Origin of the sequence: Pseudomonas sp. NPDC089428 (assembly GCF_044749325.1) — a bacterium.
GTDB lineage: Bacteria > Pseudomonadota > Gammaproteobacteria > Pseudomonadales > Pseudomonadaceae > Aquipseudomonas.
Genome location: NZ_JBIVHT010000002.1, coordinates 1 through 57149 on the forward strand (window position 1 = coordinate 1; position 57149 = coordinate 57149).

50 protein-coding genes (1 of these 50 running past the window's edge) are annotated in these 57149 nt (G+C 62.4%); 27 read left to right on the forward strand and 23 right to left on the reverse strand.

Annotated features, from left to right (window positions below; genetic code table 11):
- Positions 1–585: 585 nt before the first annotated feature.
- Positions 586–1785, reverse strand: coding sequence for a tyrosine--tRNA ligase (tyrS, locus tag ACIPZ5_RS03390; RefSeq protein WP_400806702.1), 1200 nt, complete (start codon positions 1783–1785; stop codon positions 586–588).
- Between the two features lie 215 nt (positions 1786–2000).
- Here tyrS and ACIPZ5_RS03395 point away from each other — a divergent pair, with 215 nt between their 5' ends.
- Entirely contained in the window at positions 2001–3419 is a 1419-nt protein-coding gene (locus ACIPZ5_RS03395) for a peptidoglycan DD-metalloendopeptidase family protein (protein WP_400806704.1), read from the forward strand.
- Between the two features lie 3 nt (positions 3420–3422).
- On the forward strand, positions 3423–4514 hold the full coding sequence (locus ACIPZ5_RS03400; protein ID WP_343599415.1) for an anhydro-N-acetylmuramic acid kinase: 1092 nt from the start codon (positions 3423–3425) through the stop codon (positions 4512–4514).
- Between the two features lie 57 nt (positions 4515–4571).
- Here ACIPZ5_RS03400 and erpA read toward each other — a convergent pair whose 3' ends face one another.
- Entirely contained in the window at positions 4572–4922 is a 351-nt protein-coding gene (gene erpA, locus ACIPZ5_RS03405; RefSeq protein ID WP_015268740.1) for an iron-sulfur cluster insertion protein ErpA, read from the reverse strand.
- Between the two features lie 146 nt (positions 4923–5068).
- Positions 5069–6103 (reverse strand): N-acetyl-gamma-glutamyl-phosphate reductase, encoded by a 1035-nt coding sequence (argC, locus tag ACIPZ5_RS03410; protein WP_261941781.1) that lies wholly within the window; start codon positions 6101–6103, stop codon positions 5069–5071.
- A gap of 142 nt (positions 6104–6245) precedes the next feature.
- Here argC and hemJ point away from each other — a divergent pair, with 142 nt between their 5' ends.
- The 6 genes from hemJ to ACIPZ5_RS03440 all read left to right on the forward strand — a co-directional run bounded on the left by hemJ (position 6246) and on the right by ACIPZ5_RS03440 (position 10668).
- The gene (gene hemJ / locus ACIPZ5_RS03415; protein ID WP_343599419.1) at positions 6246–6671 is read left to right on the forward strand and encodes a protoporphyrinogen oxidase HemJ; all 426 of its coding nucleotides are present in this window, start codon (positions 6246–6248) and stop codon (positions 6669–6671) included.
- A gap of 23 nt (positions 6672–6694) precedes the next feature.
- Complete coding sequence (locus ACIPZ5_RS03420) at positions 6695–7651, forward strand: NAD(P)H-dependent flavin oxidoreductase (RefSeq protein WP_400806709.1); 957 nt, start codon at positions 6695–6697, stop codon at positions 7649–7651.
- Positions 7652–7718: 67 nt separating this feature from the next.
- Positions 7719–8501, forward strand: a complete 783-nt coding sequence (locus ACIPZ5_RS03425) for an SDR family NAD(P)-dependent oxidoreductase (RefSeq protein WP_400806712.1) — start codon at positions 7719–7721, stop codon at positions 8499–8501.
- A gap of 62 nt (positions 8502–8563) precedes the next feature.
- Positions 8564–8902 (forward strand): histidine triad nucleotide-binding protein, encoded by a 339-nt coding sequence (locus ACIPZ5_RS03430; RefSeq protein ID WP_343599425.1) that lies wholly within the window; start codon positions 8564–8566, stop codon positions 8900–8902.
- A gap of 66 nt (positions 8903–8968) precedes the next feature.
- Positions 8969–9616 (forward strand): 2-polyprenyl-3-methyl-6-methoxy-1,4-benzoquinone monooxygenase, encoded by a 648-nt coding sequence (gene coq7 / locus ACIPZ5_RS03435; RefSeq protein WP_343599427.1) that lies wholly within the window; start codon positions 8969–8971, stop codon positions 9614–9616.
- A gap of 11 nt (positions 9617–9627) precedes the next feature.
- Complete coding sequence (locus tag ACIPZ5_RS03440; protein WP_400806715.1) at positions 9628–10668, forward strand: DUF2157 domain-containing protein; 1041 nt, start codon at positions 9628–9630, stop codon at positions 10666–10668.
- A gap of 43 nt (positions 10669–10711) precedes the next feature.
- Here the strand turns inward: ACIPZ5_RS03440 and ACIPZ5_RS03445 are convergent, their stop codons facing one another.
- Positions 10712–11134, reverse strand: a complete 423-nt coding sequence (locus tag ACIPZ5_RS03445) for an OsmC family protein (RefSeq protein ID WP_004376171.1) — start codon at positions 11132–11134, stop codon at positions 10712–10714.
- A gap of 191 nt (positions 11135–11325) precedes the next feature.
- Between ACIPZ5_RS03445 and crp the strand changes: the two genes are divergently transcribed.
- Positions 11326–11970, forward strand: coding sequence for a cAMP-activated global transcriptional regulator CRP (crp, locus tag ACIPZ5_RS03450; RefSeq protein WP_085676439.1), 645 nt, complete (start codon positions 11326–11328; stop codon positions 11968–11970).
- Here the strand turns inward: crp and ACIPZ5_RS03455 are convergent.
- The 4 genes from ACIPZ5_RS03455 to ACIPZ5_RS03470 form a co-directional block, all read right to left on the reverse strand.
- On the reverse strand, positions 11967–12671 hold the full coding sequence (locus ACIPZ5_RS03455) for a biotin/lipoate A/B protein ligase family protein (RefSeq protein WP_400806717.1): 705 nt from the start codon (positions 12669–12671) through the stop codon (positions 11967–11969). The two genes, crp and ACIPZ5_RS03455, sit on opposite strands and share 4 nt — an antisense overlap.
- A gap of 166 nt (positions 12672–12837) precedes the next feature.
- Positions 12838–13671: an indole-3-glycerol phosphate synthase TrpC gene (gene trpC / locus ACIPZ5_RS03460; protein WP_400806720.1), complete on the reverse strand. Its 834-nt coding sequence runs from the start codon at positions 13669–13671 to the stop codon at positions 12838–12840.
- Entirely contained in the window at positions 13668–14717 is a 1050-nt protein-coding gene (gene trpD / locus ACIPZ5_RS03465) for an anthranilate phosphoribosyltransferase (protein WP_343599435.1), read from the reverse strand. Before trpD ends, trpC begins: the two co-directional genes overlap by 4 nt.
- A 9-nt stretch (positions 14718–14726) precedes the next feature.
- Positions 14727–15320 (reverse strand): aminodeoxychorismate/anthranilate synthase component II, encoded by a 594-nt coding sequence (locus ACIPZ5_RS03470; protein ID WP_343599437.1) that lies wholly within the window; start codon positions 15318–15320, stop codon positions 14727–14729.
- A 375-nt stretch (positions 15321–15695) separates the two neighbouring features.
- On the opposite strand from ACIPZ5_RS03470, the gene estP reads away from it, so the two are divergent.
- Positions 15696–17576 (forward strand): esterase EstP, encoded by a 1881-nt coding sequence (gene estP / locus ACIPZ5_RS03475; protein WP_400806724.1) that lies wholly within the window; start codon positions 15696–15698, stop codon positions 17574–17576.
- Positions 17577–17691: 115 nt separating this feature from the next.
- Here the strand turns inward: estP and trpE are convergent, their stop codons facing one another.
- From trpE to ACIPZ5_RS03520, 9 genes are all read right to left on the reverse strand, one after another.
- Positions 17692–19173, reverse strand: coding sequence for an anthranilate synthase component I (gene trpE, locus ACIPZ5_RS03480; RefSeq protein WP_400806727.1), 1482 nt, complete (start codon positions 19171–19173; stop codon positions 17692–17694).
- A gap of 70 nt (positions 19174–19243) precedes the next feature.
- Positions 19244–20062, reverse strand: coding sequence for a phosphoglycolate phosphatase (locus tag ACIPZ5_RS03485; RefSeq protein WP_400806730.1), 819 nt, complete (start codon positions 20060–20062; stop codon positions 19244–19246).
- Positions 20059–20733 carry a ribulose-phosphate 3-epimerase gene (gene rpe, locus ACIPZ5_RS03490; RefSeq protein WP_027917448.1) on the reverse strand — a complete coding sequence of 225 codons (675 nt, stop codon included), beginning with the start codon at positions 20731–20733 and terminating at the stop codon, positions 20059–20061. The genes ACIPZ5_RS03485 and rpe overlap by 4 nt, the downstream gene beginning before the upstream one ends.
- 187 nt (positions 20734–20920) lie before the next feature.
- Positions 20921–21748, reverse strand: coding sequence for an ABC transporter permease (locus ACIPZ5_RS03495; protein ID WP_261941794.1), 828 nt, complete (start codon positions 21746–21748; stop codon positions 20921–20923).
- An 11-nt stretch (positions 21749–21759) separates the two neighbouring features.
- Positions 21760–23007 carry an ABC transporter permease gene (locus ACIPZ5_RS03500; protein ID WP_103448737.1) on the reverse strand — a complete coding sequence of 416 codons (1248 nt, stop codon included), beginning with the start codon at positions 23005–23007 and terminating at the stop codon, positions 21760–21762.
- Positions 23008–23216: 209 nt separating this feature from the next.
- Positions 23217–24251: an ABC transporter substrate-binding protein gene (locus tag ACIPZ5_RS03505; protein WP_054885207.1), complete on the reverse strand. Its 1035-nt coding sequence runs from the start codon at positions 24249–24251 to the stop codon at positions 23217–23219.
- A 40-nt stretch (positions 24252–24291) separates the two neighbouring features.
- Positions 24292–25416, reverse strand: coding sequence for an ABC transporter ATP-binding protein (locus ACIPZ5_RS03510; protein WP_400806733.1), 1125 nt, complete (start codon positions 25414–25416; stop codon positions 24292–24294).
- Positions 25417–25757: 341 nt separating this feature from the next.
- The gene (locus ACIPZ5_RS03515) at positions 25758–26387 is read right to left on the reverse strand and encodes a response regulator transcription factor (RefSeq protein WP_027917453.1); all 630 of its coding nucleotides are present in this window, start codon (positions 26385–26387) and stop codon (positions 25758–25760) included.
- Positions 26388–26397: 10 nt separating this feature from the next.
- The gene (locus tag ACIPZ5_RS03520; protein ID WP_400806736.1) at positions 26398–28785 is read right to left on the reverse strand and encodes a PAS domain S-box protein; all 2388 of its coding nucleotides are present in this window, start codon (positions 28783–28785) and stop codon (positions 26398–26400) included.
- Positions 28786–28880: 95 nt separating this feature from the next.
- On the opposite strand from ACIPZ5_RS03520, the gene ACIPZ5_RS03525 reads away from it, so the two are divergent.
- On the forward strand, positions 28881–29879 hold the full coding sequence (locus ACIPZ5_RS03525) for an alpha/beta hydrolase family protein (protein ID WP_343599456.1): 999 nt from the start codon (positions 28881–28883) through the stop codon (positions 29877–29879).
- A gap of 42 nt (positions 29880–29921) precedes the next feature.
- Here ACIPZ5_RS03525 and ACIPZ5_RS03530 read toward each other — a convergent pair whose 3' ends face one another.
- Genes ACIPZ5_RS03530 through ACIPZ5_RS03540 form a run of 3 tightly spaced genes read right to left on the reverse strand, consistent with a single transcriptional unit; the run spans position 29922 to position 32375 of the window.
- Positions 29922–30686 carry a TerB family tellurite resistance protein gene (locus ACIPZ5_RS03530; protein ID WP_343599458.1) on the reverse strand — a complete coding sequence of 255 codons (765 nt, stop codon included), beginning with the start codon at positions 30684–30686 and terminating at the stop codon, positions 29922–29924.
- Position 30687: 1 nt separating this feature from the next.
- On the reverse strand, positions 30688–31359 hold the full coding sequence (murU, locus tag ACIPZ5_RS03535; RefSeq protein WP_400806740.1) for an N-acetylmuramate alpha-1-phosphate uridylyltransferase MurU: 672 nt from the start codon (positions 31357–31359) through the stop codon (positions 30688–30690).
- Positions 31356–32375: a phosphotransferase gene (locus ACIPZ5_RS03540; protein ID WP_343599462.1), complete on the reverse strand. Its 1020-nt coding sequence runs from the start codon at positions 32373–32375 to the stop codon at positions 31356–31358. The genes murU and ACIPZ5_RS03540 overlap by 4 nt, the downstream gene beginning before the upstream one ends.
- Before the next feature lie 130 nt (positions 32376–32505).
- Between ACIPZ5_RS03540 and ACIPZ5_RS03545 the strand changes: the two genes are divergently transcribed.
- From ACIPZ5_RS03545 to ACIPZ5_RS03595, 11 genes are all read left to right on the forward strand, one after another.
- Entirely contained in the window at positions 32506–35316 is a 2811-nt protein-coding gene (locus tag ACIPZ5_RS03545; protein WP_343599464.1) for an LPS-assembly protein LptD, read from the forward strand.
- On the forward strand, positions 35297–36616 hold the full coding sequence (locus ACIPZ5_RS03550) for a peptidylprolyl isomerase (RefSeq protein WP_261941801.1): 1320 nt from the start codon (positions 35297–35299) through the stop codon (positions 36614–36616). The genes ACIPZ5_RS03545 and ACIPZ5_RS03550 overlap by 20 nt, the downstream gene beginning before the upstream one ends.
- Complete coding sequence (gene pdxA, locus ACIPZ5_RS03555) at positions 36613–37602, forward strand: 4-hydroxythreonine-4-phosphate dehydrogenase PdxA (protein ID WP_343599467.1); 990 nt, start codon at positions 36613–36615, stop codon at positions 37600–37602. Before ACIPZ5_RS03550 ends, pdxA begins: the two co-directional genes overlap by 4 nt.
- The gene (rsmA, locus tag ACIPZ5_RS03560) at positions 37599–38399 is read left to right on the forward strand and encodes a 16S rRNA (adenine(1518)-N(6)/adenine(1519)-N(6))-dimethyltransferase RsmA (RefSeq protein ID WP_313712848.1); all 801 of its coding nucleotides are present in this window, start codon (positions 37599–37601) and stop codon (positions 38397–38399) included. The genes pdxA and rsmA overlap by 4 nt, the downstream gene beginning before the upstream one ends.
- A 207-nt stretch (positions 38400–38606) precedes the next feature.
- Positions 38607–38987 (forward strand): Co2+/Mg2+ efflux protein ApaG, encoded by a 381-nt coding sequence (gene apaG / locus ACIPZ5_RS03565; protein WP_261941804.1) that lies wholly within the window; start codon positions 38607–38609, stop codon positions 38985–38987.
- Positions 38987–39826, forward strand: coding sequence for a symmetrical bis(5'-nucleosyl)-tetraphosphatase (locus ACIPZ5_RS03570; RefSeq protein ID WP_343599470.1), 840 nt, complete (start codon positions 38987–38989; stop codon positions 39824–39826). Before apaG ends, ACIPZ5_RS03570 begins: the two co-directional genes overlap by 1 nt.
- A 41-nt stretch (positions 39827–39867) precedes the next feature.
- Positions 39868–40197 (forward strand): thiosulfate sulfurtransferase GlpE, encoded by a 330-nt coding sequence (gene glpE / locus ACIPZ5_RS03575; RefSeq protein WP_261941806.1) that lies wholly within the window; start codon positions 39868–39870, stop codon positions 40195–40197.
- Between the two features lie 282 nt (positions 40198–40479).
- A complete protein-coding gene (locus ACIPZ5_RS03580; RefSeq protein ID WP_085676236.1) occupies positions 40480–42402 on the forward strand; it encodes a PrkA family serine protein kinase in 1923 nt (640 codons plus the stop codon).
- Between the two features lie 141 nt (positions 42403–42543).
- Entirely contained in the window at positions 42544–43815 is a 1272-nt protein-coding gene (locus ACIPZ5_RS03585; protein ID WP_313712845.1) for a YeaH/YhbH family protein, read from the forward strand.
- Positions 43812–45380, forward strand: a complete 1569-nt coding sequence (locus ACIPZ5_RS03590) for a SpoVR family protein (RefSeq protein WP_313712844.1) — start codon at positions 43812–43814, stop codon at positions 45378–45380. The genes ACIPZ5_RS03585 and ACIPZ5_RS03590 overlap by 4 nt, the downstream gene beginning before the upstream one ends.
- 54 nt (positions 45381–45434) lie before the next feature.
- Positions 45435–46529 carry a multifunctional CCA tRNA nucleotidyl transferase/2'3'-cyclic phosphodiesterase/2'nucleotidase/phosphatase gene (locus tag ACIPZ5_RS03595; RefSeq protein WP_400806745.1) on the forward strand — a complete coding sequence of 365 codons (1095 nt, stop codon included), beginning with the start codon at positions 45435–45437 and terminating at the stop codon, positions 46527–46529.
- A 92-nt stretch (positions 46530–46621) separates the two neighbouring features.
- On the opposite strand, the gene folK is transcribed toward ACIPZ5_RS03595, so the two are convergent.
- Both folK and folB read right to left on the reverse strand, forming a co-directional pair.
- Positions 46622–47131 (reverse strand): 2-amino-4-hydroxy-6-hydroxymethyldihydropteridine diphosphokinase, encoded by a 510-nt coding sequence (gene folK, locus ACIPZ5_RS03600; protein WP_261941810.1) that lies wholly within the window; start codon positions 47129–47131, stop codon positions 46622–46624.
- Positions 47122–47478, reverse strand: coding sequence for a dihydroneopterin aldolase (folB, locus tag ACIPZ5_RS03605; RefSeq protein ID WP_027917471.1), 357 nt, complete (start codon positions 47476–47478; stop codon positions 47122–47124). The genes folK and folB overlap by 10 nt, the downstream gene beginning before the upstream one ends.
- A gap of 74 nt (positions 47479–47552) precedes the next feature.
- Between folB and plsY the strand changes: the two genes are divergently transcribed.
- Positions 47553–48122, forward strand: a complete 570-nt coding sequence (gene plsY / locus ACIPZ5_RS03610) for a glycerol-3-phosphate 1-O-acyltransferase PlsY (protein WP_054885227.1) — start codon at positions 47553–47555, stop codon at positions 48120–48122.
- A 15-nt stretch (positions 48123–48137) separates the two neighbouring features.
- Here the strand turns inward: plsY and tsaD are convergent, their stop codons facing one another.
- Positions 48138–49163: a tRNA (adenosine(37)-N6)-threonylcarbamoyltransferase complex transferase subunit TsaD gene (gene tsaD / locus ACIPZ5_RS03615; RefSeq protein WP_261941812.1), complete on the reverse strand. Its 1026-nt coding sequence runs from the start codon at positions 49161–49163 to the stop codon at positions 48138–48140.
- 205 nt (positions 49164–49368) lie between these two features.
- Here tsaD and rpsU point away from each other — a divergent pair, with 205 nt between their 5' ends.
- From rpsU to ACIPZ5_RS03635, 4 genes are all read left to right on the forward strand, one after another.
- Positions 49369–49584: a 30S ribosomal protein S21 gene (gene rpsU, locus ACIPZ5_RS03620; protein ID WP_003255575.1), complete on the forward strand. Its 216-nt coding sequence runs from the start codon at positions 49369–49371 to the stop codon at positions 49582–49584.
- A 286-nt stretch (positions 49585–49870) separates the two neighbouring features.
- Positions 49871–51853 (forward strand): DNA primase, encoded by a 1983-nt coding sequence (gene dnaG / locus ACIPZ5_RS03625; RefSeq protein WP_343599482.1) that lies wholly within the window; start codon positions 49871–49873, stop codon positions 51851–51853.
- Positions 51854–51920: 67 nt separating this feature from the next.
- A complete protein-coding gene (gene rpoD / locus ACIPZ5_RS03630; protein WP_400806750.1) occupies positions 51921–53771 on the forward strand; it encodes an RNA polymerase sigma factor RpoD in 1851 nt (616 codons plus the stop codon).
- A 118-nt stretch (positions 53772–53889) separates the two neighbouring features.
- Positions 53890–57149, forward strand: partial view of an EAL domain-containing protein gene (locus ACIPZ5_RS03635; RefSeq protein ID WP_343599486.1) — the 5' portion only. It continues 484 nt past the right edge of the window; only the first 3260 of its 3744 coding nucleotides appear in the window; it begins with the start codon at positions 53890–53892; its stop codon lies off the right edge, out of view.

Consider the following 57149-nt stretch of genomic DNA (forward strand, 5'->3'; position numbering starts at 1 on the left):
TTAAAGAGCGTTTGGTTAAGAGCTTTTCGTCTCAACCGAGGCGCGCATTCTACGCTTTCCTCATTTGCTGTCAAGCGTTTATTTTGAAGTTTTTTCGAGAAACTCGTTTAGCTTCAAACACTTGACTCGCTGCGATCTCTCGTAGCGGGAGGCGAATAATACAGCGTTTAAAACCGCTGTCAACCTTCATCTCAACCGCTATCGATCATTTGATCGAAGCCCTTTCAGCACCTTCCGAATCGTCTAACTCGTTGAATCTCAAGGAGTTTGTCGTTCCGTTGTCGCTGGAAGTGGGGCGCATTATAAGGGGATCCGGAAGGGCGTCAACCTTTAATTTCAAGAAATTGAAATATAAGAGGAAAAGACCGTTTCAGGGCCACCAGGTGCTTGCCACGAGCCTTGCTGCGCCTGTGAGATCGAGCGCCGCGCGGGCGGCGCTCGATCTCACAGGCGCCAGACAACTAAAGACAGGCACATCTCAAAACCAATTCAGCCTCAAGACAAGCCCCCACCAGCCCCACCGCAAAAACAAAGCGGGGAGGCCTGTCGGCCTCCCCGCTTCTATATAGTTACACCATCTGGCGATCACTCAGCCTTCAGGGTAACCCGGCCAAACGACTTCTTGCCTGCCTGGCAAACATGCGTCGCACCAAGGACAAAGATGAAGTCCTTGTCGACCACCGCACCATCGACCCTCACCGCACCACCACTGAGCAGGTCACGCGCCTGTGCCGAGTTCTTCACCAGGCCCGCGCGATTCAGCACGGCGGCGATTGGCAGATCTTCAGCTGCAGCCACTTCGATTTCCGGCAGATCTTCCGGCAGCTCACCTTCCTTCATACGGTTACCCGCAGCACGGTGAGCGTTAGCCGCCGCCTCTTCACCATGGAAGCGCGCGACGATCTCTTCAGCCAGCTTGATCTTGATGTCACGCGGGTTGGCGCCATTGGCAACGTCGGCCCGGAACTGATCGATCTCTTCCATCGAACGGAAGCTCAGCAGCTCGAAGTAACGCCACATCAAGGTATCCGGGATCGACACCAGCTTGCTGTACATCACGCCCGGCGCTTCCTGAATGCCGACATAGTTGCCCAGCGACTTGGACATCTTCTTCACGCCATCAAGCCCTTCGAGCAATGGCATGGTCACGATGTTCTGTGCCTCCTGACCATAAGCGCGCTGCAACTCGCGCCCCATCAGCAGGTTGAACTTCTGGTCGGTACCGCCCAGCTCCACATCAGCCTTCAGCGCCACGGAGTCATAGCCCTGCACCAGCGGGTAGAGGAACTCGTGGATGGCGATCGGCTGGTTGGTGGTGTAGCGCTTGTCGAAGTCATCACGCTCGAGCATGCGCGCCACGGTGTACTGCGATGCCAGACGAATGAAGTCGGCCGGGGTCAACTGGTCCATCCAGGTGGAGTTGAACGCAACCTCGGTCTTGGCCGGGTCGAGAATCTTGAACACCTGCTGCTTGTAGGTCTCGGCGTTTTCCAGCACCTGCTCGCGGGTCAGCGGTGGACGCGTGGCGCTCTTGCCGCTCGGATCACCGATCATGCCGGTGAAGTCACCGATCAGGAAGATGACCTGATGCCCCAGCTCCTGGAACTGGCGCAGCTTGTTGATCAGTACCGTGTGCCCCAAATGAAGGTCAGGTGCAGTCGGGTCGAAGCCTGCCTTGATACGCAGTGGCTGGCCGCGCTTGAGCTTCTCGACCAGTTCCGACTCGACCAACACCTCTTCCGCACCGCGCTTGATAAGCGCCAGCTGCTCTTCAACCGACTTCATAGACAGACCCGCAAGGCTCAGATTCAAAGGGAGCCAACCATACAAGATCGGCCATCAATTACAAGTTTCGAAATGAAATGTGACCCGACCGACGCGTCACGGCGTCTACGCGCCCTTGCGCGAAAGTAGATTTGGTTATATTTTATACAGTTATTTCATCTTCATCATGTCATTCATCTTTTCCATATTCATTTTTCTTCAAAGTCACCTTACCTATGACCAACGAAACGCCTAAAGCGCCCCCGCTTTATCCGAAAAGCCATCTGTTGGCCGCCAGCGGCATTGCCGCCCTGCTCAGCCTGGCACTGCTGGTATTCCCCTCCAGCGAAGTGGAAGCCAAGAAGACCACCCTCAGCCTGGAGCTGGAAAGCCCGGCCGAGCAGTTGAAGGACGAGTCCAGCGCCGCCCCGCTGGTACAGACTCAGGGCGATCAGGGTTCTCCCTTCGCGCAGATCGACGGCGCTGAAACCAACACCGAGCAGGCTGCACAAGAAGCACCTGTCACCGAGAAAAAGCCTGAAGCCAAAGAGCCAGGTCACCGCGAAGTGACCGTAGCCCGCGGCGATACACTGTCTACTTTGTTCGCCAAGGTCGGCCTGCCAACCAACGCAGTGCACGACCTGCTGGCCAGTAACAAGCAAGCCAAGCAGTTCAGCCAGCTCAAGCATGGCCAGGTGCTGCAGTTCGAACTCGACAAAGATGGCCAACTGGCCAGCCTTCACAGCAAGGTCAGCAACCTCGAAACCATCCGTCTGACCAAGACCGCCAAGGGTTATACCTTCGATCGCGAGATCAGCAAGCCAGTAGTCCGTACCGCCTACGCCCATGGCGTGATCAAGAGTTCGCTGTCGGCTTCGGCCCAGCGCGCCGGCCTGTCCCACAGCATGACCATGGACATGGCCAAGGTACTGGGTTACGACATCGACTTTGCCCAGGATATCCGCCCTGGCGACGAGTTCGACGTGGTCTACGAACAGAAGGTGATGGACGGCAAGGTGGTAGGCACCGGCAACATCCTGTCAGCGCGCTTCACCAACCGCGGCAAGACCTACACCGCCGTGCGTTACACCAACAAGCAGGGCAACACCAGCTACTACACCGCCGACGGCAACAGCTTGCGCAAGGCGTTCATCCGCACCCCGGTCGACTTCGCCCGCATCAGCTCGCGCTTCTCCGCCGGCCGCAAACACCCCATCCTGAACAAGATCCGTGCGCACAAGGGCGTGGACTACGCCGCCCCGCGGGGCACCCCCATCAAGGCAGCGGGCGATGGCCGCATCGAGCTGGCTGGGCGCCGCGGCGGTTACGGCAACACCGTGATCATTGCTCACGGCAACAGCTACAAGACCCTTTACGGTCACATGCAGGGCTTTGCCAAGGGCATCAAGACCGGCAGCAACGTTAAACAGGGCCAGATCATCGGTTACATCGGCACCACTGGCCTGTCGACCGGCCCGCACCTGCACTACGAGTTCCAGGTCAACGGCGTGCACGTCGACCCGCTGAGCCAGAAGGTGCCGATGGCAGACCCGATCGCCAAGAATGAACGCCAGCGTTTCCTGCAGCAAAGCCAGCCACTGATCGCCCGCATGGACCAGGAAAAGGCCACCATGCTCGCGGCGAACAAGCGCTGACTCATGGCGCTTTACCTGGGGGTGATGTCCGGTACCAGCCTCGACGGCTTGGACATCGCCCTGATCGAACAAGGCGAGCATCTGCAACTGCTCGCCACTCATTACCTGCCGATGCCGGACGACCTGCGTCAGGATCTGCTCAATCTGTGCAGCAGCGGCCCAGACGAGATTGCCCGCGCCGCCCTGGCAGAAAACTGCTGGGCCAGCCTGGCAGCTGAAGGTGTACGGCAATTGCTCGGCCAGCAAGGGCTGCAGGCCGAGGCCATCCGAGCCATCGGCAGCCACGGCCAGACCATCCGTCATGAGCCGGCTCGCGGCTTCACCGTGCAGATCGGCAACCCGGCGCTGCTGGCCGAGCTCACCGGTATCTGCGTGGTCGCAGACTTCCGTCGTCGCGATGTGGCGGCGGGCGGCCAGGGCGCACCACTGGTGCCGGCCTTCCATGAAGCCCTGTTCAGCCACCTTGGCCAGCGCCTGGCGATTCTCAATGTGGGTGGTTTCAGCAACCTGAGTCTGATCGAGCGCGACAAGCCCGTGCATGGCTTCGACTGCGGGCCAGGCAACGTGCTGATGGATGCCTGGATCGAGCGCAAGCGTGGCCAGGCCTATGATGCCAATGGCGCCTGGGCTGCCAGTGGTAACGTGCAAGACGATTTGCTGAGCAGCCTGCTGAGTGACCCGTTCTTCGCAGGCAGCGGCCCGAAAAGCACCGGCCGCGAGGTGTTCAACCTGCCCTGGCTGGATAGACACTTGACGCGTCTGCCGGCCTACCGTGAAGAAGATGTCCAGGCCACGCTCCTGGAGCTGACCGCGCGCAGCATCATCGAATCGCTACTGAACGCCCAGCAAGGCACCGAGGCGCTGCTGGTATGCGGCGGCGGCGCTCGCAATGGGGCCCTGATGGCTCGCCTTGCCGAACTGCTGCCACAGACCCGGGTCACCAGCACCGGTGCACAGGGCGTGGACCCGGACTGGGTCGAGGCCATGGCCTTTGCCTGGCTCGCCCACTGCTGCCTCGAGGGCATTGCCGCTAACCGCCCAAGCGTGACTGCGGCCAAGGGTCCGCGCGTGCTCGGCGCGATCTACCCGGCCTGATCCCAAGTCAGAATGCAAAACGCCGCGCTATTGCGCGGCGTTTTCGTACAGCCTGGTTCAGATCGAGAACGAAGAACCGCAACCGCAGGTCGTCGCGGCATTCGGGTTCTTGATCACGAAACGCGAACCTTCCAGGCCTTCCTGGTAGTCCACTTCGGCACCGGCCAGGTACTGGAAGCTCATCGGGTCGACTACCAGCGAAACACCCTCACGTTCAACAATGGTGTCATCTTCGGCCACGTCTTCATCGAAGGTGAAACCATACTGGAAGCCCGAGCAGCCGCCACCGGTGACGAACACGCGCAGCTTCAGGCGGTCATTGCCTTCCTCGGAAACCAGGTTCTTCACCTTTTGCGCGGCGCCATGGGTGAATTCCAAAGCCGTAGGGGTGAAGGTTTCGACGCTCATGTTGATTCTCCCGGCGTTGTAGCCGCCATAAAACTCGATGACGCGCATTATCCGCTTCTCCGAGAAAATTGGTCAAGAATTGTGCGGCTTTAGTCGCGACAAACAAAAAGGCCCGCACAGTGCGGGCCCTTTCAAGCGACAAACACTTATGGCAGCAGGCCGGCGTGGGACAGGCCCATGCGCTCATCCAGGCCGAACAGGATGTTGAGGTTCTGCACCGCCTGGCCCGACGCGCCCTTGACCAGGTTGTCGATCACCGACAACACCACCACCAGGTCACCACCCTGCGGGCGATGAACGGCAATGCGGCAGACGTTGGCACCACGCACGCTGCGGGTTTCCGGGTGGCTGCCGGCCGGCATCACGTCGACGAACGGCTCATCGGCGTAGCGCTTCTCGAACAGCGCCTGCAGGTCGACCGACGTATCCGCGACGGTCGCGTACAGGGTGGCGTGGATACCGCGGATCATTGGCGTCAGGTGCGGCACGAAGGTCAGGCCGATGTCCTTGCCGGCAGCCAGGCGCAGGCCCTGGCTGATTTCAGGCAGATGACGGTGCCCCTTGACCGCGTAGGCCTTCATGCTTTCGCCTGCCTCACAGAACAGCGAACCAACCGCAGCGCCACGGCCCGCGCCACTGACGCCCGACTTGCAGTCGGCGATCAGGCGCGATGGATCGGCCAGACCGGCTTCGAGCAACGGCAGGAAACCCAACTGGGTGGCCGTCGGATAGCAGCCCGGCACGGCAATCAGGCGCGCCTGGCGGATCTTTTCACGGTTGACTTCAGGCAGCCCATAGACGGCGTCCTTGAGCAGCTCTGGAGCACCATGCGGCTGACCATACCACTTGCCCCATTCGGTCGCGTCCTGCAGGCGGAAGTCTGCCGACAGGTCGATGACTTTGGTCCCGGCAGCCAGCAGTTCGCCAGCCAGGGCGTGGGCGACACCATGCGGGGTGGCGAAGAACACCACGTCACAGGCCGCCAGGGTCTTGCTGTCCGGCACGCTGAAAGCCAGGCCGTCGTAGTGGCCGCGCAAGTTCGGATACATGTCGGCGACCGCCACGCCCGCCTCGGAGCGCGAAGTGATGACCGCCACTTCGGCCTGTGGATGCTGTGCCAGCAGACGCAACAGTTCGACGCCGGTGTAACCCGTGCCGCCGACGATACCGACCTTGATCATAACGCTTGCCCCTTCTCAACGAGCCGTCTGGAAAGCGCACGATAATAGGGGCGCAAAGCGCCTGTAACAACTCTTGGGGTGCCCCTTCAGGCGCTTGGGCTCTACTATCTGACGACCGTGATTACCTGAAGGAACTCCCTCCATGCTTTACCTATGGATCAAAGCGCTGCATATCGTCAGCGTGGTCTGCTGGTTCGCCGGCCTGTTCTACCTGCCCAGGCTGTTCGTCTACCACGCCCAGAGCCAGGACAGCATCAGCCAGGATCGTTTCGTCACCATGGAGCGCAAGCTGTACCGCGGGATCATGAACCCGGCAATGATCGCGACCTACGTGTTTGGCGCCTGGATGCTTTACCTCACCCCTGGCTGGCTGAGCCAAGGCTGGCTACATGCCAAGCTCACCCTGGTGATTCTGCTGACCGGCTACCATCACATCTGTGGTGCCCAGCGTAAACGCTTCGCCGCTGGCACCAACACCCGTAGTCACGTGTACTACCGCTGGTTCAACGAAGTACCGGTGCTGTTCCTGCTGGGCATCGTGATTCTCGTGGTGGTCAAACCGTTCTGACATACAACGATGGAGCCTCGCCCATGCCCCTGCCTGCTTCGCTCGAACAACGCTTGCGCCTGCCTGTGGTCGCAGCGCCGATGTTCCTGATTTCCAACCCTCAGTTGGTACTGGCCTGCTGCGGCAGCGGCGTGGTCGGCAGCTTTCCGGCACTGAACCAGCGTGACAGCGCCGGCTTCAAGGCCTGGCTGGAAGAAATCGAGGCAGGCCTGGCGCAGTTGCAGGCGCCAGCGCCCTATGCGGTAAACCTGATCGTGCACCCGACCAACCCACGCTTGCAGGCCGACCTGACACTGTGCGTCGAGCATCGCGTGCCCATCGTCATCACCAGTCTTGGCGCCGTGAAGGAAGTGGTGGATGCGGTGCATGGCTATGGCGGCCTGGTGTTTCACGACGTAACCACCCGCCGGCACGCCGAAAAAGCCGCCGAGGCTGGCGTCGATGGCCTGATCGCCGTGGCAGCGGGCGCCGGCGGGCATGCTGGAACCTGGAGCCCGTTCGCCCTGGTGGCCGAGATTCGCCAGTTCTTCGACAAGACCTTGCTGCTGGCCGGCTGCATCAACCACGGCCACGAGGTTCTTGCCGCACAGTTGCTCGGTGCCGATCTGGCCTACATGGGCACACGCTTCATCGCCACCCAAGAAAGCCATGCCCAGAACGGTTACAAGCAGATGCTACTCGATGCCCAGGCTGCCGACATCATCCACACGCCTGCCGTGTCCGGTATCCCGGCCAGCTTCCTGCGCCCCAGCCTGGAACAGGCCGGCTATGACATGGCGGCACTGAGGTCCGGGCACGAGCAAGGCAAGCTCAAGCCGATCGACGACGAAGCCAAGGCCTGGAAAACCGTCTGGTCCGCCGGCCAGGGCGTAGGCGAGATCCATGACCTGCCCGCAGCCGCCACACTGATCGAGCGTCTGCACGGCGAGTACCACGACGCCCTGGAGCGTTCCCTGGCATTGCGCGCCAAGGCCGTGTAGCAAAAGGCAACAACTCGCCTGGCCAGGCTGTACACTAGGCGCCCTCTTCAGCCCCCAGGAGCCTTGCATGACCCGTTACGCCATGATCACCGGTGCTTCCAGCGGCCTGGGCCTGGCCCTGGCGGAAGCCCTGGCGCGGCGCGGGCGTAACCTGATCCTGGTAGCACGCCATCGAGAAACGCTGGAGCCGGTCGCACTCGAACTGGCTCAGCGTTTCGGCGTCGAAGTGCTGCTGCGCGCCTGCGACCTCAGCCAGCCCCTGCGCCTGTCGGGTTTCGTACTGGAACTGGAAGAAGGCGAGCGACGTATCGACCTGCTGGTCAACTGCGCCGGCCAACGCACCTACGGCCCTTTCCTGGCCCACGAATGGGCCGACGAGCAGGACCTGCTGGAGGTCAATATCCTTGCCCTGAGCCGCCTGTGCCACGCCATTGGCAACCTGATGGCGGTGCAAGGCGGCGGGCAGATTCTAAACGTCGCCGGCCTGGCCGCCGTCGCGCCAGGCCCGGGCATGGCCACCTATGCCGCCAGCAAGGCCTATGTGATGAGCTTCACCGAAGCGCTGCGCGAAGAGCTCAAGCCTACCGGCATCAAGGTATCGGTACTTTGCCCCGGCCCGGTACGCTCGTCGCGTCGGCGCATCCCCAGGCTTGAAGGCAATAGCCGTTGCCTGAGCCCTGAAGAAGTGGCGTTGTACACCGTGCGCGCCCTGGCCAGGAACCGCGCGGTGATCATGCCAGTACGGCGCAATCGCTGGCTGGCCTTCGCTCCGCGCCTGCTGCCGCGCTGGATGGCGCGCAAGCTGGCCGGCTTCATCCACCGCCGCTACTGCCCGGTTGGAATGGAATAGCCTCTGGGCGAGTGGCGCCCGGCTGAGTACACTCGGCCGACACTCACCATGGAGCAAGTGCTGTGGAAGATTTATTCATCAAGATCATCAACCGGGAGATCCCGGCGAAGATCATTTACGAGGACGACCAGGTTCTGGCGTTCCACGACATCGCGCCGCAGGCACCGGTGCATTTTCTGGTCATTCCGAAGAAGCACATCCGCACCCTCAACGACCTGACCGAAGAGGACAAGGGCCTGGCCGGTCACATCCTGTTCACCGCCCAGCGCCTGGCAAAAGAACTGGGCTGCGAGGAAGGCTTCCGCGTGGTCATGAACTGCAACGAGCAAGGCGGCCAGACCGTCTATCACATCCATATGCACGTGCTTGGCCAGCGCCAGATGCACTGGCCGCCGGGCTGATCCAAGGCAAGCCCCCTCCGGGCGATTAAGGTAAACTGTCGGGCATCACTTCAGCGGAGGTGCCCGATGGCTACCGAACGTCACTACTCGCCGCTCGACCGCTTGTTGCTGCAGGCCGATACCGCCATGCGCACCTTGCTGCCCTTCAGCGGCCAACCATCCCGCCCATCGCCGGCGATCATCCAGCCCGATACAGAACTGGATGACAACCAAACCCGCCACATCGCCGGGCTCATGCGCATCAACCACACCGGCGAAGTCTGCGCGCAGGCGCTGTATCAGGGCCAGGCATTGACCGCCAAGCTGCCGGAAGTACGCAAGGCCATGGAACAGGCGGCCGAAGAAGAAATCGACCACCTGGCCTGGTGCGAACAACGCATCCGCCAGCTGGGCAGCCACCCGAGCGTGCTCAACCCGCTGTTCTACGGCATGTCGTTCGGCATCGGCGCCCTCGCCGGCCTGGTCAGCGACAAGGTCAGCCTCGGTTTCGTCGCCGCCACCGAGCATCAGGTATGCAAGCACCTGGACGAACACCTGGAGCAGCTCCCCCAGCAGGACGAAAAGTCCCGCGCCATCCTTGAACAGATGCGCGTGGACGAAGAGCAGCACGCCGAGTCCGCGCTCGATGCTGGCGGCTATCGTTTCCCGATGCCGGTACGTTTCGGCATGAGCCTGCTGGCCAAGGTCATGACCAAGAGCACCTACCGCATCTAAAGGGCGTACCCATGACGGACCGTATCGACGCCAAGGACCTGGCGCGCGCCGTACAAGCCGGCATTCTCCAGCCAGGCCAGGACCAGGCCCTGCTGGCGTTTCTGCGCCAGCAACCACCAGCCCGGGGCAGTTTCCAGCTTGCCCATGTCGCCTTCTACTTCGGCGCCCTGCTGATCATGGGGGCGATGGGCTGGCTGCTCACCGAAGCCTGGATGACCATTGGCGACGGGGCTTTGCTGGCCGTCGCCATCCTTTATTTAGTTCTTCTCACTTCTTTCGCCCTGACCCTGCAGCGGCGCAAGCAAGCCGTTGCCGCCGGTGTGCTGGCCGCCGTCGCGGTCAGCATCGTGCCATTGATCGTGTTTGCCATTGAACGCCTCACGGGCTGGTGGCCACTGGATGATGCGCAAGCGGACTATCACCAGTACTACACCTACGTGCAGGGCGGCTGGTTGCTGATGGAGGCCGCCACCGTGGTTGCCGGGCTGCTGATGCTGCGCCTGATTCCCTACCCCTTCGTGGTGATGCCGATTGCCGTAGCGCTGTGGTTCATGTCGATGGACCTGAGCGAATGGGTGTATGGCTCGCCCTTCTCCTGGGAACAGCGGCGCACGGTGTCACTCTGGTTCGGGCTCGGCTTGCTGCTGGTGTTCCTGGTCGTCGACGGGCGTACCCGCGAGGACTATGCACATTGGGGCTACCTGGCCGGCCTGGCGGCGTTCTGGGGCGGGCTGACGATGATGGAAAGCGACAGTGAACTGGGCAAGACGCTGTACTGCCTGATCAACCTGGGGTTGATGGGCATGGCGGTACTGTTGCGCCGCCCGGTATTCATGGTCTTCGGGGCGCTGGGGGTAGCGGCTTATCTGGGGTACCTGTCTTACGAAGTGTTTGCCGAATCACTGCTATTCCCCGTGGTGCTGACCTTGATCGGGTTGGGGGTGATCGGTTTGGGGCTGGGGTATCAGAAGCGGCGAGAGCGGTTGAGCCAGGCGGTCAGAAGCAGCTTGCCGGAATGGTTGCTCACTGCCCTTCCAGCGCTGCGCGACTGACTGAAGATTGCCGGGGCCGCCTTGCGGCCCCAATGTCCGGGACTCAGCCCAGCTCTACGATCTCGTAACCATGGGTGATTTCAACACCAGCACGCTCGAGCATGATCGACGCCGAGCAGTATTTCTCGGCCGACAATTCCACCGCACGCTTGACCTGGGCCTCTTTCAACCCACGCCCTTTCACCACGAAGTTCATGTGGATCTTGGTGAACACTTTCGGGTCTTCACTGGCACGCTCGGCTTCCAGGAACGCTTCGCAGCTTTCCACCGCCTGGCGCGACTTCTTAAGGATGCTCACCACGTCGAAGCTGCTGCAGCCACCAAGGCCGAGCAGAAGCATTTCCATCGGGCGCACGCCCAGGTTGCGGCCACCGGCCTCGGGGGGGCCGTCCATCACTACTACGTGGCCGCTGCCCGACTCACCGAGGAACATCGCCTCACCGGCCCACTGGATGCGTGCCTTCATCTGTCCGTACTCCTGGATTTCGCAAAAGGGTGTCAGCTTAAGCCTTGTATGCCTGTCGGAAAAGCTCAATGCGAGTCGCTTTAGTGCCAAAACTTCCATCGCTGTCTGATAAGCTGGCGCCAATTGACTGGCGCGTCGCGTCAGACAAGCTCTAACAAGCGCCTATGCCTCGCATCGAACAGGATTTCGTGATGGTTGCCTCAGCTCTACCTGCCAAGATCAAGAATATCGACAAGCTGTTGGTTCACTGCCAGCGCCGCCGCTACACCGCCAAAAGCAACATCATCTGCGCCGGTGATCGTGCCGAAACGCTGTCGTTCATCATCAAAGGCTCGGTCACCATCCTGATCGAAGACGACGAAGGTCACGAGATGATCATCGCCTACCTCAACAATGGCGACTTTTTCGGCGAACTGGGGCTGTTCGAACCGGCTGGCAGCGAGCAGCAACGTAGCGCCTGGGTGCGCGCCAAGACCGAGTGCGAAGTTGCAGAGATCAGCTACGACAAGTTCCGCGAACTGGCCCGCCAGGACCCGGAGATTCTCTACGCCCTGGGCAGCCAGATGGCCCAGCGCCTGCGCAACACCACGCGCAAGGTCGGCGACCTGGCCTTCTTCGATGTCACCGGCCGCGTGGCCCGTTGCCTGCTCGACCTGTGCAAGCAACCGGATGCCATGACCCACCCGGACGGCATGCAGATCAAGATCACCCGCCAGGAAATCGGCCGTATCGTCGGTTGCTCGCGGGAAATGGTCGGCCGCGTCCTCAAGGACCTCGAGGAACGCAGCCTGGTGCAGGTCAAGGGCAAGACCATGGTGGTCTACGGCACCCGTTAATCTTTCGGCAGGGCTGCCAGCACATCGCGATAGGCCAGGGACAGGCGCTCGAACCAAGGCGCCTCAGGGGCCACTTCGTGCAGGGCGATATGGCTGTCGGCACGGCAGCGCTGCTCCAGGCCACAGCATTCATTGAAGCGGTTGACCGCGGCGACCATCGACTCGCGCTCGTTGTCCAGCAGCAGCGCACCATGCACCAGCACCACCGGGCGCTTGCCGCCCAGCCCCTGGCGCCAGCGCTGGGCCGTACCGACCAGCTTGCGGCCATTGAGGTTGACGTTGTAACGGCCATCGCAGAAGGCACCGTCGATCTCGCCCACCGAAGCCACACCGCCCCACTCGCGCAGCACCTCACACAATGGCAGGCACAGGCGCTCATAGGCGCTTTCGATGCGGCCATGATCACCTTCGCTGCGCGGGGCCACGTAGACCAGCGCAATGTTCACCGTCGCGTGCGACTGCGGCACAGGCTCGCCCCCGGTCTCCCGCAACAGCACCGGCCAGCCGGCAATCGCCAGTTCCGCGCAAGCGGCTTCGAAGTTTTCCAGGCGGCTCATGCGCCGGGGCATGACCAGTGCGTGGTCGGTTGGCCGCCAGAACAACACACCGGCATCGCGCTCGCCACGGCAGACGGCGGCCAGCAGCTCTTGCTCGGCATGCAAACCTTGCTCGACAGTGAGCGCCAGGGGTTGATCGGTCATTGATCCACCTTTGATGTTGGGTTTACCGGCCTCTTCGCGGGCAAGCCCGCTCCTACAGGATTTCTATCGCCCTCGGGCGTACACAGTACCTGTGGGAGCGGGCTTGCCTGCGAAGAGGCCAGGACAGGCATACAAAAAAGCCGGCATAAAGCCGGCTTCGAATCGATCAGTCCAGAGACTGAACGGTCTTTTTCACCTGATCCGGGAAGAACAACCGCTGCAGTTCCAGCCCCGGCTGCGCGGCGCGCATGAATGCTTCACCGACCAGGAACGAGTAGACCTCGTTGATTTCCATCAACTCGACATCGGCACGGTTGAGAATACCGCTCTCGGTAACTGCCAGGCGGTCACGTGGAATGCGTGGCAGCAGGTCGAGTGTGGTTTCCAGGCTGAGCTCGAAGGTATGCAGGTTACGATTGTTCACCCCGACCAATGGTGTATCGAGGGTCTTCAGCGCACGCTCCAGCTCATCGCTGTCATGCACCTCGACCAGCACGTCGAGGCCGAAATCCTTGGCCACCGAACCCAGCTCGGCCAACTTCACGTCATCCAGCGCCGACACGATCAGCAACACGCAGTCAGCGCCCAGGGCACGAGCTTCGACGATCTGGTACGGGTCGACCATGAAATCCTTGCGGATCACCGGCAGCGAAACAGCGGCGCGGGCCTGTTGCAGGTATTCGTCTGCACCCTGAAAGTAATCCACATCGGTCAGCACCGACAGGCAAGTCGCGCCACCCTTCTCGTAGCTGACGGCAATATCGGCCGGCACGAAGTTCTCGCGGATCACGCCTTTGCTCGGCGAAGCCTTCTTGATTTCGGCAATCACCGCCGGCTGCTTGCGCTTGGCCTGCTCGATCAGCGCATTGGCAAAGCCGCGCGGGGCATCGGCAGCCTTGGCCAGGCGCTCCAGTTCAGCGAGGCTTACGCGCGCGCTGCGCTCGGCCACTTCCTGGAACTTGCGGGCGATGATCCTTTCCAGCACCGTCGGCACACTCATGCTTCGTTCTCCACTTTGAATACTGCAGTAAAGGCGCCCAGTTCCTGCAGCTTCTCCCAGGCCAACCCGGTGTGCAGTACGTCGTGGGCCAGTTCCACGCCCCCCTTCAAACTCATGGCATGGTCAGCGGCATACAGCGCCGCGCCAGCATTGAGCACGATCATTTCGGCAGCCTTCTGGCCGTTTTCGGTCTTGCGCCGGCCCAGGGCATCACGGATCAGCTCCAGCGAGGCCAGCGGCGTCTCGACGGCCAGGCCATGCAGGCTCTGGCTCTTCATGCCGAGGTCTTCGGGTTCGACCCAATATTCACTGATCTCGCCGTTCTTCAGCTCGGCGACGAAAGTTGGCGCAGCCAGGCTGAACTCGTCCAGGCCATCCTTCGAATGCACCACCAGCACATGCTTGCTGCCCAGGCGCTGCAGCACCTCGGCCAGCGGGCGGCACAGCGCCTGGGTGAACACGCCGACCACCTGGTGCTTCACTCCGGCCGGATTCGTAAGCGGGCCGAGCATGTTGAACAGGGTACGCAGCCCCAGATCGCGACGCGGGCCAGCGGCATATTTCATGGCGGTGTGATGGCTTTGGGCGAACATGAAGCCTATCCCCAAGCTGTCGATGCAGCGGGCGACCTGGGTCGGGGTCAGGTTCAGGTAGATGCCAGCAGCTTCCAGCAGGTCGGCGCTGCCGCTCTTGCCAGATACCGCACGGTTGCCGTGCTTGGCCACGGTGCAGCCGGCGGCGGCGAGGACGAACGCCGACGCGGTGGAAACGTTGAAGATGTTTGCACCATCACCGCCGGTACCGACGATGTCGACCACGCCATCGAGGCTTTTCAGCTCGACCTTGTCAGCCAGCTCGCGCATCACCGAGACCGCACCGACGATCTCGTCGATGCTCTCGCTCTTCATGCGCATGCCCATCAGGAAGGCACCGATCTGCGCTTCGCTGCACTGACCCGTCATGATCTGGCGCATGACATCGCGCATTTCATCGGTGCTGAGGTCCAGGTGGCCGACGATGCGGCTCAACGCGCTCTTGATATCCATGATCGATCCTTAGCGGCGGCCGCCGGTCTGCTTGAGGAAGTTGGCGAACAGCTCGTGGCCCTGCTCGGTGAGGATAGACTCGGGGTGGAACTGTACCCCTTCGATGTTCAGGGTCTTGTGGCGCAGGCCCATGATCTCGTCGACCGAACCATCTTCATGGGTAGTCCAGGCGGTGACTTCCAGGCAATCCGGCAGGGTTTCGCGCTTGACCACCAGCGAGTGGTAGCGGGTCACCGTGAGCGGGTTGTTGAGCTCGGCGAACACGCCGAGGTCGCGATGGTGCACCGGGCTGGTCTTGCCGTGCATGACCTGACGGGCACGCACCACATCACCGCCGAAGGCCTGGCCGATGGACTGGTGGCCCAGGCATACGCCGAGGATCGGCAGCTTGCCGGCAAAGTGCAGGATGGCTTCGATGGACACGCCGGCTTCGCTTGGCGTGCACGGGCCCGGGGAAACGACGATGCGCTCAGGGTTGAGGGCTTCGATCTCGGCGATGGTCATTTCGTCATTGCGAATGACCTTGACCTCGGCACCCAGCTCGCCAAGGTACTGAACGACGTTGTAAGTGAATGAGTCGTAATTGTCGATCATCAGTAACATCGGGCTAAACCTCTTGAATCTACTGACTTCAAAAATCGAACCTTCCTACACCGGCCGCAGGCACGGCTTTGCCATGAAGGGCGGTCGCTAAACGAACAGGAAGGCAAACGGGGACGGGCCGGACAGGCCGGCAGGAGATAAAGTCAGGCGCGCCAACGCCAACGGGCGTGGGCCTTGATAACGCGCATCAAGAGTTTGCTGACGATCAACACAGGATAAGTCTCGCTCATACTTGCACGCACAGTAGCCTACCGGGGCGGCGGGCGCAATATGCCCGTAAACACGGGGAAACGAATGGACTTGGGAGCGATGCACAGTGATTTGCTAAGGTCGATCGGGTTGTCCTTATAAAAACAAAGAAAAGGATGTTCTCCGATGCGAAAAGCTCCACTGCTGCGTTTCACCCTCGCCACATTAGCCCTGGCCTGCAGCCAGGCCTTCGCTGCGCCCTCGCCTTACTCCAGCCTGATCGTGTTTGGCGACAGCCTCAGCGACGCTGGGCAGTTTGGCGGGGTGCGCTTCACCAACCGTGATGCCAATGGCAACTATGCCCCGGTGTCGCCGATGATCCTCGGCGGGCGGCTGGGTGTAGCCCCGGTAGAGCTGGGCCCTTCCACCTCTGCGCTCAACCCGGCGCTGGGGCTTCCCGACGGCAACAACTGGGCGGTGGGCGGCTATACCACACAGCAGATCCTGGACTCGATCCTCAACACGTCCGAAACGGTCATCCCACCCGGGCGACCGGGCGCAGGGATAGTCCTGCGTGAAAAGCCAGGCTACCTGGCCAACGGCCTGCGCGCCGACCCAAACGCGCTGTACTACCTGACCGGCGGCGGTAATGACTTCCTGCAAGGCCTGATAAACAGCCCGGCCGACGCCGTGGCCGCCGGTGCCCGCCTGGCAGCCAGTGCCCAGGCCCTGCAGCAAGGTGGCGCCCGCTACATCATGGTCTGGCTGCTGCCCGACCTCGGGCAGACACCGAACTTCAGCGGCACACCACAGCAAAACCCGCTGTCACTGCTGTCCGGTGCATTCAATCAGTCGCTGCTCACCCAGCTGGGGCAGATTGATGCCGAAATCATCCCGCTGAACATACCGGTGCTGCTGAGCGAGGCTTTGGCCAGCCCCAGTCAGTTCGGCCTGGCCACAGGCCAGAATCTGGTGGGTACCTGCTACAGCGGCGAAGGGTGCGTGGAAAACCCGATCCATGGCATCAACGGCCTCTCGCCAGACCCGACCAAACTGCTGTTCAACGACTCCGTACACCCGACTATCGCCGGCCAGCAACTGATTGCCGATTACGCCTATTCGATCATCTCTGCCCCCTGGGAGCTGACCTTGCTCCCGGAAATGGCCCACGCCAGCCTGCGCGCGCACCAGGACGAACTGCGCAACCAGTGGCAAGCGCCCTGGCAGGCAGTTGGCCAATGGCAAGCCTTCGTCAGCACCGGCGCCCAGGACCTGGACTTCGATGATCAGCGCAGCGTCGCCAGTGCTGACGGTCGCGGCTACAACCTGACCCTCGGTGGCAGTTACCGACTGAACGACGCCTGGCGCCTCGGCCTGGCCGGTGGCGTGTACCGGCAGAAGCTGGAAGCCGGTGAACAGGATTCGGACTACAAGCTCGACAGCTACCTGGCCAGCGCCTTCGCCCAATTCCGTCAGGACCGCTGGTGGGCGGATGCCGCGCTGAGCGCCGGCCATCTTGATTACCACGACCTCAAGCGCACCTTCGCACTTGGCGTCAACGACCGCAGCGAGAAGGGCGACACCGATGGCGAGGCCTGGGCCGTGACTGCCCGGCTGGGCTACAACCTGGCGGCCGAGAAAAGCCGCTGGCAACTGGCCCCCTTCATCAGTGCCGACTACGCGCGGGTGAAGGTCGATGGCTATGACGAGAAGAGCGGGCGTTCGACGGCGTTGGGCTTCGATGATCAGGAACGGACTTCGCGGCGCCTGGGCATCGGGCTGCTAGGCAGCGTGCAGGTACTGCCGAGCACCAGGCTGTTCGCCGAGGTGGCGCAGGAACATGAGTTCGAGGATGACCAGCAGGACGTGACCATGCACCTGACGACATTGCCAGCCAATGACTTCACCTTGACCGGGTATACACCGCACAGTGATTTGACTCGGGCGAGTCTGGGCGTGAGCCATGAGCTGGTGGCGGGGGTGCATCTGCGCGGGAACTACAACTGGCGCAAGAGTGATGAGCTGACGCAGCAGGGGGTGAGCTTGGGCGTCAGTGTCGACTTCTAAACCGCTGGGGCCGCTTTGCGGCCCTTTCGCGGCTGAAGCCGCTCCTACAAGAGATAGCGATTCCCTGTAGGAGCGGCTTTAGCCGCGAAAGGGCTGCGCAGCAGCCCCAATCGGTTTACTTGACGGAAGTCTGTTCGGCCAAGGCCACGGCACGGAACATCGCCCGGCGCTTGTTGATGGTCTCTTCCCATTCCAGCGCCGGCACCGAGTCGGCGACAATACCGCCACCGGCCTGCACGTGCAGTTCCCCGTTCTTGATCACCGCAGTGCGGATGGCAATTGCGGTATCCATGTTGCCATTCCAGGCAAAGTAGCCGACCGCACCACCATAGACGCCACGCTTGACCGGCTCCAGCTCGTCGATGATCTCCATCGCACGGATCTTCGGCGCGCCCGACAAGGTGCCCGCCGGCAGGATCGCCCGCAGCGCATCCATCGCCGTCAGGCCTTCGCGCAGCTGCCCGGTCACGTTGGACACGATATGCATTACGTTGGAGTAGCGCTCGATCACCATCTTCTCGGTCAGGCGCACACTGCCGGTCGACGACACCCGGCCCACGTCGTTGCGGCCCAGGTCGATCAGCATCAGGTGCTCTGCGATCTCTTTTTCGTCCGACAGCAGGTCGTCTTCCAGCGCCCGGTCGGCTTCCTCGGTAGCCCCACGTGGGCGGGTACCGGCAATCGGCCGTACGGTGACCAGGTTGTCTTCCACCCGCACCAGCACTTCCGGCGAACTGCCGACCACATGGAAGTCGCCGAAGTTGAAGAAGTACATGTACGGCGTCGGGTTGAAGCAGCGCAGCGCGCGGTACAGGTCGATCGGAGCAGCCTTGAAGTCGATCGACATGCGCTGCGACGGCACAACCTGCATGCAGTCGCCGGCCAGGATGTATTCCTTGATACGACCCACCGCGTTCTCGTAATCGTCACGGGTGTAGCTGGAACGGAACTCCGGTTCGGCCGCCATCGGCCCGCTCAGATCCAGACCACGGCGTGGAGTGATGGGCTGGCGCAGTTTCTCCAGCAGGCCTTGCAGGCGCGCCTGGCCTTGCTCGAAGGCCTGCTCCTCAGCCGGGTCGACCAGCACGATGGCGTGCATCTTGCCCGCCAGGTTGTCGAACACCACCACCGCGTCGGAGACCATCAGCAGGATATCCGGCACGCCCAGCGGATCCGGATTCGGGCTTGCACCCAGGCGCTTTTCCACATACCGCACGCAGTCGTAGCCGAAGTAACCGACCAGGCCACCGTTGAAACGTGGCAGGCCTGGGATGTCGGCGACCTTGTAACGGTCCTTGAAACTTTCGACGAAGGCCAGCGGGTCCTCGACGTCGTGGCTTTCCACCTCGACACCATCCTGCAGGATGCTCACGTGGTAGCCATGCACGCGCATCACGGTGCGCGACGGCAGGCCGATCATCGAGTAACGGCCCCACTTCTCGCCGCCCTGCACCGATTCGAGCAGGTAGGAGTTGGGCTGATCAGCCAGTTTCAGGTAGATCGACAGCGGCGTGTCGAAGTCGGCCAGGGTTTCACAGGCCAAAGGGATGCGGTTATAGCCGGTAGCGGCCAGGCGCAGGAATTCTTCGCGGGTCATGGGTAGCCTCGTGGCAAGCAGCAATAGGGTCGGGCAAGCGGACGGGCCGGCAGGCGCCGGCGGGCAGGAGTCAGGCGCGCCAGCGCCAACGGGCCAGGGCCTTGATGACTTTCATCCAGAATTTGCCAGTGACCGCCACGGTGGACTCTCTGTCTTGGGAGGCTTGAAGGTCCGCCAACGTTATCCCAGTGGCCGGGTCTGCGCAACCGGGCAGCAGTGCGCGCAGGTCGTCGACCACCAGGCTGGGGGATTCCTCGGTGATTGGCCGGCCATGGTTGTAGCCGTAGGTGAGGCCTACACATTGCACCCCGGCCGCCTTGGCCGCCAGCACATCGCTGCGCGAATCACCGACGAACAGCGACTGCTGCGGGCTGACACCGGCCATCTGCATGACGAACAGCAGCGCCGCCGGGTCGGGCTTTTTCTGCGGCAAGGTATCGCCGCCGATGATCCAGCGGAAATAGCGGCCTATCTTCATCTGATCCAGCAACGGCGCGACGAAACGCTCCGGCTTGTTGGTGATCAGCGCCATTTCCACCCCCTGCTTCTGCAGCCAGCGCAGGGTGTCCTTCACACCGGGGTAGAGCACGGTGAGCTCATGGCTTTCAGCATAGGCCTCCATGAACAGCGCCAGGCCTTTTTCGGCCAGCGTATCGTCCACGGCTTCATGCTCGATGCCTCCTGCCAGTGCGCGGCGCACCAGTACTTGGGCGCCGTTGCCTACCCAGTGGCGCACCGCCTCAAGACCCGCGGGCGGGCGCCCCAGTTCGAGCAGCATACGGTCGACGGCGGCAGCCAGGTCGGGGACCGAATCGATCAGGGTACCGTCCAGATCGAACATCACCAGCCTGGGCAGCGTCCCCGGGAACAGCTGCTCGAAGCCACTCATGGGCGAGCCTGGGCCAGTTCGGCGCGCATCTTGGCGATGACTTCCTGGTAGTCCGGAGCGTTGAAGATCGCGGAACCGGCCACGAAGGTGTCGGCGCCAGCAGCAGCGATCTCGCGGATGTTGTTGACGTTGACGCCACCGTCGATTTCCAGGCGGATGTCACGACCGCTGGCGTCGATCAGCGCACGGGCTTCGCGCAGCTTGTCGAGGGTGCCGGGGATGAACTTCTGCCCGCCGAAGCCTGGGTTGACGCTCATCAGCAGGACCATGTCGACCTTGTCCATCACGTACTTGAGTGCATCCAGGCTGGTGGCCGGGTTGAACACCAGGCCGGCCTTGCAACCGCCGTCCTTGATCAACTGCAGCGAACGGTCGATGTGCTGCGAGGCTTCCGGATGGAAGGTGATGTAGGTGGCGCCGGCCTCGATGAAGTCGCCGATGATACGGTCAACCGGGCTGACCATCAGGTGCACATCGATCGGCGCGGTCACGCCGTACTTGCGCAGCGCGGTGCAGACCATCGGGCCGATGGTCAGGTTGGGTACGTAGTGGTTGTCCATGACATCGAAATGGACGATGTCGGCACCCGCGGCCAGAACCTTGTCGACGTCCTCGCCCAGACGGGCGAAATCGGCAGAGAGAATGGAGGGGGCAATAGCGTAGGGCTGCATGGCGCACCTGTTGGCAGAATCACGGTGGCGCGCATTGTAACTCAGGGAAGCGGATGAGCGCTGATTAGCATCAACCTGTACCGGCCTCTTCGCGGCTAAAGCCGCTCCCACAGGGATTGCGCAGGTCGTCAGATGTGCACTGTGGGAGCGGCTTTAGCCGCGAAGAGGCCGGTACAGGCAGCCATCATCAGGCGGGTTGTTGCGTCCTGAGCTTCTCGCTACGCCCGCGCAACCACTCCAGGGTCAGCAACAGCACCACCGAGAAAGCGATCAGCAAGGTCGCCGCCGCCGCGATGGTCGGGCTGAGGTTCTCGCGAATGCCGCTGAACATCTGCCGTGGCAGGGTCGCCTGCTCCGGCCCGGCAAGGAACAACGTGACCACCACTTCATCGAACGACGTGGCAAAGGCGAACAGCGCACCCGAGATCACCCCAGGGGCAATCAGCGGCAAGGTCACCCGACGGAAGGTCAGCAACGGCGACGCGCCCAGGCTGGCCGCAGCACGTACCAGGTTGTAGTTGAAGCCCTGCAAGGTCGCCGACACGGTGATGATGACGAACGGCACACCCAGCACCGCGTGCACCAGGATCAGCGAGATGAAGCTGTTGCCCATGCCCAAGGGGGCAAAGAACAGGTAGCTGGCCACGCCGATGATCACCACCGGCACCACCATCGGCGAAATCACCAGCGCCATTACCAGCGACTTGCCGGGGAAATCGCCACGGGTCAGGCCGATCGAAGCCAAGGTGCCGAAAACCATCGCCAACACGGTGGCCGCCGGCGCGACGATGATGCTGTTCTTCAGCGCCCGCATCCACTCGGCCGAGGCGAAGAAGTCGTGGTACCACTGCAGTGAGAAGCCCTGCAGCGGGTACACCAGGAAGCTGCCACTGTTGAAGGACAGCGGCACGATCACCAGCACCGGCAGCACCAGGAACAGCAGGATCAGGCCGCAAAGGGTGCGCAGGGTGTAGAACCACACCCGTTCGACGGGCGACATGTAGGGGCTCAGCATCTCAAGGCTCCTCAGCTCAGGCGCAGGCGGCTGGCGCCGACCAGCCAGCTATAGATCAGGTACAGCAACACAGTCGCCAGCAGCAGCAACCCACCCAGGGCGGTGGCCATGCCCCAGTTGATGCTGGTGTTGGTGTAGAAGGCGACGAAGTAGCTGACCATCTGGTCGTTCGGGCTGCCGAGCAGCGCCGGGGTGATGTAGTAACCGATGGCCAGGATGAACACCAGCAAGCAACCGGCACCTACCCCGGCGTAGGTCTGCGGGAAGTACACCCGCCAGAAGCTGGCGAACGGGTGGCAGCCCAGCGAAATCGCCGCGCGCATGTAACTCGGCGAAATCCCCTTCATCACGCTGTACAGCGGCAGGATCATGAACGGCAGCAGAATGTGCACCATCGAGATGTACACGCCGGTGCGGTTGAACACCAGTTCCAGCGGCTGGTCGATGATGCCCATCGCCATCAGCGCGCTGTTGATCAAACCGCCGGACTGCAGTAGCACGATCCACGCGGCCACCCGCACCAGGATCGAAGTCCAGAATGGCAGCAGCACCAGAATCATCAGCAAGTTGCTCTGCCGGGTTGGCAGGTTGGCCAGCAGGTAGGCCAGCGGATAGGCCAGCACCAGGCAGATGGCGGTGATCACCACACCCATCCACAGGGTGCGGGCAAAGATATCCAGGTAAATGGCCTGGTCGGGGGTGGCCTTGGCCAGCTCGCCGAGGTCATCGATACGGTGGTCGAGCGAAGCCAGCAGGTAGAACGAGGTCACCGAACTGGTATTGCGGCGGATCGCCTGCCAGTAGGCCGGGTCGCCCCAGCGTTCGTCGAGCGCCTGCAAGGCATCTTTATAAGAAGCAGGCTCGGCCTTGAATGGCAGCGCCCGTGCAGTCTTGGCCAGCAGGCTGCGGTAGCCGGCCAGCTCCATGTTCAGGCGTTTGGAAAGATCGCCCAGGGTCTGGTTCTTGCGCGATTCGGCCAGGTCCTGGCTCAGCGCCTTGTAGACGTCTTCACCGGGCAGGCTCTTGCCGTCCCACTGGCTGATCACTTCAACCGTGCGTGGCAGGCCGCCCACCACTTCCGGGTTGCCGACGCTCTTGTACAGCAGCGCCGCGATCGGCACCAGGAACACCAGCAGGAGAAACAGCGCCAGCGGCGCGATCAACGCCTGCGCTTTCCAGCGGTTGACCCGCTCGGCATGCTTGAGGCGCTGCTTGAGGCTTGGACCTGCGCCTTCGTTGAGGGGCACTGCAATGGCCATGGCGAACTCCGCGATACAGGCTGAAATTGGGGCTGCTGCGCAGCCCATCGCCGGCAAGCCCGGCTCCCACAGGTACTGCACTGGCTTGGAAGCTGCTGATCCCTGTGGAATCTCTCCTCAGTTGCCACACCGACCTCGGAAATGGCGTGGTCCCTGCAGGAGCTGGCTTGCCAGCGATGGGCCGCACAGCGGCCCCGCTTCCCGGTTTCTTACTTCTTCGCCGCCCAGGCGTTGAAGCGTTGCTCCAGCTGCTCGCTGTTGTCGGCCCAGAAGGCCACGTCGATCTGCACCTGGTTGGCAATGTTCTCAGGCGTGGTCGGCATGTCTTTCTTCACCGCATCGGCCAGCAGCGGTACGGCCTTGGAGTTGGCCGGCCCGTAGGCGATGTTCTCGGAGTAGGTCTTCTGCTGCTCCGGCTGCACGGTGTAGGCGATGAACTTCTTGGCCTCTTCCACATCCTTGGCGCCTTTCGGGATCGCCCAGGCGTCGAAGTCGTAGATGCCGCCGTTCCACACCACCTTGAGGTTGCTCTCTTTCTGCACGGCGGCGATGCGACCGTTGTAGGCCGAGCTCATGACCACGTCACCCGAGGCCAGGTACTGTGGCGGCTGGGCGCCCGCTTCCCACCACTGGATGCTCGGCTTGAGTTCGTCGAGCTTCTTGAACGCGCGATCCACGCCTTCCTTGGTGCCCAGCACCTGATACACGTCCTTCGGCGCCACGCCGTCGGCCATCAGGGCGAACTCGAGGGTGTACTTGGCACCCTTGCGCAGGCCACGCTTGCCCGGGAATTTCTTGGTGTCCCAGAAGTCGGCCCAGCTGGTCGGGGCGGTCTTGAGCTTGTCGGCGTTGTAGGCCAGCACCGTCGACCAGACGAAGAAGCCCACGCCGCACGGCTGGATGGCGCCCTTCACATAGTCGGACTCGTTGCCGAACAGTGCCGGGTCGAGTTCTTCGAACATGCCCTCGTCGCAACCACGGGCCAACTCTGGCGACTCAACCTCCACCAGGTTCCACGACACGCTGTTGGTGTCGACCATGGCTTTGACCTTGGCCATTTCACCGTTGTACTCGCCTGCGACGATCTTGCCCTTGCCGGCCTTCTCCCATGGCTCGTAGAACGCCTTGACCTGGGCCGCCTTGTTGGCACCGCCGAAGGAAACCACGGTCAGGTCCGCCGCCATGCTTTGGCCGGCGGCGCACAGGCCGAGGGCCAGGGCGGTCAGTTTCAACTGCTTGCGCATTATTATTCTCTCCACAGTACAGGGTTGGTGAAGCAATCCATCAGTGGGCTTCGGCAATCGGATCGAGCGCGCGGGCGTGCTCCACCTCCCAGCCCAGCGGTACCACATCGCCCACGGCCAGCGCCGGGTCGAGCTCGGCGATCGGCTGCTTCACGAAGAAGTCGGCCTTGCCGCAGACTTCCAGGCGCACCCGTACGTGGTCGCCCAGGTAGATGAACTCGGCCACTCGGCCGGAGAAGCGGTTGACGCAGCTTTCGCTGTGGCCGTTGAGGCGCACACGCTCGGGGCGTACCGACAGGGTCACCGCCTCGCCGGCCTGGCCGACATTCACCGCCAGCGCCTCGACCCGCTCGCCGCGGGCCAACTGCACCTGGCAACGCTTGCCATCGCTAGCCAGCAGGGTGCCGTTGATGCGGTTGTTCTCGCCGATGAAGTTGGCGACAAAGGTGTTGCAGGGCTCTTCATAGAGGGTGCGCGGGTCGGCGATCTGCTGGATCTCGCCCTGGTGGAACACTGCCACCCGGTCGGACATGGTCAGCGCCTCGCCCTGGTCGTGGGTCACGTAGACGACGGTCACGCCCAGGCGCTGGTGAATGTGCTTGATCTCCATCTGCATGTGTTCACGCAGTTGCTTGTCGAGGGCCCCCAGCGGTTCGTCCATCAGCACCAGCTGAGGTTCGAACACCAGCGCCCGGGCTAGCGCCACACGCTGCTGCTGGCCACCGGAAAGCTGCCCGGGGTAGCGCTTGGCGAAGGCATCGAGCTGGACCATGTTCAGCACCCGCTGGACCCGCTCGCTGATGTCGGTCTTGCTCAAGCCGCGCACTGTCAGCGGGAAGGCCAGGTTCTCGGCCACGGTCATGTGCGGGAACAATGCGTAGTTCTGGAACACCATGCCGATGTCACGCTTGTGCGGCGGCACGTTGTTGATCGAACGCCCAGCGAGCTGGATCTCACCGGCGGTAGGGGTTTCGAAACCGGCCAGCATCATCAGGCTGGTGGTCTTGCCCGAACCCGAGGGGCCGAGCAGGGTAAGGAATTCACCCTTGCGAATGTCCAGGTTGAGGTTTTTGACGATCAGCGATTCGCCGTCGTAGCTCTTCTGCACACCACGGAAGCTGACCAGCGTCTCGCCGGTGGCAGCGTTCGAATTCGCCTCGCTCATGCCTGCACCTTCTTGTTGGAATGACTGCGTAGGCAAAAGAGTAGAAGAGCCGCAAGCGCCCGAAAATCGGCGGTGCTGAGAGAATGCCATCATCCGGCTGGAAGTTTTGCTGTAGGGATTGCCCTACAAGAAAGGCGCTTTCAGCACAGAGACAACTCCCTGTGGGAGCGGGCTTACCCGCGAAGCCGACACCGTGGTGAATGGCACGGGCTTCGCCCGTGTTCGCGGGCAAGCCCGCTCCCACAGGGATCTGAGCGCCAGACTCTAGACATTGAGCAATACAGTTGCTCCCACAGGGTTCGCCACTGTGTCGGATATGGCAGCTGTCGCAATCAGAACACTCAGACCAGTTTGTGCTCCATGGCGTACTTCACCAGCTCCGCCAGCGAATTGACCTTGAGCTTCTGCATCAGCCTGGCCTTGTGGGTACTGATGGTCTTGCTCGACAGCGCCAGCTGTTGGGCGATGTCGTTGACGTTGGCACCCTGGGCCAGGCGCTCGAACACCGAAAATTCGCGCTCGGAGAGCAGCGTGTGCAGCGGCCGGGTTTCGGTCAGCCCCACCTCGAAGACCATGCGGTCAGCCAGCGCCGGGTCGATGTAACGCCCGCCGCTCGCTACCCGGCGAATGGCCGTCAGCAGCAGGGCCGGGTCGCTGTCCTTGGTCGCGTAGCCAGCGGCCCCGGCCTTCAGCGCACGAGCGGCCATCTGCGCCTCATCATGCATCGACAGCATCAGGATTGCCGGGGCATCGTGCAGCGCACGGATACGCGGGATCGCCTCCAGGCCGCTCACCCCCGGCATGGAGATGTCCAGCAACACCACCTCACAGGGCGTGTGGCGCAAGGTCTCGAGCAACTGCTCGCCATTCCCGGCCTCCCCTGCCACCTGCATGTCCTTGGCCAGGCCGATCAACTGTTTGATGCCTTCCCGGACAATGGTGTGGTCTTCGGCCACCAGCACTCGAATCACGCTCGCTCTCCTACTCCAAGGGAATGGCCACGCTCAGGCTGGTGCCCTCGCCTGGTTCACTGTCCAACGCCATGCTGCCACCAAGCATCAGCACCCGTTCACGCACGCCGACCAGGCCGAACGATGTGGGCCTGGGCTGGTCCCGGCAGAACCCGGTGCCATCGTCGCTGACGGTCAAGCGCAGTTGCCCGTCTTCTCGAACCAGCTCGATCTCCACGCTGTGCGCCTGGGCGTGTCGCATCACGTTGGTCAGCGCCTCCTGCAGGATGCGGAACAAACCGGTGGCCTTGGCATCGCTCAATGCTGGCAGATTATCCGGTACCTGCACCAGGCAGGGTATCTGCGTGCGCGCTTCGAAGCGCCGCGCCTGCCATTCGATGGCCGAGGCGATGCCCGCATCGAGAATCGGCGGGCGCAACGCGGTGGCGACGTCGCGCACCAGCTGGAACAGCTGGGCGATCAGGCGCTTCATGCTGCCCAGGCGCTCATGCAGCCCGGGGTCGAGTTCGGCGAAGGCCAGCTCGCACATCGACACTTCCAGCTTGAGCACGGTCAGCATCTGCCCCAGCTCATCATGCACTTCACGGGCGATGCGGGCCTTCTCTTCCTCGCGCACGCTTTCCAGGTGCGCCGACAGCTCGCGCAACTGCTCCTGTGACTGGGCCAGCGCCAGTTCGGCACGCTTGCCTTGGGTGATGTCCCAGACAACACCGTCCCAGGCCACCCGGCCATTGGACAAACGGCGGGCACTGGCCTTGATGTCGGCCCAGCGTTGCTCACCCTGGCGGGTGAGGATGCGCCCTTGCCACGACCAGTCCTTATCGCTGGCGATGGCCAGATCCTGTACCTGGTGGTAGTCGGCCCGATCGTCTGGATGAACGAGATTGCGCAGCCCCATCAGCGGGTGCTGGATCTGCGCAGGTGTGTAGCCGACCAGTGCCTCGCTGCCCTCGCTGATGTAAGGAAACTCCGGTTCACCTTCGGCAGGCGCGGGCTCGAGGCGGAACACCAGGCCTGGTACGTTGCCCGCAATGCCCTTGAGCCGCGCCTCGCTTTCCCGCAATGCCGCCAGGGCACGATGGCGATCGGTGACATCGGCGAGGTACACCACCAGGTATTCGGCATCGCGAAAACGCAGGAAGCTGAGCGACAATTCTACCGGCAGCAAGCTGCCATCGGCCCGCCGGCATTGGGTTTCGAACTGCCGGGTACCGCCATCGCCGGCACGGGCCCCCTTCCACAGTTCGAGCCAGCGATCCATGGTCAGGTTGGGCTCGAAATCGCTCAGCGGGCGTTCCAGCAGTTCGGCCTCGGCATAGCCGAGCATGTCCTCCACTGCATGGTTGGCGTAGCGCACATGGCTGTCCCAGTTGACCCAGAGAATGCCCACCGTGCTCTGATCGATTGCAAACTGGCTCAGGCGCAGCGCCTCCTCACGCCCTTGCCGCTCGGTCAGGCTTTCCCGCGTGGCCAGCAGGCTGCGCTCCAGCTGGCGTTGCTGCCGACGCTGCCACACCAGCGTGGCCAGGGCGCACAGCAGTAACAGGCCGAACAGCAGGGCCAGGTTCTGCCAGAAGCCAGGCGACTCGCTCAAGCGCGGGTATTTGGGTTGCAACCAACGCTGGTGAAGTTGCTCCAGCTCCTTGGCCGGCATTGCCTGCAACCCGCGCTCGAGCACATCGGCAAGCACCGGCCAGTCGCGTCGCGAGCCCACCCGCAGCAATTGCGGCAAGCCGATATCACCCACCACCACCAGCTCGGCGAACTCGCTTTCCCGTGACAGCCGACTCAGCTGTGCCTCATCGAGCACGGCATAACTGGCCTGGCCACCGACCACCAGTTGCAAGGCCTCGCGTTCGCTAGGCACGCCCTGCAGGTTGAGGCCGCTGTAATTGCCGCGCAGGTAGTCGGCCAGGACGCTGGGCATGCGCACCGCGACGCGGGTTTCGGCATCGAGCTTTTCCAGCTCCACGGCCATCGCCCCGGTGCGTTGCCCTACCACCAGCTGCGGTACCCGCATGTAAGGGTCGCTGAACAGCCACAGGCGCAGGCTGGCCGGTGTTTGCGTCAGACCGGGGGCAAAATCGATCTCGCCCGCCTGCAGGGCATGTTCAAGGCTGGCCTGGTCGGCGAAATTGCGCCAGGTCAGGTCAAGGCCCAATGCCTGCCCCAAGCTGTTCACCAACTCGACGTTGGCGCCGTAAAGCTGCTGCAGACGGCGGTCGAACTGCGCGTAGGGCGCTTGCAGCACCAGGCCGACCCGCAGATTGCGATGGCTATCGAGCCATTGCTGCTGGGCAGGCTCCAGCACCACCGTCGGCGGCACGTCCGGCCGTGCCAAGGCGATCAAGGGCAGGCATAAACCGCCGATAACCAACAGGCGACGCAATCGCTTCATCTACACGCTCGTCTTGGCAAGGGCGGCCATGCAGCATGGCCGCCGCGGGCAAATACTATTAGGCTGCCGGTATCATTCTGGCCTTGGGTTGATTCATGTCCACACTTTATCGCACGACGCTGGCAATGTGCTGCCTGGCCTCGCTCTTACCACTCGGCGCCGTGGCCGCTGATGCCACAAAGCCAGAGGCTGCAGCCGAGGCGCCCGCCGCCCCGGCGCCACGCCCGCCCCTGCTGGAACGCAGCCAGGAGGATGCACAAGCCCTGGAGCGGCTGGTGCCGAAGGCCGAACAGCAGACCCTGCAGGCCGGAGCGGACAGTTTCCTGGCCCTGTGGAAGCCGGCCAACGACGGTGATCCGCAGGGCGCCGTGATCATCGTCCCTGGCGCTGGCGAAAATGCCGACTGGCCCAACGTAGTCGGCCCGCTGCGGCGCAAGTTCCCGGATATCGGCTGGCACAGCCTGAGCGTGAGCCTGCCCGACCTGCTCGCCGACGCCCCGCAGGCACGGGTCGAGGCCAAACCGGCGGCAGAGCCTGAGAAAAAAGCGGGCGAAAGCGCCCCGGCCAAGGACACACCCGCCGACGCCAACGCCAACGTCGCGCAGGCCACCGCCGCCGACGCCGATACCGCAGAAAGCACCGACGCCGAGCAAGCTGGCGAGCAGAACGATGCGGCCGACGCCGAACGCATCTTCGCCCGCCTGGACGCCGCCGTGGCCTACGCTCAGCAGCACAACTCGCGCAGCATCGTGCTGATCGGCCACGGCAGCGGTGCCTATTGGGCCGCGCGCTACCTGAGCGAGAAGCACCCGCCGCAGGTGCAGAAGCTGGTGATGGTTGCTGCGCAGACACCGGCGCGGGTCGATCATGGCCTGGAAAGCCTGACGCCCACCCTCAAGGTACCGACGGCCGACCTCTATTTCGCCACCCGCACCGGCGACCGCAATGCCGCAGCGCAGCGCTTGCAGGCCAGCAAGCGGCAGAAGGACAGCCAGTACAAGCAGCTGTCCTTGATTGCCATGCCGGCCAACAAGAACGGTGAGCAGGAGCAGCTGTTCCGCAGGGTTCGAGGCTGGATCAGCCCGCAACAGTAAGCCGGCAAAGCCCTGTTTGCCGGCTTGCCGGCGAACTGGGCGTCAAAAACCGCGGCGCTTGCGAACGATGGCGTAGGCCTGGTGCAGTTCGCGGGTTCGCTCGGTCGCTTCGCGCACTTGCGCCTCGCTTGCTCCGCTGCCCGCCAGCTTGTCCGGATGATGCTTGCTGACCAGGCGCCGGTAAGCCTGCTTGATCTGGTCGCCTTCGGTGTCATCCTCGATGCCCAGCAAGCGCAGCGCTGCCGCATAGTTCATCACGCCACCAGACACTGGCACCTTGCGCGGCTCGTACTCAAGCGACATGGCCTGCACCTGACGCCGGCTCAGGCCTAGCTTCTGCCCCCAATCCAGCAGCAGTTCGCGCTCGTGCCGCCCGGCCTTGCCGTCAGCCCAGGCCATGCGCCAGCAGGCGCGCAAGGTGCCTTCGGCGGCATGCGGCTGCAGCCGGATGCGGCGCAGGTGGCCAGTCAGCCTGTCTTTGCCTGCCTTGCCACGGTTGAACGCGGCTATCGCCCGCAAACGCGCGGCCTCGGGCATGTCCAGACGGACCATTTCCTGACGTGCCTGCTGGATGTGTTGTTCGGCCACACGGCCATCGCTCTTGGCCAGGCGCCCGAGCAGCACGAACAGCAACTCATCGTCTTGCAAGGACGGGCGACCGCCCAAGCGCTCGCGCATGTCTTCCCAGCCCTGCAAGCGGATCCGCCGGTCCATCGCCTGGCCCAGCAAGGCACCGAGCAACGCACCGGGAATACTGGCGACCGCAAAGCCTGCGCCCAGTCCGATTACCGTGCCTGGCCACCACATGTCAGGCGCGCTCGCCGATCAAGCGCTCGGCTTCAGCCAGGCGCTCGAGGGTGCCGACATCCACCCAGTGGCCACGGTAGTGCTCGCCACTCACCTGGCCCGAGGCCATCGCCTGGCGCAGTAACGGCGCCAGTTTGAAGGCGCCCGCCTGGCAGCCTTCGAACAATGCCGGGTGCAACACCGAGAGACCGCTGAAAGTCAGCGTGCCGGGGGCGTCGTCACCATCGACCACCCGTTCGCCATTCAGTCGGAAGTCGCCACGCCCATGATGGCCCGGGTTATCGACCAGTACCAAATGCGCCAGCCCGTGCAGCGGTGTGCGCAGGTGCGCAAGGTCATAGTCAGTCCAGATATCGCCGTTGATCAGGGCGAATGGCTCATTCCCCAGCAACGGCAAAGCCTTGAAGATACCGCCGCCGGTTTCCAGCGGCTCACCTTCAGCCGAGTAGCGAATGCGCAGGCCGAACTGGCTGCCATCACCAAGATGGTCTTCGATCTGATGGCCAAGCCAGGCGTGGTTGATCACCACCTCGGTAAACCCGGCCGCCGCCAGTGCGCGCAGGTGATACTCGATCAGTGGCTGACCCGCGACTGGTACCAGCGGTTTCGGGGTGTGCAGGGTCAGCGGGCGCATGCGCTCGCCTTTGCCTGCCGCAAGAATCATTGCCTTCATGCACGCGCTCCGGCTTGCAACTCGGCGATCAGCTGGCCCAGCTCGGCAAGCTCCGGACGACGGCTGATCACTTCATCTATATAGGCGAAGAATCGTGGGACGTCGGCCAGATAACGCGGTTTTCCATCACGATGGCAAATTCGCGCAAAAATACCGATCACTTTGAGGTGGCGCTGCACCCCCATCAGGTCGCTGGCGCGTTGGAAATCGTCAAACGCTTGCTGCACCGGGATGCCCGCAGCGCGCGCCTGGTCCCAGTAGTGGCGCAGCCATCCCTCGACCCGCGCCTGAGGCCAGCTGAGGAAAGCGTCCTTGAACAGGCAAGTAATGTCGTAGGTGACCGGGCCGTAGACCGCGTCCTGGAAGTCCAGCACGCCTGGGTTGGGACTGCTATGCATCAGGTTGCGTGGCATGTAGTCACGGTGCACCAGCACCTTGGGCTGAGCCAGGGCGCTGTCGATCAGCAGCTGGCTGATACGTTGCCAGCTGGCCTTCTGCGCGTCGCTGAAGACCAGGCCGAGCTCACGGCCTACGTACCATTGCGGGAATAGTTCGACTTCGCGGCGCAGCAAGGCGTCATCGTAGCTGGGCAATGGCGCGTCCATCGGCAGGCGCTGGAAGGCCAGCAGCGCGTCTATGGCGTCGGCGAACAATGCGTCGGCGTTTTCGGCATTGATGATGTCCAGGTAAGTCTGGTGACCCAGGTCACCCAGCAGCAGGAAGCCGCGCTCCAGGTCCTGCCCATGAATCTGCGGCACATGCACGCCGGCGCCGGCCAGCAGGTGGTCGATGGCGACGAATGGTCGGCAGTTTTCCTGAGGCGGCGGCGCGTCCATGATCACGAAGCTATGGCCTGCACCCTGCCAGCGGAAGTAACGGCGGAAGCTGGCATCGCTGCTGGCGGCGGTCAGGCTGCCCTCGGGCACCTCGCCCCAGGCGTTTTCACGGAAAAGTTGATCGAGCTGCTCATGGAGCCAGACAGTCAGTTGTTGCAGGCGTACATCGTGTTCAGGCATTACAAGGGTCTCCGACGGCCCTAGCCGTCAAGCGGGTCATGCTTTATTATCCAGCATCTTTTTCAGACCATCGAGAGGCGTGCGGCCCCACACGCGGGCAGATGGCACGCAGGAAGCCCGGACTAATAAGATGGCATTGAAATCCCCCGCGTTTCGTAGAAAGTTTCCGTTGCTGGTAACCGGCGGTCTGCTGGCCATGCAACCTCTGGCCACCTCTTATGTGGTGGCAGCCGAGCAGTTCGACTGCCAAGTGTCCGCCTCTGGTGGTTGGGACTGCAAGCCCAAGACCCCCGTCAACAACCTGCCTCCGCGCCCGGTGCATGAAGGCGCCGCGCTTACGTCCGGCACCGAGACGCAATCGGCCGAGGCCGAAAGCGCTGACAAGCCCATGCTTGTCACCGAGGCCAAGGGCCGCGGCCTGAAGTCGCGCAGCGAAGACTACAGCCACCTCGACTGGGTGCCACGCGAGAAGCTCACTGCAGCCCAGCTGGCCGAAACCGGCCCGTACTGCGGTGGCGCGTACATCGAGCCTACCCGTCCAGGCATGGCTGACTCCACGCCAAAGGACGAGTCGCCGACCTACATCAATGCCAAGGTGTCCAAGTACCAGCAGGAGCAGCAGATCGCTACCCTCGCCGGTGACGTGGTCATGCGCCAGGGCAGCATGCAGGCCGAAGCCGACGAAGCCAACCTGTACCAGGCCGAGAACCGTGGCGAGCTCAAGGGCAACGTCAAGATTCGCGACAATGGTTCGCTGGTCGTCGGCGACCAGGCGCAGATCCAGCTCGACACTGGCGAAGCCCAGGTCGACAACGCCGAATACGTGATGCACAAGTCGCACATCCGCGGCAACGCCCTGTACGCCAAGCGTGGCGAAAACGCCATCATCCGCCTCAAGGACGGTACGTACACCACTTGCGAACCGAGCAGCAACGCCTGGCAGCTGAAGGGCAACAACATCACCCTGAACCCGGCAACCGGTTTCGGTACCGCGACCAACGTCACCCTGCGGGTCAAGGATTTCCCGGTGTTCTACACACCGTACATCTACTTCCCGATCGACGACCGTCGCCAGTCCGGCTTCCTGCCACCGTCGTTCAGCAGCACCAGCGACACCGGCTTCATGCTGGTCACGCCTTACTACTTCAACCTGGCGCCCAACTATGACGCCACGTTGTACCCGCGCTACATGACCAAGCGCGGCCTGCTGATGGAAGGCGAGTTCCGCTACCTGACCAAGTCCAGCGAAGGTCAGTTCGGCGGTGCTTACCTCAACGACGCGGACGACGATCGCAAGCTGCAGACGGACTACAAGAAAGAACGCTGGATGGTCAACTGGCAGCACAAAGGTGGCCTGGACGAGCGCCTGCTGACTGAAGTCGACTACACCGACATCAGCGATCCTTTCTACTTCCAGGACCTGGAAAGCGACCAGATCGGTGTCAAGAGCAATGACGTCGTCAATCAGCAGGGTGCTCTCACCTGGCGTGGCGACAGCTACACCGCTCGCCTGAATGCGCAAGCGTATGAAATGGCGACCCTGTCGCAGATCACCCCGTACGACAAGCTTCCGCAGATCACTTTCAACGGTACGTTGCCGTTCCAGCCAGGCGGCTTGAACTTTGGCTATGAGACCGAGGCCGTACGCTTTGATCGCGATCTGAAGAACGATTTCGTCACTGACAAAGATGGCAACCCAGATAACAGCGCAGGTGCCCCAGGCCGCCGGCTCGACGAAAACCTCTTCGGCGTCGCTCGTGCCAACGGTACCCGTCTGAACGTTGCGCCGTCGATCAGCTTGCCGATGAGCGCCAGCTATGGCTACATCACGCCAAAGCTGAAGTACATGTACACGCATTACGATCTTGACCTCGATGGCAAGGGCAAGAGCGACGTTGCCAACAGCAGCGATGCCACCCGCGACCTGTTCGGCGACTTCAAGAGCAACCAGAACCGCGACATTCCGATTCTCAGCGTGGACAGCGGCCTGTACTTCGACCGCAATACTTCGCTGTTCGGCACCAATTACCGCCAGACCCTCGAACCGCGCCTGTATTACCTCTACGTCCCGTACAAGGACCAGATGGACATCCCGCTGTTCGACTCGGGCGAAACGCTGTTCAGCTACGACTCGCTGTTCCGTGACAACCGCTTCTCCGGCACCGACCGCATCGGCGACGAGAACAAGCTGTCGCTGGGCGTGACCACTCGCTGGATCGAAGACAATGGCTTCGAGCGTCAGAACTTCAGCATCGGCCAGGCGTACTACTTCAAGGATCGCAAGGTTCAATTGCCGGGTATCGACTATCGCACCCGCAAGGACTCGCAGTCGGATGTATCGCCGTACGCGTTGATGTACAACTACTACTTCAACCGCGACTGGCGCTTCAATTCGGACTTCAACTGGGATCCGGACAGCCGCAGCACCCGTTCGGGCAGCGCGATGTTCCACTACCAGCCTGAGGACAACCCGAACAAGGTCGTCAACCTGGGCTATCGCTATCGCAACGACACCATCGCTTACGATTCCACTACCGGTACCTGGAAAGTGGGCGGCGGTGACTATGGCACACCAGGCACCGACACCTTCATCAAGGATTACTACAAGATCCAACAGCACGACTTCTCGGTCATCTGGCCGGTCGTACCGCAATGGAGCGTAATCGCCCGCTGGCAGCATGACTACAACCGCAACCGTACCCTGGAAGCCATGGGCGGTTTCGAATACGACAACTGCTGCTGGAAGCTGCGCCTGATCAACCGTTACTGGGTCGACTACGACGACTTCAGCCAGGCTACCCCGGCAAACGAAAAGGGTGACCACGGCATCTTCCTGCAGATCGTGCTGAAAGGCCTCGGTGGTGTAGTGGGCAATAAAGTCGAATCGTTCCTCGACCAAGGCATTCAAGGTTACCGTACACGTGAAGACCAAGCTTATTGATCGACTGCGCCCGGTGTTGCTGGGCGCTGCATTGCTGAGTGGCGCGGTACATGCCGCGGTACAACCTCTGGACCGCGTGGTGGCCATCGTCGACAACGACGTGGTCATGCAGAGCCAACTGGACCAGCGCGTCCACGAGGTTCAGCAGACCATTGCCAAGCGTGGCGGCGGTGTCCCACCGACCGGCGCACTGGAGCAGCAGGTACTGGAACGCCTGATCGTCGAGAACCTGCAGCTGCAGATCGGCGAGCGTTCGGGCATCCGCATCACCGACGAAGAGCTGAACCAGGCCATCGGCACCATTGCCCAGCGCAATGGCATGTCGCTGGAACAGTTCCGCGCCGCCCTCGCCCACGACGGCCTGTCTTTCGACGACGCCCGTGAGCAGGTCAAGCGCGAGATGATCATCAGCCGCGTGCGCCAGCGCCGGGTTGCCGAGCGCATCCAGGTTTCCGAGCAGGAAGTGAAGAACTTCCTCGCTTCGGACATGGGCAAGATGCAGATGTCGGAAGAGTATCGCCTCGCCAACATCCTCATCCCGACCCCGGAAGCCGCCAACTCGGACGACATCCAGAAAGCGGCGCGCAAGGTCGGTGACCTGTACCAGCAACTGCGCCAGGGCGCCGACTTCGGCCAGGTGGCGATTGCCAACTCGGCCAGCGAAAACGCCCTTGAGGGTGGTGAAATGGGCTGGCGTAAAGCTGCCCAGCTGCCACCGGACTTCGCCAAGATGCTCAGCAGCATGGCGGTAGGCGACATCACCCAGCCAATCCGCATCCCCAACGGTTTCATCCTCCTCAAGCTGGAGGAGAAGCGCGGTGGCGGCGAGAACGTGCTGCGTGACGAAGTGCATGTCCGCCACATCCTGATCAAGCCGAGTGAAATTCGCAGCGAGGCGGCCACCAAGCAACTGGCCGAGCGCCTGTACGAGCGTATTCAGAACGGCGAAGACTTCGGCGAACTGGCCAAGAGCTTCTCGGAAGACCCAGGCTCCGCGCTCAACGGCGGCGACCTAAACTGGGTCGACCCGAACAGCCTGGTACCGGAGTTCCGCGAGCAGATGGCCAACGCCCAGCAGGGCGTGGTGACCAAACCGTTCAAGACCCAGTACGGCTGGCACGTCCTGGAAGTGCTGGGCCGCCGCGCCACCGACAGCACCGAGCAGGCGCGCGAGCAACAGGCCATGAACGTGCTGCGTAACCGCAAGTACGACGAAGAGCTGCAGACCTGGCTGCGCCAGATCCGCGACGAAGCCTACGTTGAAATCAAGCTGCCTGGCGCCGACCAGGCCGCACAGTGAAGCCCCTGCGTTTCGCCGTCACCCCCGGCGAACCAGCCGGCATAGGCCCCGACCTGTGCCTGCTGCTCGCCGCTGACGCCCAGCCCCACCCACTGATTGCCATCACCAGCCGTGACCTGCTCGCCGAGCGGGCCACGCAGCTGGGGTTGGCTGTCAGCCTGCTGCCGGTAATGCCCGACCAGTGGCCCGACCAGCCTGCACCTGCTGGAAGCCTGTACGTGTGGGACACACCGTTGGCCGCGCCGGTGGTGCCAGGCCAGTTGGACCAAGCCAACGCGGCATTCGTACTGGAGACGCTGACCCGTGCCGGCCAAGGTTGCCTTGACGGGCAATTCGCCGGGATGATCACCGCGCCCGTGCACAAGGGCGTGATCAATGAAAGCGGTATCGCCTTCTCCGGCCATACCGAGTTCCTTGCCGACCTGACCCACACCGCCCAGGTGGTGATGATGCTGGCCACCCGCGGCTTGCGTGTGGCCCTGGTGACCACGCACCTGCCGCTGCGGGATATTGCCGACGCCATCACTGCCGAACGCGTGGAACGGGTCACCCGTATCCTGCACGCCGACATGCGCGACAAGTTCGGCATTGCCAACCCGCGCATCCTGGTCTGCGGCCTCAACCCGCATGCCGGGGAAGGCGGCCATCTTGGCCGCGAAGAAATCGACATCATCGAGCCGACGCTGGCCCGCCTGCGTACCGAAGGCATGGACCTGCGCGGCCCGCTGCCGGCCGATACCCTGTTTACCCCCAAATATCTGGAGCACTGCGATGCGGTGCTGGCGATGTACCATGACCAAGGCCTGCCCGTGCTCAAGTACAAGGGCTTCGGCGCTGCCGTCAACGTGACCCTGGGCCTGCCGATCATCCGCACATCGGTCGACCACGGTACCGCCCTGGACCTCGCCGGCAGCGGCAAGGTCGACACGGGCAGCCTGCGCGTCGCCCTGGAAACCGCCTACCAGATGGCCGAGAACCGACCATGAACGAGCAATACCAACACCGGGCGCGCAAGCGCTTCGGCCAGAACTTCCTGCACGATGCGGGCATCATCGACCGCATCCTGCGCGCCATCAACGCCAAGGCTGGCGAACACCTGCTGGAAATCGGCCCGGGCCAGGGCGCCCTGACCGAAGGCCTGTTGGGCAGTGGTGCCCAGCTGGACGTGGTGGAGCTGGACAAAGACCTGGTGCCGATCCTGCAGCACAAGTTTGCCGGCCGCAGCAATTTCCGCCTGCACCAGGGTGACGCCCTGAAGTTCGACTTCAACCAGCTGGGCGTGCCGCCACGCAGCCTCAAGGTGGTCGGCAACCTGCCCTATAACATCTCCACTCCGCTGATCTTCCACCTGCTCAGCCACGCCGGGCTGATCCGTGACATGCACTTCATGTTGCAGAAGGAAGTGGTCGAGCGCATGGCTGCCGGCCCAGGCGGTGGCGATTGGGGCCGCCTGTCGATCATGGTGCAATACCACTGCCGTGTGGAGCACCTGTTCAACGTTGGCCCCGGCGCGTTCAACCCGCCGCCAAAGGTCGATTCGGCAATCGTGCGCCTGGTGCCGCATGAAGTGCTGCCGCACCCGGCCAAGGATGCACGGTTGCTGGAGCAGGTGGTGCGCGAAGCGTTCAACCAGCGTCGCAAGACCCTGCGCAACACCCTGAAAGGCCTGCTCGACAGTGCCGCCATCGAAGCCGCTGGCGTGGATGGCAGCCTGCGCCCTGAACAGCTCGACCTGGCAGCCTTCGTGCGCCTGGCCGACCAGCTGGCCGCTCAGCAAGCCTGATTCAGCCTGCACCGGCCCCCTTCGCGGGTAAACCCGCTCCCACAAGGTCCCCATAGAATTCGAAATCTGTGCTGCCCCTGTGGGAGCGGGCTTACCCGCGAAAGGGCCGCCACAGACAACACAGGCTCCAATGCCCCACACCGCTGGCCCTCCCCCCCGCCAATGGCCTAGACTGCATTATTGCGTCAGTTCGCCCAAGGCCCTTGCATGTCCGACCCTCGCTATCAGATCGACGTCAGCGTCGTGACCCGTTACCTGAAAGAACAATCCGACCCCGAAAGCAGTCGCTTCGCCTTCGCCTACACCATCACCGTGCAAAACAACGGCTCGGTCAAGGCCAAGCTGCTGTCGCGCCACTGGCTGATCACCAACGGTGACGGCGAGGTCGAGGAAGTACGCGGCGCCGGCGTTGTCGGCCAGCAGCCGACCATCGAACCCGGCCAGAGCCATACCTACAGCAGTGGCGCGGTGATCAGCACACGCGTCGGCACCATGCAGGGCAGTTACGAGATGTTCGCCGAAGACGGCAAGCGCTTCGAAGCCGACATCGCGCCGTTCCGCCTTGCGGTCCCAGGGGCGCTGCACTGATGGCCACCTACGCCGTCGGAGACCTGCAAGGCTGCCTGGAACCGCTCAAATGCCTGCTCACGAGGGTCAACTTCAACCCGGCGGTCGACCGCCTGTGGCTGGTCGGCGACCTGGTCAACCGCGGCCCCGAGTCGCTGGAAACCCTGCGTTATCTTTATTCGATCCGCCAGTCACTGGTGTGCGTGCTGGGCAACCATGACCTGCACCTGCTGGCCGCCTGGCACAACGTCGAGCGTCTGAAGAAAAGCGATACCCTGCGCGAGATCATCGAGGCACCGGATGCCGACCGGCTGTTAGACTGGCTGCGCCAGCAGAAACTGCTGCATTACGACGAGCCCCGCGGCATCGCCCTGGTGCATGCAGGCATCCCGCCACAGTGGACACTCGGCCAGGCGCTGCAACTGGCAGGAGAAGTCGAACAAGTGCTGCGCGACGACAACCGCCTGCAGCCATACCTGGACGGCATGTACGGCAACGAGCCGAACAAGTGGAGCAAGAGCCTCACCGGCGTCGAGCGCCTACGGGTAATCACCAACTACCTCACGCGCATGCGCTTCTGCACCGCGGCAGGCAAGCTTGACCTCAAGAGCAAGGAAGGCCTGGACACTGCCCCCAAAGGCTACAAGCCCTGGTTTGCGCACAAGGAGCGCCGCTCGCGCCACGTTAAGATCATCTTCGGCCACTGGGCCGCACTCCAGGGCCAGGTCGACGTGCCCGGTATCATCGCCCTCGACACCGGCTGCGTGTGGGGCGGCGCCATGACCCTGTACAACGTCGACAGCGGCGAATATCACCGCTGTGATTGCGCCGACGACGGTAACTTACGCCTCCCCGCCTAACCACCTACACTTATCGACCACCCCTGAAGGAAGCCGTACCCATGAGCGAATTCAAGCGCATCCCTCCCGAGCAGGCCCTGGCCCTGCGCGCGCAAGGTGCGGTAGTCGTCGACATTCGCGACCCGCAAGCCTTTGCTGCCGGCCACATCACCGGCGCCCGGCACCTGGATAACCATTCGGTCGCCGAGTTCATCCGCAATGCCGACCTGGATGCCCCGACCCTCGTGGTCTGCTACCACGGTAACTCCAGCCAGAGCGCAGCCGCCTACCTGGTCGGCCAGGGCTTCTCCGACGTGTACAGCGTCGATGGCGGCTTCGAACTGTGGCGCACCACCTACCCGGCCGAGACCGCGCAAGGCACTGCCGAATAATTTTTCATTTTTACTGCAGCCCGCGCCCCACGCGGGCTTGCAGCCCACCTGACGAACGGTCGTTCGCAACTTCTCCACCGCTAGCCCTTGACCTTGCGGATAACCAACTATTCTTAAGCGCAGGCCATCCAAAAAAAGGGGAGAGCCGGTACACCGGCGTGCGGGTCATCGGTAGCGTTTCAAGGTGTTCTGGGGGGTATACAGCAATCGGCGAACCCGGTTGCATGCCAGCATCAGCTGACTGATCCGGCGTCGTCTCCACGTATCGAGCGAGGTGACGTCATGAGTATTTTTAGCCACTTCCAACAACGCTTCGAGTCTACGCGCCAGGAAGAACTCTCGCTGCAGGAGTACCTCGAGCTGTGCAAAGAGGATCGCAGTGCCTACGCATCGGCGGCTGAACGGCTGTTGCTGGCCATCGGTGAGCCAGAACTGATCGACACCTCTACCAACTCCAGGCTGTCGCGAATTTTCTCCAACAAGGTTATTCGCCGGTATCCGGCCTTTGCCGACTTCCATGGCATGGAAGAGTGCATCGACCAGATCGTTTCGTACTTCCGCCATGCCGCCCAAGGCCTGGAAGAGAAGAAACAGATCCTCTATCTGCTGGGCCCGGTAGGCGGCGGCAAATCGTCGCTGGCCGAAAAACTCAAGCAGCTGATGGAGAAGGTGCCTTTCTACGCAATCAAGGGCTCGCCAGTATTCGAGTCCCCACTGGGCTTGTTCAATGCCACCGAAGACGGGGCCATTCTCGAAGAAGAGTACGGCATCTCGCGGCGCTACCTGAACACCATCATGTCGCCCTGGGCCACCAAACGCCTGCAGGAATTCGGCGGCGATATCAGCAAGTTCAGGGTAGTGAAGCTGTACCCATCGATCCTCAACCAGATCGCCATCGCCAAGACCGAACCGGGTGACGAAAACAACCAGGACATTTCTGCCCTGGTCGGCAAGGTGGATATCCGCAAACTCGAGGAATTCCCGCAGAACGACGCCGATGCCTACAGCTACTCGGGCGCATTGTGCCGGGCCAACCAGGGCCTGATGGAATTCGTCGAAATGTTCAAGGCGCCGATCAAGGTCCTGCACCCCTTGCTCACCGCCACCCAGGAAGGCAACTACAACAGTACCGAAGGCCTTGGGGCCATTCCCTACACCGGTATCCTGCTGGCCCACTCCAACGAATCGGAGTGGCACACCTTCCGCAACAACAAGAACAACGAGGCGTTCATCGACCGGATCTACATCGTCAAGGTGCCGTACTGCCTGCGCGTCAGCGACGAGATCAAGATCTACGACAAGCTGCTGGTCAACAGCTCGCTGGCCAAGGCCCATTGCGCGCCAGATACGCTGAAGATGCTCGCCCAGTTCACCGTGCTCTCGCGCCTCAAGGAGCCGGAAAACTCCAACATCTACTCGAAGATGCGCGTCTACGACGGCGAGAACCTCAAGGACACCGACCCGAAAGCCAAGTCGATCCAGGAGTACCGCGATGCTGCAGGCGTGGACGAAGGCATGAATGGCCTGTCGACTCGCTTCGCCTTCAAGATTCTCTCCAAGGTGTTCAACTTCGACCCACATGAAGTGGCAGCCAACCCGGTGCACCTGCTGTATGTGCTGGAACAGCAGATCGAACAGGAGCAGTTCCCGGCCGAAGTACGCGAGCGCTACCTGCGCTACCTGAAGGAGTACCTGGCACCGCGTTACATCGAGTTCATCGGCAAGGAAATCCAGACCGCCTACCTCGAGTCCTACAGCGAGTACGGTCAGAACATTTTCGACCGCTACGTGCTTTACGCCGACTTCTGGATCCAGGATCAGGAGTACCGCGACCCCGAAACCGGCGAGATCCTCAACCGCATCGCCCTCAACGAAGAGCTGGAAAAGATCGAGAAACCGGCAGGCATCAGCAATCCGAAGGATTTCCGCAACGAAATCGTCAACTTCGTGCTGCGTGCCCGTGCCAACAATAACGGCAAGAACCCGAGCTGGCTCAGCTACGAGAAGCTGCGGGTGGTGATCGAGAAGAAAATGTTCTCCAACACCGAGGACCTGCTGCCGGTCATCAGCTTCAACGCCAAGGCCAGCAAGGAGGATCAACAGAAGCACAACGACTTCGTCACGCGGATGGTGGAGCGTGGCTATACCGACAAACAGGTGCGCCTGCTGTCGGAATGGTACCTGCGGGTCAGGAAATCGCAATAAAGCGGCAAGCTTCTAGCCGCAAGCTGCAAGCTGCTCGGCGTCAGTGCTCCGGCCTGCGCCGCAGCTTGCAGCAGCGGTGGCTGCTCTTACTTGCAGCGTGAAGCTTGTGGCTTGCAGCTGCATCCAGTCACCGGAGGGACCATGAGCTACGTTATCGACCGACGCCTGAACGGCAAGAACAAGAGCACGGTCAACCGCCAGCGCTTCCTGCGGCGTTACCGTGAACACATCAAGAAGGCCGTCGAAGAGGCCGTGAGCCGCCGTTCCATCATGGACATGGAACACGGCGAACAGATCAGCATTCCGGGACGAGACATCGATGAACCGGTGCTGCACCATGGTCGTGGCGGCAAGCAGACCATCGTGCACCCAGGCAACAAGGAATTCACCGCCGGCGAGCATATCCCTCGACCCCAGGGCGGCGGGGGTGGCAGCGGCCGCGGCAAGGCCGGTAACTCCGGCGAGGGCATGGACGACTTCGTCTTCCAGATTACCCAGGAAGAGTTCCTCGAATTCATGTTCGAAGACCTCGAGCTGCCCAACCTGGTCAAACGCCACCTGACCGGCGCCGACACCTTCAAGACCGTGCGAGCCGGTATCGCCAACGAAGGCAACCCGTCACGCATCAACATCGTCCGCACCCTGCGTTCGGCCCATGCCCGGCGCATCGCTTTGACCGGCAGCAGCCGTGCGCTGCTGCGCGAAGCTCAGAAGGAACTGGACCGCCTGAAAATCGAGGAACCCGACAACTTCACCGACATCCAGGAAGTCGAACAGGAAATCGAACGGCTCAAGGCACGCATCAATCGCTTGCCCTTCCTCGACACCTTCGACCTCAAGTACAACCTGTTGGTCAAGCAGCCCAACCCCAGTTCCAAGGCCGTGATGTTCTGCCTGATGGACGTGTCCGGCTCGATGACCCAGGCCACCAAGGATATCGCCAAACGCTTCTTCATCCTGCTTTACCTGTTCCTCAAGCGTAACTACGACCGCATCGAAGTGGTGTTCATCCGCCACCACACCAGCGCCCGTGAAGTCGACGAGGAAGAGTTCTTCTACTCCCGGGAAACCGGCGGCACCATCGTCTCCAGCGCGCTGAAGATGATGCAGGAGATCATGGCCGAACGTTACCCAGCCGCTGACTGGAACATCTATGCCGCCCAGGCTTCCGACGGCGATAACTGGAACGACGACTCGCCGATCTGCCGCGAGATCCTGTCCAAGCAGATCATGCCGCATGTGCAGTACTACACTTACGTTGAGATCACCCCGCGTGAACACCAGGCGTTGTGGTACGAGTATGAGCGAATCGGCGAGGCCTTCCCCGACACATTCGCCCAGCAGCAGTTGGTATCGGCCGGCGATATCTACCCGGTCTTCCGTGAACTCTTCCAGCGCAGGTTAGCCACATGACCGCCAGAGCACAGAGACGCCAACCCATTTCCACCGGGTCCGAGTGGACGTTCGAGCTGATCCAGACCTACGACCGGGAAATCAGCCGGCTGGCCGAGCGTTACGCCCTGGACACCTACCCCAATCAGATCGAGGTGATCACTGCCGAGCAGATGATGGATGCCTACGCCTCCGTCGGCATGCCGTTGGGCTATCACCACTGGTCCTACGGCAAGCAGTTCCTAAGTACCGAGAAGTCCTACAGCCGGGGGCAGATGGGCCTTGCCTACGAGATCGTGATCAACTCCGACCCGTGCATCGCCTACCTGATGGAAGAGAACACCATGTGCATGCAGGCGCTGGTGATTGCCCATGCCTGCTATGGCCACAACAGCTTCTTCAAGGGCAACTACCTGTTCCGCACCTGGACCGACGCCACGTCGATCATCGACTACCTGGTATTCGCCAAGCAGTACATCGCCCAGTGCGAGGAGCGCCACGGCATCGATGCCGTGGAAGACCTGATCGACTCCTGCCACGCGCTGATGAACTACGGCGTCGATCGCTACAAGCGCCCCTATCCGATCTCCGCCGAAGAAGAACGGCGGCGCCAGAAGGACCGCGAAGAGCACTTGCAGCGGCAGATCAACGACCTGTGGCGCACCATTCCCAAGAGTGCCGATAAAGGCGGTGAACGCGACGATGCGCGCTTCCCTTCCGAGCCGCAGGAAAACATCCTCTACTTCATCGAGAAGAACGCCCCGCTGCTCGAACCCTGGCAGCGCGAAGTCGTGCGCATCGTGCGCAAGATCGCCCAGTACTTCTACCCACAACGCCAGACCCAGGTGATGAACGAAGGTTGGGCGACCTTCTGGCACTACACCTTGATGAACGACCTGTACGACGAAGGCCTGATCACTGAAGGCTTCATGATGGAGTTCCTGCAGTCGCACACCAGCGTGGTATTCCAACCCGGCTTCGACAGCCCGTACTACAGCGGCATCAACCCGTACGCGCTGGGCTTTGCCATGTACACCGACATCCGCCGCATGTGCGAAAACCCTACCGAGGAGGATCGCCGCTGGTTCCCCGAGATTGCCGGCAGCGACTGGCTTTCTACCATCAAGTTCGCCATGAGCAGCTTCAAGGACGAGAGTTTCATCCTGCAGTACCTGTCACCCAAAGTGATCCGTGACCTGAAGCTGTTCAGCATCCTCGATGACGACCAGCGCGACGACCTGCTGGTACCGGCCATCCATGACGAGGCCGGTTACCGGATCATTCGCGAACAACTGGCTGCCCAGTACAACCTCGGCAACCGCGAACCCAACGTGCAGATCTGGAGCATCGACCGCCGTGGTGACCGCTCGCTGACCCTGCGTCACCAGCAGCACAACCGCAAACCGCTGGGCGACTCCACTGAAGAAGTGCTCAAGCACCTGCACCGCCTGTGGGGCTTCGATATCCACCTGGAGACCGTACAGGGCGACCAGGTGGTCAAGACCCATCACATGCCGCCGCGTGGGGAGCATGCCGAGAGCGGCGACTACGGGCGCATGGACCTCGCTGTCATCCACCACCTCTGATGCACCGCCATTACTGCCGACAGGGTATCCTGTGGGCAGTAATGGAGGCTGCACATGCACATCTACAAAGTCGGCGGCGCGGTACGCGACCGTCTGCTCGGGCGCCCGGTCAGCGATATCGACTGGCTGGTGGTCGGCGCCACGGTCGAAGACATGCACGCCCAGGGCTATCGCCCGGTCGGCGCTGATTTTCCGGTTTTCCTGCATCCGAAGACGGGCGAGGAATATGCCCTGGCGCGCACCGAGCGAAAGAGTGGACGCGGTTATGGCGGGTTCACCTTTCACGCAAGCCCCGACGTAACGCTGGAAGAAGACCTGATCCGCCGCGACCTGACCATCAATGCCATGGCCGAGGACGAACAGGGCACAGTCCATGACCCCTACCACGGCCAGGCAGATCTTGAGCAACGCATCCTGCGCCATGTTTCCCCGGCGTTCGCCGAAGATCCACTGCGCGTACTGCGCGTTGCCCGCTTTGCCGCGCGCTATGCCCCGCTGGGTTTCCGGGTTGCCGATGAAACACTCGCACTGATGCGCCAGATCGCCAAATCGGGCGAACTGCAGGCGCTGACCGCCGAGCGCAGTTGGAAGGAGATCGAGCGGGCGCTGATGGAAAGCCAGCCGCAGGTGTTCATCCAGGTGCTGCGCGAAGCTGACGCCCTGACGGAGCTGATGCCGGAGCTGGAGCATGGCGTGAATACGCTGGAGGCACTGCAGCGGGCAGCGGAGCACCAGCAACCACTGGCAGTACGCTGGGCGTGCTTGTTGCGCGGGCTGGAACCGGCGGCGATCAAAGCGCTCAATCAGCGCTTCAAGGCACCGCGTGAATGCCAGGAACTGGCCGTGCTGGTGGGTGAATATGCCGGGCGCGCCGACAACGCTTTACAGCTAACACCGGCAAACTTGCTGGAAATGCTGCAAAAGTTCGACGTATATCGGCGACCTCAGCGCTTTGAAGATTTCATCGCCGCGTGCGAGATGGCCACATCTGGAGGTTATCCACAGGCCGATTATCTGCGCGCGGCGGCGGCGGCGGCCCGGGCGGTGGACGTGAAGCCACTGGTAGAGTCCGGGCTGACCGGACAAGGCCTGGGCGAGGCCCTCAGATGTGAGCGGCTGAAAGCGCTCGAGGCTTACAAATCCGGCTGACTCTACTGGCCCTTTCGCGGGCAAGCCCGCTCCCACAGGTGCGGCACTGTCCCTGTGGGAGCGGGCTTGCCCGCGAAAGGGCCGGTATAGGCCTACGCCGGAGTCAGCTGCAACCCACGCCATTGGAATGCGACCGGCGCCAAAACCTGGTCGATCTGCGCCTCCTGCCACAACTGCGCCATGCTTTTCTCCGCCCCTGGGTGGATCAGCTCCGGCGCCAGCAGCGACAACGGCCACAGCACGAAGGCATTCTTCAGGATCTCCGCCCGCGGCAGCACCAGCCCATCGAACGTGCCGTGCAGATCGTCGTACATGAGCACATCGATATCCAGCGGCAAACCCTTGCGATCCGGTGCATAGCGGCCATTGTCGGCTTCGATGAACTTGAGCCGGCGATCCAGCTCCATCAGCGGCAGATCGGTCTTGCCGGTGACCACGAAGTTGATGAACGGCCCACTCTTGATCCCCACCGCCTGGCTCTCGAATGCCGGTGAACATTGCATGTCGCTGAGAATGGCCGCCAACGCATCGAGCCCCGCGCACAGGTGCTGGTGGCGATCGATGTTGCTGCCAAGGCCCAGATAAACCGTGCTCAGAGACATCCGCGCTCGATCTCCACGCCAACGCCGCCACGCGCGGCAGGAACGGCGCCCGGCTTGGTCAGCTTCAGCCGCACCCAGGGAATGTGGAATTCTTCCATCAAGGTCGCCACCAGGCGCTCGGCGAAGGTTTCCACCAGCTCGAAGCGGGCCTGCTCGGCAAAGGCCTGGACCCGCGCCGAGACACTGGCATAGTCCAGCGCCAGGTTCAGATCATCGCCGGCCGCCGCCGGGCGGTTGTCCCAGGCGAAACTCAGGTCCAGGCGCAGGCACTGGCGAATATCCCGTTCCCAGTCATAGGCACCGATGACGGTATCGACTTCCAGGCCTTCGATGAACACTCTGTCCAAGCACTTCTCTCCACAGCACGACAAGGGCGACGGGCGCCGTTAGAATCAGGGCGTCCTCGCCCGGAATAGTTAGCATGTTTTGGTTATTGGCGCTGCTCGCCTACCTGCTCGGCTCGCTGTCCTTCGCCATCGTCCTCAGCCGCCTTTCAGGCAGCCCGGACCCGCGTTCCAGCGGTTCGGGCAATGCTGGCGCCACCAACATGCTACGCCTGGCGGGCCGTAAACTGGCGATCCTGACCCTGCTGGGCGACCTGTGCAAGGGCCTGTTGCCGGTTTTGCTCGCCCGCGCTGCCGGCCTTGGCCTGCAGGAGCAGGCCTGGGTCGGCGTGTGCGCAGTGCTCGGTCACCTGTTCCCGCTGTATTTCCGCTTTCGCGGCGGCAAGGGTGTCGCCACCGCCGCCGGCATGCTCATGGGCCTGTATTTCCCGGCCGCATTGCTGGCCATCGGCGCCTGGCTACTGACTTTCTACCTCACCCGCACCAGCTCCCTGGCGGCGCTTGTCGCGACCCCGCTGACCTTGCCATTGCTGGCCTGGCGCGAGCCGGAGGCGCTGCTGCCAATCGCCGTGCTCACGGTGATGATCGTCTGGCGCCACCGCAACAATCTGCGCGATTTGTTTGCCGGGCGCGAAAGGCATTTCTGACGCGCCCGCAGGCATTCACACCGGAGGCAACTGCTCCATCGGCCAGCGAGCCTGCACGCTGATCGCCAGGTCCTGCTGCTGCCCGGCCAACAGGCGCTGGCAACCGGCATAGGCGATCATCGCGCCGTTGTCAGTGCAGAACTGCGGACGCGCGTAGTACACGTTACCCTTGAGACCGGCCAGCATGTCTTCCAGCGAGGCACGCAACGCCTTGTTGGCACTCACGCCACCGGCGATGACCAGGCGCTTGAGGCCGGTCTGCTTGAGGGCCCGCTTGCATTTGATGGTCAGAGTCTCCACCACCGCCTGCTGGAATGCCAGCGACAGGTCGCAACGGGTTTGCTCACTGTCGTCGCCAGCATTCTTGCATTGCTGCCAGGTATTCAGGGCGAAGGTCTTGAGGCCACTGAAGCTGAACTCGAGACCAGGCCGATCAGTCATCGGCCGCGGGAAGACGAACCGCCCAGGCACACCCTGCTCGGCCAGGCGCGCGATTTCCGGGCCACCTGGGTAATTGAGGCCGATCAGTTTGGCGGTCTTGTCGAACGCTTCGCCGGCAGCATCGTCGAGGCTCTCGCCCAACAGCTCGTATTGGCCGATGCCATCTACCCGCACCAGCTGGGTATGGCCGCCGGAAACCAACAAAGCGACGAACGGGAACTCGGGCGGGTTTTCCTCCAGCATCGGTGCCAGCAGGTGGCCTTCCATATGGTGCACACCGATCGCCGGGATATCCCAGGCGAAGGCCAGGGCCTGGGCGCACGAGGCACCGACCAACAGCGCACCGACCAGGCCAGGGCCCGCCGTGTAGGCGATGGCATCGATCTCGGTGGCCACGCAGCCGGCCTCCTCCAGCACCTGGCGGATGAGCGGCAGCATGCGCTTGACGTGGTCACGCGAGGCGAGCTCGGGCACCACGCCACCGAATACGCGGTGCAGGTCGATCTGACTGAACAGCGCGTCGGCTAACAAACCGCGTTCGCTGTCGTATAATGCGACGCCGGTTTCGTCGCAGGATGTTTCCAATCCCAGTACTAGCATGGGTTCGTCCCTTGTGGGGGCTGAATTCGAAGCCGCGCATGATAGTCCCCGTGCCGGGTGCCGACCAGCGGTTTTCGATCAGAGGCTTTGCATTCCGGCGTACTAAGGGTTAACATCCGCAACCCTTGAAAACCGACGTTCTCCAGCACACCTTTTGTTTTGCCAGGAGCACGTCTACCCCGGTAATGAATTAAGGTAGCCCTGGATGCCAGCCGTCAAAGTTAAAGAGAACGAACCCTTCGACGTAGCTCTGCGTCGTTTCAAGCGCTCCTGCGAAAAAGCCGGTGTACTGGCTGAAGTTCGTAGCCGCGAGTTTTACGAGAAGCCCACCGCCGAGCGTAAGCGCAAAGCAGCTGCTGCTGTTAAGCGTCACGCCAAGAAAGTTCAGCGCGAACAGCGCCGCGCCGTTCGTCTGTACTAATACAGACGTTCTACGCTAGAGCTTCTGCCCTGCCCGGCTCACCGCCGGGCCGATGGCAGCGGTTTGCTTGACCTTGAGCAGCTAGCCCAAGGAGCCTGTCGCCACGCGCAGCGGGCAAATGGTTGCAAAACGTCAGATCTGGTTTCGGCCAGGCGTGCACGTCCTGACTGACGAGCCCTCAGTGAAGCTGGAGGCTGGCGACGAGCACACACCCCCTCGCATTTCTCCTAGCACCACTTGCCCCGTAAGCGTTTAGACTTGCCAGTTGCCAGATGACGAGACTGCCATGGCCGGGCTAATTCCCCAGAGCTTCATCGACGACCTGATCAACCGCCTCGACATTGTCGACGTGGTAAGTTCGCGCGTTCAGCTGAAAAAGACCGGCAAGAACTATTCCGCCTGCTGCCCGTTCCACAAGGAAAAGACCCCTTCCTTCACGGTCAGCCCCGACAAGCAGTTCTACTACTGCTTCGGCTGCGGCGCTGGCGGCAACGCCCTTGGCTTCGTCATGGACCATGACAACCTGGACTTCCCCCAGGCTGTCGAAGAACTGGCCCGCGCTGCCGGCATGGAAGTGCCCAGGGAGCAAGGCCGTCGCGACAACAAACCGCGCCAGCCGACCGATTCGCCGCTGTACCCATTGCTGGACGCCGCCTCGGAGTTCTATCGCCAGGCCCTACGCAGCCATCCGACCCGCAAGGCGGCGGTGGACTACCTCAAGGGCCGCGGCTTGTCGGGCGAAATCGCCCGGGACTTCGGCCTGGGCTTCGCACCGCCGGGCTGGGACAACCTGCTCAAGCACCTGGGCGCCGACACCCTGCAACAGAAGGTGATGATCGACGCCGGCCTGCTGATCGAGAACGCCGAAAGCGGCAAACGCTATGACCGCTTCCGCGACCGGGTGATGTTCCCGATCCGTGACAGCCGCGGGCGTATCATCGCCTTCGGCGGCCGGGTCCTGGGCGATGACAAGCCCAAGTACCTCAACTCCCCGGAAACCCCGGTATTCCACAAGGGCCAGGAACTCTACGGGCTTTACGAGGCACGCAAGCACAACCGCAACCTCGACGAGATCATCGTCGTCGAGGGCTACATGGACGTGATCGCCCTGGCCCAGCAAGGCCTGCGCAATGCCGTGGCCACCCTCGGCACCGCCACCAGCGAAGAGCACCTCAAGCGCCTGTTCCGCGTGGTGCCCAGCGTGCTGTTCTGCTTCGATGGCGACCAGGCCGGGCGCAAGGCCGCCTGGCGCGCACTGGAGTCGACCCTCTCGGCGCTGCAGGACGGCCGCCGGGCGCGCTTCCTGTTCCTGCCCGAGGGCGAAGACCCGGACAGCCTGGTTCGCGCCGAAGGCACCGACGCCTTCATGGCCCGGATCAACCAGCACGCACAACCGCTGGCCGATTACTTCTTCGAGCAGTTGAGCAACGAAGCCGACCCGCGTTCACTGGAAGGCAAGGCACACATGGCGACCCTGGCCGCACCGTTGATCGAAAAGATCCCCGGTGCCAACCTGCGCCAGTTGATGCGCAACCGCCTGAAGGAAATCACCGGCCTCGATCCGCAGCAGGTCGAGCAACTGGCACAGCAGGCACCAGCGGCCAGCAATGTGCCAGACTACGACCCTGGCTACGACTACGATGCCATGGCCAGCTACACCCCCGACTACGGCGACATGCCGCAGCACGACTACGCGCCCGTTCATCAGGAACAGGAGTGGAAGCCGAACAAGGGCGGGGGCAAAAAGCAGTGGAGCGACAAGCCCTGGGACAAGAACCGCAAGGGCGGCAAGCCATGGCAGCAACGCGACGAAGCGCCACCACGCGTGCCGGCACCGGTCGAACCACCAACCCTGGCCGCCCTGCGCACCTTGCTGCACCACCCGCTGCTGGCCGGCAAGGTCGAGGATGCCAGCCACTTCGCCGACGAAGAGCACCTGTACAGCCAGCTGCTGGTGGCGCTGATCGAAGCGGCACAGAAGAATCCTGGGCTAAGCTCAATGCAGCTGATCGCACGTTGGCACGGCACTGAACAAGGCCGCCTGCTGCGGGCCCTGGCAGAAAAGGAATGGTTGATCGTGGCCGACAACCTTGAACAACAGTTTTTCGACACAATAACTAGCTTGTCCGCCCGCCAACGCGAGCGCAGCCTGGAACAACTGCTCAGGAAATCACGTCAAAGCGAATTGACCAGCGAGGAAAAATCACAGCTCCTCGCCCTGCTGAGCCGGAATGTTCCCGCACAAACGCCGACCTCATCTGGCGCGTGAGGCCCATGCTCGGGTATAATCCTCGGCTTGTTTTTTGCCCGCCAAGACCTTCAGTGGATAGGGTGTTATGTCCGGAAAAGCGCAACAGCAGTCTCGTATCAAAGAGTTGATCACCCGCGGTCGTGAGCAGGGCTACCTGACTTACGCGGAGGTCAACGACCACCTGCCTGAGGATATTTCAGATCCGGAACAGGTGGAAGATATCATCCGCATGATCAACGACATGGGGATCAACGTATTCGAGAGTGCTCCGGATGCGGATGCCCTTCTGTTGGCGGAAGCCGACACCGACGAAGCCGCGGCCGAAGAAGCCGCTGCTGCGTTGGCGGCAGTTGAAACCGATATCGGCCGCACGACCGACCCGGTGCGCATGTACATGCGCGAAATGGGTACCGTCGAGCTGCTGACCCGTGAAGGCGAGATCGAAATCGCCAAGCGGATCGAGGAAGGCATCCGTGAAGTCATGGGCGCCATCGCTCACTTCCCGGGTACTGTCGACTACATTCTCAGCGAATACGACCGCGTCACCGCCGAAGGCGGCCGCCTGTCCGACGTCCTCAGCGGCTATATCGACCCTGACGACAACATTGCCGCACCAACAGACGAAGTGCCGGTACCTGGTGCCAAGGCACCTGCGGCCAAGGAAGAGTCGGACGACGAAGACGAAGAAAGTGAAGGCGGTGACGACGAGGAAGAGGCCGAAAGCGGTCCTGATCCGGTCGTTGCAGCTCAGCGCTTCGGCGCGGTTGCCGATCAGCTCCAGGCCACCGCCAAGGTCCTGAAGAAGAACGGCCGTGACGCCAAGGAAAGCATCGAGGCCCTGCAGGCCCTGGCTGACCTGTTCATGCCGATCAAGCTGGTGCCGAAGCAGTTCGATGTCCTGGTCGAGCGCGTGCGCGATGCCCTGAACCGCCTGCGTCAGCAAGAGCGTGCGATCATGCAGCTGTGCGTGCGTGACGCCCGCATGCCGCGTGCCGACTTCCTGCGTCTGTTCCCAGGCAACGAAACCGACCAGACCTGGTCCGGTGACCTGGCCAAGCGCAGCACCAAGTGGGCTGCCGCTCTGGGTGAAAAGGACGCCGCCATCGTCGCCTGCCAGCAGAAGCTGATCGACCTCGAGACCGAGACCGGCCTGACCGTCGCCGAGATCAAGGAAATCAACCGTCGCATGTCCATCGGTGAGGCGAAAGCCCGCCGCGCCAAGAAAGAAATGGTCGAGGCGAACCTGCGTCTGGTGATCTCCATCGCCAAGAAGTACACCAACCGTGGCCTGCAGTTCCTCGACCTGATCCAGGAAGGCAACATCGGCCTGATGAAGGCGGTGGACAAGTTCGAATACCGTCGCGGCTACAAGTTCTCGACTTACGCCACCTGGTGGATTCGCCAGGCGATCACCCGTTCGATCGCCGACCAGGCGCGCACCATCCGTATTCCGGTGCACATGATCGAGACGATCAACAAGCTCAACCGTATTTCCCGCCAGATGCTGCAGGAAATGGGCCGTGAACCGACCCCGGAAGAGCTGGGTGAGCGCATGGAAATGCCTGAGGACAAGATCCGCAAGGTACTGAAGATCGCCAAAGAGCCGATCTCCATGGAAACCCCGATTGGTGACGACGAAGACTCGCATCTGGGCGACTTCATCGAGGACTCGACCATGCAGTCCCCGATCGACGTAGCCACAGTCGAAAGCCTCAAGGAAGCGACCCGTGACGTGCTCTCGGGCCTGACCGCACGCGAAGCCAAGGTGCTACGCATGCGTTTCGGCATCGACATGAACACCGACCACACCCTCGAAGAGGTGGGCAAGCAGTTCGACGTGACCCGTGAGCGGATCCGTCAGATCGAAGCGAAGGCGTTGCGCAAACTGCGCCACCCGACTCGCAGCGAGCACTTGCGCTCCTTCCTCGACGAGTGATGACAAACCCCGGCCCAGGCCGGGGTTTTTCTTATCCGACAAATAGTTGTGTCCAGCTGGCCGGCTGGCTGAATGCCCGTCTACACTCGACTTCAGACCAACTGAATGCGAGGCCGCTATGCTGCCGATGCCGGCCATTCTGTTGCTGCTCCTGATCCTGTGGAACACAACGGCCGGCGCCCTGACCCTGACAGACGAGGAAAAAACCTGGCTCACTGCCCACCCGCAGCTGAGGCTGGGCGTCGACGCCTCCTGGCCACCATTCGAATTTCGTGACCAAGAGGGCCGGTACCAGGGATTGGCCGCCGATTACATCGCCTTGCTCCAGGATCGCCTGGGGGTAGCACTGAAACCGGTCGAGCCCAGCAGCTGGACCGAAGTGCTGCAGCAGGCGCGCGAAGGCCGCATCGATTTGCTGCCCGGCATCATGTCGACGCCGGAACGCCAGGGCTACCTGGCATTCACCCGCCCCTACCTCGATTTCCCCATCGTCATCCTGGCCCATGAAGGCGGTCCGCAACCGCGCACGCTCAAGGACTTGTATGGGCTGAAGGTGGCCGTGGTGGAGAACTACGCCCCCCATGAACTGCTACGCACCCACCACCCGGACCTCAACCTGGTGGCAATGCCCAATGTCAGCTCGACCCTGCAGGCACTGGCCACCGATGCGGTGGATGCCGTGGTCGGTGACCTCGCCTCGAGCATCTGGAGCCTGCGCCAACTCAAGCTCGAAGGCCTGTATGTCAGCGGCGACACCCCCTATCGCTATCAACTGGCAATGGCCGCGCCCCGTGACCAGCAAGTACTGATCGGTATCCTCGACAAGGTGATGGCCGACATGTCCAGCGATGAAATCAGCCATATCCAGCAACGCTGGGTCGGCAATGTGGTCGACCAGCGCAGCTTCTGGCATGACACACTCATCTATGGTCTGCCCGCCGTCCTGCTGTTGATCGCCATTCTCGCCGTGGTCATCCGCATCAATCGCCGGCTCAGTTCGGAAATCTCCCGGCGCATCGCCCTGGAGCAGGAACTGCGCAGCAGCGAATACCACTACCGCGGCCTGATCGAAAGCCTGTCGGCAATCGCCTGGGAGGCCGACGCCAACGACTTCACCTACAGCTACGTCTCGCCGCACGCCGAAGACCTGCTGGGCTACCCGCTGCACGACTGGCTAAAACCCGGCTTCTGGCGCAGCATTCTGCACCCCGACGATGCGCTCTGGGCCCAGGCATTCTGCGAAAGTGAAACCGCCGCCGGGCGTGATCACAGCCTCGATTACCGGGTGATGCGCGCCGATGGCCAGCCTCTGTGGGTGCGCAACATCGTCAGCATGATCGAACACGGCCATCGGCCCTTGATGCGCGGCCTGATGATCGACATCAGCGAGACCAAGCGTACCGAAGACGCCCTGCGCCTTTCGGAACAGAAATTCGCCTCGGTGTTCGAGCAGTGCCCGGACATTCTGCTGATTGCACGGCACAGCGATGGCGTGCTGCTCGAAGTCAACGAAGCTTTCGAAGAGCAGATCGGCCTGACACCAGGCGAAGTGATCGGCCGCACTGCCACCGAGCTCAATTTGTGGGGCATCGAAGGCATGGGGCCGAAGCTGCTCGAACGCCTGCACCAAGGCGGCATCCGCAACCTGGAAATGACCTTCCGCCGCAGCAACGGCCAGATGTTCACCGGCCTGACCTCAGCCGAAAGCTTCGAGCTCGACGGCACCCCGGCGCTGGTAGTGGCAGTTCGCGACATCAGCCAGCTCAAACAAACCCAGCAGCAGTTGCAAACCTCCGAAGAAAAGTTCGCCAAGGCCTTCCACGCCTCGCCAGACGGCCTGCTGCTGTCGCGCCAAAGCGATGGCCTGCTGCTGGAGGTCAACGAGGGCTTCTGCCGCCTGACGGGCTACGAGTTCAACCCGCCTATCGATCAGACCTCGTTCGACCTGGGGATCTGGGTCGATCTCAACGAGCGCAAGCGCTTGATCGACCAGCTCGGCCGCGATGGCTTCGTGCGAGACTTCAGCTGCCACCTGCGCCGCAGTGACGGGCAGATTCGCCTCTGCGAGCTCTCGGCACGGCCGCTGCCGATCGGCGGGGTCGACTGCATGCTGACCATCGCCCGCGACATCACCGAACGCCACCTGATGCAGGAAAAACTGCAACTGGCTGCCACCGTGTTCGAAAATACCGCCGAAGGCGTATTGATCACCGACACCGACCAACGCATCAGTGCGGTCAACCGCGCCTTCAGCGAGATCACCGGCTACAGCGAAATCGAAGCCCTGGGCCAGACCCCGCGCCTGCTCGCCTCCGGTCAGCATGACAGCGCCTTCTATGCCGCCATGTGGCACCAGCTCACCGCTGAAGGCCACTGGCAGGGCGAGATCTACAACAAGCGCAAGAACGGCGAGCTGTATCCCGGCTGGCTGACCATCAGCGCCGTACGCAACAGCGAGCACGATATTACGCACTTCGTCGCCGTATTCGCCGACATCTCCAGCCTAAAGCACGCCCAGGCCAAACTCGACTACCAGGCCCACCACGACCCGCTGACCGGCCTGCCCAACCGCGCCCTCTTCGAAAACCGGCTGCAGGCCGTACTGACCTGCGCGCAGGTGTCCAACCGCCAGGGCGCCGTGCTGTTCCTCGACCTGGACCGCTTCAAGCACATCAACGACAGCCTCGGCCACCCGGTCGGCGACCTGTTGCTCAAGGGCATCGCCCAGCGCCTCAAGGAGCAAGTGCGCGACGTCGACACCGTGGCCCGCCTGGGTGGCGACGAGTTCATCATCCTGCTGCCCGGCCTGCACAAGCCCAGCGATGCCCATGCCATCGCCAACAAATTGCTGGCCTGCTTCGCCGCCCCGTTCCAGGCCGGCGAGCACGAGTTCTTCACCAGCGCCAGCATCGGCATCAGCCTCTACCCGCAGGATGGCACCGACGTCGCCACGCTGATTCGCAACGCCGACGCCGCCATGTACCGTTCAAAGGCCAAAGGTCGCAATCGCGTGGAAGCCTACACCCGTGACCTGACCGTGCAGGCCAGCGAACGCATCGCCATGGAGCATGAACTGCGGCGCGCCATCGAACGTAACGAGATGAGCCTGAGCTTCCAGCCGAAACTGAGCCTCAAGACCCAAACCCTGGTCGGCGCCGAAGCGCTGATTCGCTGGAGCCACCCGACATTCGGCGAGGTACCGCCCGAGCATTTCATTCACCTGGCCGAAGAGAACGGCACCATTCTGCAGCTGGGCGACTGGGTGCTGGAGCAGGCTTGCCAGCAGATGCATCGCTGGAAGAAGGCCTACCAGGCCTTTGGCCCCCTGTCGATCAACCTGGCGGGCGCGCAGCTACGCCATCCCAACCTCGCCAAGCG

What these genes read in the sequence shown, in the direction of transcription:
- ACIPZ5_RS03525 (WP_343599456.1), top strand. Translation starts at nt 28,881, where the DNA reads ATGTCCACACTTTATCGCACGACGCTGGCAATGTGCTGCCTGGCCTCG.
- ACIPZ5_RS03400 (WP_343599415.1), top strand. Translation starts at nt 3,423, where the DNA reads ATGGCGCTTTACCTGGGGGTGATGTCCGGTACCAGCCTCGACGGCTTG.
- ACIPZ5_RS03580 (WP_085676236.1), top strand. Translation starts at nt 40,480, where the DNA reads ATGAGTATTTTTAGCCACTTCCAACAACGCTTCGAGTCTACGCGCCAG.
- tsaD (WP_261941812.1), bottom strand. Translation starts at nt 49,163, where the DNA reads ATGCTAGTACTGGGATTGGAAACATCCTGCGACGAAACCGGCGTCGCA.
- apaG (WP_261941804.1), top strand. Translation starts at nt 38,607, where the DNA reads ATGTCCGACCCTCGCTATCAGATCGACGTCAGCGTCGTGACCCGTTAC.
- rsmA (WP_313712848.1), top strand. Translation starts at nt 37,599, where the DNA reads ATGAACGAGCAATACCAACACCGGGCGCGCAAGCGCTTCGGCCAGAAC.
- ACIPZ5_RS03595 (WP_400806745.1), top strand. Translation starts at nt 45,435, where the DNA reads ATGCACATCTACAAAGTCGGCGGCGCGGTACGCGACCGTCTGCTCGGG.
- tyrS (WP_400806702.1), bottom strand. Translation starts at nt 1,785, where the DNA reads ATGAAGTCGGTTGAAGAGCAGCTGGCGCTTATCAAGCGCGGTGCGGAA.
- ACIPZ5_RS03505 (WP_054885207.1), bottom strand. Translation starts at nt 24,251, where the DNA reads ATGCGCAAGCAGTTGAAACTGACCGCCCTGGCCCTCGGCCTGTGCGCC.
- ACIPZ5_RS03485 (WP_400806730.1), bottom strand. Translation starts at nt 20,062, where the DNA reads ATGAGTGGCTTCGAGCAGCTGTTCCCGGGGACGCTGCCCAGGCTGGTG.
- plsY (WP_054885227.1), top strand. Translation starts at nt 47,553, where the DNA reads ATGTTTTGGTTATTGGCGCTGCTCGCCTACCTGCTCGGCTCGCTGTCC.
- estP (WP_400806724.1), top strand. Translation starts at nt 15,696, where the DNA reads ATGCGAAAAGCTCCACTGCTGCGTTTCACCCTCGCCACATTAGCCCTG.
- rpoD (WP_400806750.1), top strand. Translation starts at nt 51,921, where the DNA reads ATGTCCGGAAAAGCGCAACAGCAGTCTCGTATCAAAGAGTTGATCACC.
- ACIPZ5_RS03470 (WP_343599437.1), bottom strand. Translation starts at nt 15,320, where the DNA reads ATGTTACTGATGATCGACAATTACGACTCATTCACTTACAACGTCGTT.
- ACIPZ5_RS03425 (WP_400806712.1), top strand. Translation starts at nt 7,719, where the DNA reads ATGACCCGTTACGCCATGATCACCGGTGCTTCCAGCGGCCTGGGCCTG.
- rpsU (WP_003255575.1), top strand. Translation starts at nt 49,369, where the DNA reads ATGCCAGCCGTCAAAGTTAAAGAGAACGAACCCTTCGACGTAGCTCTG.
- ACIPZ5_RS03520 (WP_400806736.1), bottom strand. Translation starts at nt 28,785, where the DNA reads ATGAAGCGATTGCGTCGCCTGTTGGTTATCGGCGGTTTATGCCTGCCC.
- erpA (WP_015268740.1), bottom strand. Translation starts at nt 4,922, where the DNA reads ATGAGCGTCGAAACCTTCACCCCTACGGCTTTGGAATTCACCCATGGC.
- ACIPZ5_RS03540 (WP_343599462.1), bottom strand. Translation starts at nt 32,375, where the DNA reads ATGCCTGAACACGATGTACGCCTGCAACAACTGACTGTCTGGCTCCAT.
- ACIPZ5_RS03440 (WP_400806715.1), top strand. Translation starts at nt 9,628, where the DNA reads ATGACGGACCGTATCGACGCCAAGGACCTGGCGCGCGCCGTACAAGCC.
- glpE (WP_261941806.1), top strand. Translation starts at nt 39,868, where the DNA reads ATGAGCGAATTCAAGCGCATCCCTCCCGAGCAGGCCCTGGCCCTGCGC.
- ACIPZ5_RS03570 (WP_343599470.1), top strand. Translation starts at nt 38,987, where the DNA reads ATGGCCACCTACGCCGTCGGAGACCTGCAAGGCTGCCTGGAACCGCTC.
- ACIPZ5_RS03530 (WP_343599458.1), bottom strand. Translation starts at nt 30,686, where the DNA reads ATGTGGTGGCCAGGCACGGTAATCGGACTGGGCGCAGGCTTTGCGGTC.
- hemJ (WP_343599419.1), top strand. Translation starts at nt 6,246, where the DNA reads ATGCTTTACCTATGGATCAAAGCGCTGCATATCGTCAGCGTGGTCTGC.
- dnaG (WP_343599482.1), top strand. Translation starts at nt 49,871, where the DNA reads ATGGCCGGGCTAATTCCCCAGAGCTTCATCGACGACCTGATCAACCGC.
- ACIPZ5_RS03590 (WP_313712844.1), top strand. Translation starts at nt 43,812, where the DNA reads ATGACCGCCAGAGCACAGAGACGCCAACCCATTTCCACCGGGTCCGAG.
- trpE (WP_400806727.1), bottom strand. Translation starts at nt 19,173, where the DNA reads ATGACCCGCGAAGAATTCCTGCGCCTGGCCGCTACCGGCTATAACCGC.
- folK (WP_261941810.1), bottom strand. Translation starts at nt 47,131, where the DNA reads ATGTCTCTGAGCACGGTTTATCTGGGCCTTGGCAGCAACATCGATCGC.
- murU (WP_400806740.1), bottom strand. Translation starts at nt 31,359, where the DNA reads ATGAAGGCAATGATTCTTGCGGCAGGCAAAGGCGAGCGCATGCGCCCG.
- ACIPZ5_RS03585 (WP_313712845.1), top strand. Translation starts at nt 42,544, where the DNA reads ATGAGCTACGTTATCGACCGACGCCTGAACGGCAAGAACAAGAGCACG.
- crp (WP_085676439.1), top strand. Translation starts at nt 11,326, where the DNA reads ATGGTTGCCTCAGCTCTACCTGCCAAGATCAAGAATATCGACAAGCTG.
- ACIPZ5_RS03395 (WP_400806704.1), top strand. Translation starts at nt 2,001, where the DNA reads ATGACCAACGAAACGCCTAAAGCGCCCCCGCTTTATCCGAAAAGCCAT.
- ACIPZ5_RS03545 (WP_343599464.1), top strand. Translation starts at nt 32,506, where the DNA reads ATGGCATTGAAATCCCCCGCGTTTCGTAGAAAGTTTCCGTTGCTGGTA.
- ACIPZ5_RS03445 (WP_004376171.1), bottom strand. Translation starts at nt 11,134, where the DNA reads ATGAAGGCACGCATCCAGTGGGCCGGTGAGGCGATGTTCCTCGGTGAG.
- ACIPZ5_RS03510 (WP_400806733.1), bottom strand. Translation starts at nt 25,416, where the DNA reads ATGAGCGAGGCGAATTCGAACGCTGCCACCGGCGAGACGCTGGTCAGC.
- coq7 (WP_343599427.1), top strand. Translation starts at nt 8,969, where the DNA reads ATGGCTACCGAACGTCACTACTCGCCGCTCGACCGCTTGTTGCTGCAG.
- trpD (WP_343599435.1), bottom strand. Translation starts at nt 14,717, where the DNA reads ATGGATATCAAGAGCGCGTTGAGCCGCATCGTCGGCCACCTGGACCTC.
- argC (WP_261941781.1), bottom strand. Translation starts at nt 6,103, where the DNA reads ATGATCAAGGTCGGTATCGTCGGCGGCACGGGTTACACCGGCGTCGAA.
- trpC (WP_400806720.1), bottom strand. Translation starts at nt 13,671, where the DNA reads ATGAGTGTGCCGACGGTGCTGGAAAGGATCATCGCCCGCAAGTTCCAG.
- rpe (WP_027917448.1), bottom strand. Translation starts at nt 20,733, where the DNA reads ATGCAGCCCTACGCTATTGCCCCCTCCATTCTCTCTGCCGATTTCGCC.
- ACIPZ5_RS03420 (WP_400806709.1), top strand. Translation starts at nt 6,695, where the DNA reads ATGCCCCTGCCTGCTTCGCTCGAACAACGCTTGCGCCTGCCTGTGGTC.
- ACIPZ5_RS03500 (WP_103448737.1), bottom strand. Translation starts at nt 23,007, where the DNA reads ATGGCCATTGCAGTGCCCCTCAACGAAGGCGCAGGTCCAAGCCTCAAG.
- ACIPZ5_RS03455 (WP_400806717.1), bottom strand. Translation starts at nt 12,671, where the DNA reads ATGACCGATCAACCCCTGGCGCTCACTGTCGAGCAAGGTTTGCATGCC.
- ACIPZ5_RS03495 (WP_261941794.1), bottom strand. Translation starts at nt 21,748, where the DNA reads ATGCTGAGCCCCTACATGTCGCCCGTCGAACGGGTGTGGTTCTACACC.